Origin of the sequence: Allochromatium warmingii (assembly GCF_900107145.1) — a bacterium.
Taxonomy (GTDB): domain Bacteria; phylum Pseudomonadota; class Gammaproteobacteria; order Chromatiales; family Chromatiaceae; genus Thermochromatium; species Thermochromatium warmingii.
The window spans coordinates 1-48,637 of sequence record NZ_FNOW01000021.1; the positions used below are offsets into that span (position 1 = coordinate 1).

General features: G+C 54.4%; 46 protein-coding genes and 1 tRNA gene. 15 read left to right on the forward strand and 32 right to left on the reverse strand.

Going from position 1 to position 48,637, the window contains the following annotated elements:
* Positions 1-228: 228 nt before the first annotated feature.
* The 7 genes from BLW10_RS07770 to BLW10_RS07800 form a co-directional block, all read right to left on the reverse strand.
* Entirely contained in the window at positions 229-1,803 is a 1,575-nt protein-coding gene (locus BLW10_RS07770; RefSeq protein WP_091333665.1) for a GGDEF domain-containing protein, read from the reverse strand.
* Between the two features lie 7 nt (positions 1,804-1,810).
* Positions 1,811-3,064, reverse strand: a complete 1,254-nt coding sequence (locus BLW10_RS07775) for an ABC transporter substrate-binding protein (RefSeq protein WP_091333666.1) — start codon at positions 3,062-3,064, stop codon at positions 1,811-1,813.
* On the reverse strand, positions 3,061-3,948 hold the full coding sequence (locus BLW10_RS07780; protein WP_091333667.1) for a CorC family transporter: 888 nt from the start codon (positions 3,946-3,948) through the stop codon (positions 3,061-3,063). The genes BLW10_RS07775 and BLW10_RS07780 overlap by 4 nt, the downstream gene beginning before the upstream one ends.
* Before the next feature lie 9 nt (positions 3,949-3,957).
* A complete protein-coding gene (ybeY, locus tag BLW10_RS07785; protein WP_091333668.1) occupies positions 3,958-4,461 on the reverse strand; it encodes an rRNA maturation RNase YbeY in 504 nt (167 codons plus the stop codon).
* A gap of 20 nt (positions 4,462-4,481) precedes the next feature.
* Positions 4,482-5,483: a PhoH family protein gene (locus BLW10_RS07790; RefSeq protein WP_425425895.1), complete on the reverse strand. Its 1,002-nt coding sequence runs from the start codon at positions 5,481-5,483 to the stop codon at positions 4,482-4,484.
* Positions 5,464-6,789 (reverse strand): tRNA (N6-isopentenyl adenosine(37)-C2)-methylthiotransferase MiaB, encoded by a 1,326-nt coding sequence (miaB, locus tag BLW10_RS07795; protein WP_091333669.1) that lies wholly within the window; start codon positions 6,787-6,789, stop codon positions 5,464-5,466. Before miaB ends, BLW10_RS07790 begins: the two co-directional genes overlap by 20 nt.
* Positions 6,790-7,050: 261 nt before the next feature.
* Positions 7,051-7,536: a peptidylprolyl isomerase gene (locus tag BLW10_RS07800; RefSeq protein ID WP_091333670.1), complete on the reverse strand. Its 486-nt coding sequence runs from the start codon at positions 7,534-7,536 to the stop codon at positions 7,051-7,053.
* 143 nt (positions 7,537-7,679) lie between these two features.
* Between BLW10_RS07800 and gltX the strand changes: the two genes are divergently transcribed.
* Positions 7,680-9,092, forward strand: a complete 1,413-nt coding sequence (gene gltX, locus BLW10_RS07805) for a glutamate--tRNA ligase (RefSeq protein ID WP_091333671.1) — start codon at positions 7,680-7,682, stop codon at positions 9,090-9,092.
* 66 nt (positions 9,093-9,158) lie between these two features.
* Here the strand turns inward: gltX and BLW10_RS07810 are convergent, their stop codons facing one another.
* Together BLW10_RS07810 and BLW10_RS07815 are read right to left on the reverse strand one after the other, a co-directional pair.
* Entirely contained in the window at positions 9,159-10,313 is a 1,155-nt protein-coding gene (locus tag BLW10_RS07810) for an iron-containing alcohol dehydrogenase (RefSeq protein ID WP_091333673.1), read from the reverse strand.
* Between the two features lie 52 nt (positions 10,314-10,365).
* A complete protein-coding gene (locus BLW10_RS07815; RefSeq protein ID WP_091333732.1) occupies positions 10,366-11,886 on the reverse strand; it encodes a Ppx/GppA phosphatase family protein in 1,521 nt (506 codons plus the stop codon).
* 143 nt (positions 11,887-12,029) lie between these two features.
* Between BLW10_RS07815 and BLW10_RS07820 the strand changes: the two genes are divergently transcribed.
* The 4 genes from BLW10_RS07820 to BLW10_RS07835 all read left to right on the forward strand — a co-directional run bounded on the left by BLW10_RS07820 (position 12,030) and on the right by BLW10_RS07835 (position 14,651).
* Positions 12,030-12,971, forward strand: coding sequence for a 2-dehydropantoate 2-reductase (locus tag BLW10_RS07820; protein WP_091333733.1), 942 nt, complete (start codon positions 12,030-12,032; stop codon positions 12,969-12,971).
* Between the two features lie 277 nt (positions 12,972-13,248).
* Positions 13,249-13,548, forward strand: a complete 300-nt coding sequence (locus BLW10_RS07825; protein ID WP_091333735.1) for a hypothetical protein — start codon at positions 13,249-13,251, stop codon at positions 13,546-13,548.
* Between the two features lie 78 nt (positions 13,549-13,626).
* Positions 13,627-14,085 (forward strand): hypothetical protein, encoded by a 459-nt coding sequence (locus tag BLW10_RS07830; protein ID WP_091333674.1) that lies wholly within the window; start codon positions 13,627-13,629, stop codon positions 14,083-14,085.
* A 71-nt stretch (positions 14,086-14,156) separates the two neighbouring features.
* The gene (locus tag BLW10_RS07835; RefSeq protein ID WP_091333676.1) at positions 14,157-14,651 is read left to right on the forward strand and encodes a bacteriohemerythrin; all 495 of its coding nucleotides are present in this window, start codon (positions 14,157-14,159) and stop codon (positions 14,649-14,651) included.
* A gap of 29 nt (positions 14,652-14,680) precedes the next feature.
* On the opposite strand, the gene tadA is transcribed toward BLW10_RS07835, so the two are convergent.
* The 4 genes from tadA to BLW10_RS07855 all read right to left on the reverse strand — a co-directional run bounded on the left by tadA (position 14,681) and on the right by BLW10_RS07855 (position 17,729).
* Complete coding sequence (gene tadA / locus BLW10_RS07840; protein ID WP_091333736.1) at positions 14,681-15,166, reverse strand: tRNA adenosine(34) deaminase TadA; 486 nt, start codon at positions 15,164-15,166, stop codon at positions 14,681-14,683.
* A gap of 34 nt (positions 15,167-15,200) precedes the next feature.
* Positions 15,201-16,592: an APC family permease gene (locus BLW10_RS07845; protein ID WP_091333678.1), complete on the reverse strand. Its 1,392-nt coding sequence runs from the start codon at positions 16,590-16,592 to the stop codon at positions 15,201-15,203.
* A gap of 98 nt (positions 16,593-16,690) precedes the next feature.
* Entirely contained in the window at positions 16,691-17,083 is a 393-nt protein-coding gene (locus BLW10_RS07850; RefSeq protein ID WP_091333680.1) for a thiol-disulfide oxidoreductase DCC family protein, read from the reverse strand.
* Positions 17,084-17,264: 181 nt separating this feature from the next.
* Positions 17,265-17,729 carry an Hsp20 family protein gene (locus BLW10_RS07855; protein WP_091333682.1) on the reverse strand — a complete coding sequence of 155 codons (465 nt, stop codon included), beginning with the start codon at positions 17,727-17,729 and terminating at the stop codon, positions 17,265-17,267.
* 267 nt (positions 17,730-17,996) lie between these two features.
* Here BLW10_RS07855 and BLW10_RS07860 point away from each other — a divergent pair, with 267 nt between their 5' ends.
* The 3 genes from BLW10_RS07860 to BLW10_RS07870 all read left to right on the forward strand — a co-directional run bounded on the left by BLW10_RS07860 (position 17,997) and on the right by BLW10_RS07870 (position 20,873).
* The gene (locus tag BLW10_RS07860) at positions 17,997-18,230 is read left to right on the forward strand and encodes an ATP-binding protein (RefSeq protein ID WP_143117033.1); all 234 of its coding nucleotides are present in this window, start codon (positions 17,997-17,999) and stop codon (positions 18,228-18,230) included.
* 159 nt (positions 18,231-18,389) lie between these two features.
* The gene (gene nspC / locus BLW10_RS07865; RefSeq protein WP_177169018.1) at positions 18,390-19,511 is read left to right on the forward strand and encodes a carboxynorspermidine decarboxylase; all 1,122 of its coding nucleotides are present in this window, start codon (positions 18,390-18,392) and stop codon (positions 19,509-19,511) included.
* 21 nt (positions 19,512-19,532) lie between these two features.
* Positions 19,533-20,873 carry a saccharopine dehydrogenase family protein gene (locus BLW10_RS07870; RefSeq protein ID WP_091333686.1) on the forward strand — a complete coding sequence of 447 codons (1,341 nt, stop codon included), beginning with the start codon at positions 19,533-19,535 and terminating at the stop codon, positions 20,871-20,873.
* Here the strand turns inward: BLW10_RS07870 and BLW10_RS07875 are convergent, their stop codons facing one another.
* Entirely contained in the window at positions 20,874-21,110 is a 237-nt protein-coding gene (locus tag BLW10_RS07875) for a hypothetical protein (protein ID WP_091333688.1), read from the reverse strand.
* Between the two features lies 1 nt (position 21,111).
* Between BLW10_RS07875 and BLW10_RS07880 the strand changes: the two genes are divergently transcribed.
* Positions 21,112-23,364 carry an arginine/lysine/ornithine decarboxylase gene (locus BLW10_RS07880; RefSeq protein WP_091333690.1) on the forward strand — a complete coding sequence of 751 codons (2,253 nt, stop codon included), beginning with the start codon at positions 21,112-21,114 and terminating at the stop codon, positions 23,362-23,364.
* On the opposite strand, the gene xthA is transcribed toward BLW10_RS07880, so the two are convergent.
* A complete protein-coding gene (gene xthA / locus BLW10_RS07885; protein ID WP_425425897.1) occupies positions 23,351-24,133 on the reverse strand; it encodes an exodeoxyribonuclease III in 783 nt (260 codons plus the stop codon). The genes BLW10_RS07880 and xthA overlap by 14 nt on opposite strands.
* 139 nt (positions 24,134-24,272) lie before the next feature.
* Here xthA and BLW10_RS07890 point away from each other — a divergent pair, with 139 nt between their 5' ends.
* Positions 24,273-24,764 (forward strand): methyltransferase family protein, encoded by a 492-nt coding sequence (locus BLW10_RS07890; protein WP_091333694.1) that lies wholly within the window; start codon positions 24,273-24,275, stop codon positions 24,762-24,764.
* Positions 24,765-24,969: 205 nt separating this feature from the next.
* Here BLW10_RS07890 and BLW10_RS07895 read toward each other — a convergent pair whose 3' ends face one another.
* From BLW10_RS07895 to BLW10_RS07940, 10 genes are all read right to left on the reverse strand, one after another.
* Positions 24,970-25,251: an RnfH family protein gene (locus BLW10_RS07895; RefSeq protein WP_091333696.1), complete on the reverse strand. Its 282-nt coding sequence runs from the start codon at positions 25,249-25,251 to the stop codon at positions 24,970-24,972.
* 22 nt (positions 25,252-25,273) lie between these two features.
* A complete protein-coding gene (locus BLW10_RS07900; RefSeq protein WP_091333740.1) occupies positions 25,274-25,984 on the reverse strand; it encodes an electron transport complex subunit E in 711 nt (236 codons plus the stop codon).
* Complete coding sequence (gene rsxG, locus BLW10_RS07905; RefSeq protein ID WP_091333698.1) at positions 25,968-26,633, reverse strand: electron transport complex subunit RsxG; 666 nt, start codon at positions 26,631-26,633, stop codon at positions 25,968-25,970. The genes BLW10_RS07900 and rsxG overlap by 17 nt, the downstream gene beginning before the upstream one ends.
* Positions 26,630-27,721 carry an RnfABCDGE type electron transport complex subunit D gene (locus BLW10_RS07910; RefSeq protein ID WP_091333700.1) on the reverse strand — a complete coding sequence of 364 codons (1,092 nt, stop codon included), beginning with the start codon at positions 27,719-27,721 and terminating at the stop codon, positions 26,630-26,632. Before BLW10_RS07910 ends, rsxG begins: the two co-directional genes overlap by 4 nt.
* A gap of 4 nt (positions 27,722-27,725) precedes the next feature.
* Complete coding sequence (gene rsxC, locus BLW10_RS07915; protein WP_091333702.1) at positions 27,726-29,222, reverse strand: electron transport complex subunit RsxC; 1,497 nt, start codon at positions 29,220-29,222, stop codon at positions 27,726-27,728.
* Positions 29,219-29,758, reverse strand: a complete 540-nt coding sequence (locus BLW10_RS07920) for an RnfABCDGE type electron transport complex subunit B (protein WP_091333704.1) — start codon at positions 29,756-29,758, stop codon at positions 29,219-29,221. The genes rsxC and BLW10_RS07920 overlap by 4 nt, the downstream gene beginning before the upstream one ends.
* Positions 29,759-29,771: 13 nt before the next feature.
* Positions 29,772-30,347: an electron transport complex subunit RsxA gene (rsxA, locus tag BLW10_RS07925; RefSeq protein ID WP_091333706.1), complete on the reverse strand. Its 576-nt coding sequence runs from the start codon at positions 30,345-30,347 to the stop codon at positions 29,772-29,774.
* A 349-nt stretch (positions 30,348-30,696) separates the two neighbouring features.
* Positions 30,697-31,572 (reverse strand): Hsp33 family molecular chaperone HslO, encoded by an 876-nt coding sequence (gene hslO / locus BLW10_RS07930; RefSeq protein WP_091333708.1) that lies wholly within the window; start codon positions 31,570-31,572, stop codon positions 30,697-30,699.
* A gap of 106 nt (positions 31,573-31,678) precedes the next feature.
* Positions 31,679-31,755, reverse strand: a tRNA-Pro gene (locus tag BLW10_RS07935).
* A 14-nt stretch (positions 31,756-31,769) separates the two neighbouring features.
* Positions 31,770-32,738, reverse strand: coding sequence for a polyprenyl synthetase family protein (locus BLW10_RS07940; RefSeq protein WP_091333710.1), 969 nt, complete (start codon positions 32,736-32,738; stop codon positions 31,770-31,772).
* 281 nt (positions 32,739-33,019) lie between these two features.
* Between BLW10_RS07940 and rplU the strand changes: the two genes are divergently transcribed.
* From rplU to proB, 4 genes are all read left to right on the forward strand, one after another.
* Positions 33,020-33,334 carry a 50S ribosomal protein L21 gene (gene rplU, locus BLW10_RS07945; RefSeq protein ID WP_091333712.1) on the forward strand — a complete coding sequence of 105 codons (315 nt, stop codon included), beginning with the start codon at positions 33,020-33,022 and terminating at the stop codon, positions 33,332-33,334.
* 12 nt (positions 33,335-33,346) lie between these two features.
* Entirely contained in the window at positions 33,347-33,604 is a 258-nt protein-coding gene (rpmA, locus tag BLW10_RS07950; protein ID WP_091333714.1) for a 50S ribosomal protein L27, read from the forward strand.
* A 140-nt stretch (positions 33,605-33,744) separates the two neighbouring features.
* Complete coding sequence (gene cgtA / locus BLW10_RS07955; RefSeq protein ID WP_091333716.1) at positions 33,745-34,857, forward strand: Obg family GTPase CgtA; 1,113 nt, start codon at positions 33,745-33,747, stop codon at positions 34,855-34,857.
* 27 nt (positions 34,858-34,884) lie between these two features.
* Entirely contained in the window at positions 34,885-36,009 is a 1,125-nt protein-coding gene (proB, locus tag BLW10_RS07960; protein ID WP_091333718.1) for a glutamate 5-kinase, read from the forward strand.
* A 103-nt stretch (positions 36,010-36,112) separates the two neighbouring features.
* Here proB and BLW10_RS07965 read toward each other — a convergent pair whose 3' ends face one another.
* Positions 36,113-39,169: a discoidin domain-containing protein gene (locus BLW10_RS07965; protein ID WP_091333720.1), complete on the reverse strand. Its 3,057-nt coding sequence runs from the start codon at positions 39,167-39,169 to the stop codon at positions 36,113-36,115.
* A gap of 176 nt (positions 39,170-39,345) precedes the next feature.
* On the opposite strand from BLW10_RS07965, the gene BLW10_RS07970 reads away from it, so the two are divergent.
* Positions 39,346-41,109, forward strand: a complete 1,764-nt coding sequence (locus tag BLW10_RS07970; protein ID WP_091333721.1) for an ABC transporter ATP-binding protein/permease — start codon at positions 39,346-39,348, stop codon at positions 41,107-41,109.
* A 323-nt stretch (positions 41,110-41,432) separates the two neighbouring features.
* On the opposite strand, the gene BLW10_RS07975 is transcribed toward BLW10_RS07970, so the two are convergent.
* The 6 genes from BLW10_RS07975 to BLW10_RS08000 form a co-directional block, all read right to left on the reverse strand.
* Positions 41,433-42,974 (reverse strand): leucine-rich repeat domain-containing protein, encoded by a 1,542-nt coding sequence (locus BLW10_RS07975; protein WP_143117034.1) that lies wholly within the window; start codon positions 42,972-42,974, stop codon positions 41,433-41,435.
* A gap of 33 nt (positions 42,975-43,007) precedes the next feature.
* The gene (locus tag BLW10_RS07980; protein ID WP_091333724.1) at positions 43,008-44,639 is read right to left on the reverse strand and encodes an exonuclease domain-containing protein; all 1,632 of its coding nucleotides are present in this window, start codon (positions 44,637-44,639) and stop codon (positions 43,008-43,010) included.
* A gap of 19 nt (positions 44,640-44,658) precedes the next feature.
* Complete coding sequence (locus BLW10_RS07985; protein ID WP_091333726.1) at positions 44,659-46,041, reverse strand: leucine-rich repeat domain-containing protein; 1,383 nt, start codon at positions 46,039-46,041, stop codon at positions 44,659-44,661.
* Between the two features lie 66 nt (positions 46,042-46,107).
* Positions 46,108-46,500 (reverse strand): hypothetical protein, encoded by a 393-nt coding sequence (locus BLW10_RS07990; RefSeq protein ID WP_143117035.1) that lies wholly within the window; start codon positions 46,498-46,500, stop codon positions 46,108-46,110.
* A 134-nt stretch (positions 46,501-46,634) separates the two neighbouring features.
* Positions 46,635-47,864 carry a tetratricopeptide repeat protein gene (locus tag BLW10_RS07995; protein WP_143117036.1) on the reverse strand — a complete coding sequence of 410 codons (1,230 nt, stop codon included), beginning with the start codon at positions 47,862-47,864 and terminating at the stop codon, positions 46,635-46,637.
* Between the two features lie 227 nt (positions 47,865-48,091).
* Positions 48,092-48,514, reverse strand: coding sequence for an adenosylcobinamide-GDP ribazoletransferase (locus BLW10_RS08000; RefSeq protein WP_342707516.1), 423 nt, complete (start codon positions 48,512-48,514; stop codon positions 48,092-48,094).
* Positions 48,515-48,637 lie beyond the last annotated feature (123 nt).

Sequence of the window (48,637 nt, forward strand, 5' to 3'; positions counted from 1 at the left end):
AAAAAGGCAAACAAAAATTATAAATCTATAATTTTGATTCTGGATAATTTCAAAAGCCATACTTCCGAGTTATTTAGATCCACAGCGGAACAGCTAGTTTTGTTCGGTCTTTAGAAGATCTTAGAGACATTATTGCAAAATCATGGCGAAATCTTAGCTATAAATTAAGTTTTGCTCAATCTTGGATTGAGCAATTTATTCCCTGGATTCTTATAGAGACTTAAGCAATTAACTATAAGCTAAAACCCGATTACGTCCTTCTGATTTGGCGCGATATAGTGCTTGGTCAGCACGCTCAACCATTGTCTCTTGCGTGTCGCCAATTTGATAGCTACTCAGTCCGGCACTAATGGTCACAGAAGTTGGGCCACCCGGAAAAGTGTGGTTTGCAATCGTGCAACGTAGTCGTTCGGCTAATGCTAAAGCATCGGTTAATGAAGTTTCGGGCAGAATAACAAGAAATTCTTCGCCACCCCATCGGCCAACATGATCGGTTTGACGCATCTCCTGCTGTAATAATTGCGCCATTTCAATCAGTACCAGATCGCCTGATTGATGTCCGTAGGTGTCATTAATTCGCTTAAAAAAATCGACATCGCACAGTAAAATTGAAAATACTGCATCATAGCGTTGTGCAAGCTGGAGTTGCTCACGGAATTGTTCGTCGAGCTTGACGCGATTACTGATTTGCGTCAAACCGTCAGTTGATGAAAGCCGCTCAAGCTGCTGATTCTTTTCTTCTAGTTCGCGGGTACGTTCTTTGACTTTTTGCTCTAAGCATGTATTAGCATTTTTCAATTCTTGATGTGTAGTGCGGATCGTCTCTAGCATTAAATTAAATGTGCGGATCAAAATACCAAGTTCATCACGACGTTGCACGGAGGCATCACAGGCTTGAATAACATGCCAATCACCTTGAGCAATATATTCAGCATGGCGTGTCAATTGCGTGAGCGGCCTGATAATAGTCACAAGCGTAATGATTGAAATTGCCAGCAATGACAGCACAAAAAAGATGACGCCTTCAATTAAGCGTGTCTGAGTGATTTGGTGCGTGGCTGTCACTGCACTGCGGTCGCTATACTCGATAAATTGAGCGATAGATTCTTCCGCCCGGCGCGATTGAGCATCAATAGTTTCAGTATGATAGTGGAAAATAACTCGCCCAAGATAATCATCCTCAACGACCGGTTGTTCTAAACGACGTAATATCTGCCGCTGACTGGCAAAACGTTGGCGCAGTGGATGCAATATCCCATCACGATCCAGCGCATAGCCAGCAAATAACTGATCCTCCCAATCCAGCACTTCTACCGCCACTAATTCTTCACGCGATAGCAGCAGCTCGATTGAGGTTTTAATCATTAAATGGTTCGTTAAATCAATAGAATCAAGCGAAAAATGATGTGCATGTACCTTTAAGCATGAATAAATACGCGATGTTTCAGTATTGCGCAGACAGTCCGCAAATTGCCGGACAATCTGTGCTTCAGCTGATTCACCGACATCACGCACAACACTGACATGGTTTTGTAATGGCCCACGTACCGCTTTCGTAATAATCGCGAGTTGCGCCTGAAGATCAGCAATTAAATGCTGTTCGGCTTGTTCAATTTCGATGCGGAAGGTCTCACGTTGCGCGGCAATTTGCGCATCACGTTGCTGATAGAGTTGTTCGCGAGCGAGCTGAATAGTAATGACATTGCCGATAGAAAAAATTAACAGTAGAATGCTAAAAAAGCTGGCAATTAGCCGAAAATTTAGCGAGCGCGGCGACAAGAACGACAGCGTGTGCAGCGACATAAACGACTCACCAGTTTGCGCGGTGATGAATCAGACGTAAATCAGCCTCTAGCGTATTGAGAGCGGCATCAATTGCCACCTCGCCGGAAAGAATTGCGTGTACAGTGGTGTAGAATTTTTTCGATACTTTAGGATAGGCTATGCCGGTGACTGTAGCAGGACGGGCGACGCCATTGAGCAAAACATCCTTGAACGCAAACATAAATGACCGCTCCGGTATTGCGCTGAGTACCGCATACAAATCCATAATCGTTGGACTAAAAGAATAATCGGTAGCGTATTGATGTTGCGCCTGTTGATCGGTTAAGTAAACAATCAGTTGCACGGCTTCGGGAATGTGCTCGGAATAACGCGAGACGGCTAAACTCATATCGCCTAGTGTGCCGGAATGTTTGCCGTCAGCACCTCCTTTAGGTAGTGGTACCATACCAACCCGCCCTTTGACTGCTGAGTCGGGTGCTTCGACATCTTTCCAATATTCCATCCAGTTGCGCATAAAAATCGCATGACCTGCAACAAAATCCTGCGTCGTTTCAATTTCGCTATAAGTTAATACTGTGCGTGGCGAAATTGTACCGATCCAATCGCGTGCCATTGCTAACGCTCGCCGCGCCTGTGGATTATTGATCGTGATTTCGCCCGTAGCATCAATAATTGTTCCGCCTCGGTATGAATCAATCCATTCCAGCGCATTGCAGGTTAAACCCTCGTAACCACTACCCTGCCACAAAAAACCAACGAGTTGCGGATCGGCTTCGCGCTCTACAATCACCCGTGCAATATGCTCTAATTCGGCCCAGGTTTCAGGTGGAGCAAAGCCATATTTATCGAGTAGATCTTTGCGATAATACAGCAACCCAGCATCGGTAAATAATGGCAGACCGACGAGATGTCCAGATTCATCGGTTAGGTTATCAATAATTGGCTTGAAATGCTGTTCGATAGTCGATGATGATAAATAAGGCCGCAAATCGACCAGATGCTGACCTAATACGCCGGGCCAGATGGTATCAATCAGCAAAATATCGAAATCTTGACTCTGCGCACTTAAAAATTGCCGATAAAAACCAAGCAGATTATCCGCCATCCGCCCAACTTCATAGGAAATCAAACGATGTCCGTGCTCATGCGCCCAGATTTTGGCCCGTTCCTGAAACGCTTGGCATCCCCAGAGACTACAACTGAAGCGAATATCGGTTGCCGACAGCGGCGGGCCGAATAGCAACAGCAGCATGAAGATACTCAGTCTGACTGAGGTCATACGTTGCTATCACTCAGATGATTAAACGGCGCTTGATCTGGTGGTTCGAGTGATTCGATATTGAGCAAATGCACGCGCCGACTATCAGCACGCATCACGGTAAAGCGAAAACGCTCAATATCTATCGCTTCGCCACGCTTGGGTAAATGTCCAAATGCATTGACGACTAATCCGCCAATCGTCTCAAATTCAGTATCTGAAAAATTACTGCCGAAATAGGCATTAAATTCTTCGATGCTGGTGCGGGCTTTGGCGCTGAAATCATTATCGCCGCGCCGGAAAATTCCCGAACCTTCATCATAATCGTGCTCATCGTCGATTTCCCCGACAATTTGTTCAAGCACGTCTTCAATCGTGACTAATCCTGAAGCATTGCCGTATTCATCAACGACAATAGCCATATGATTGCGGCTGGCACGAAATTCTTTAAGCAATACATTCAGGCGTTTGCTTTCAGGTACAAAGAGCGCCGAGCGTAATAAATCGCGGATATTGAACGCCGAGCGACTCGTTTCAACGCAGAATGATAGTAAATCTTTGGCCAATAAAATTCCGACGACTTCGCCTTTATCATCACCCGTGACCGGAAAACGCGAATGTGCGGATTTAACTGCAAGCTGAAGAATTTTATCTAGCGGATCATCACGGCGCAGCACGACCATTTCGGCGCGTGGCACCATAATATCGCGCACCCGCAAATCAGCGACCTGAAGTACGCCCTCAATCATATTGAGCGCATCGGTATCCAGCAATTGGCGTTGTTGCGCATCTTTTAACAGCTCAATAAGCTGTTCTCTATCCTGTGGTTCACCACCGAGCAGTTGGCCTAAACGTTCAAGCCAGTTGCGTGATCGCGAACCCTCGCTAGATCGATCACTAGTCATAAGCTGTTTTTAATCCTCCAGATAAAGCGGGTCATCATAGGGCGGAGCAAATCCTAACCCGCTCAGAATTGTCGTTTCGAGTGTTTCCATGACTGCCGCGTCTGAATCAGTGATGTGATCGTAATTCAGTAAATGCAGCACGCCATGTACAACCATATGCGCCCAATGCGCTTCCAGTGTTTTACCTTGTTCAAGTGCCTCACGGCGCACAACTTCGGTACAAATAACTAGATCGCCGAGTAAATCATGAATAGGATCATCGGCATTGATGCCAGGCGGTAATTCAAATGGGAAAGACAAGACATTCGTTGGGTAATCGCGGCCACGATACTGCAAATTGAGCGCCTGACTTTCATCAGGATCAACTAGCCGAATGGTTAATTCAGCGCGATTGCGTGCAAATGGTGGTTCAATCTGTGCCAGTGCTGCCTGTATCCAACGCTCGAATTGCGGCGGCAAGGGATGATCGGCCTGATCAGTGGCGACCTGTAAATCAAGCTCCAATTCAATCATTGGTACAATCATCCTAGCAATTACTCTGGCTGATTTTCAAACGCATCATAAGCATTGACAATCCGTTGTACCAACGCATGACGCACAACATCGCGGGCATTAAAAAAAGTGAAGCTAATGCCAGGTACGTCTTTCAAAATATCAATGGCTTGACGTAAACCAGAGGGTTGACCGCGTGGTAAATCGACCTGTGTGACATCACCCGTAATCACCGCAGTCGAGCCAAAACCGATGCGGGTTAAAAACATTTTCATCTGTTCGGGTGTGGTATTTTGCGCTTCGTCGAGAATAATAAACGAGTGATTGAGCGTGCGTCCGCGCATAAATGCCAGCGGGGCTACTTCAATCACATTACGTTCAATCAGTTTATTGACTTTTTCAAAGCCAAACATCTCAAACAGCGCATCATAGAGCGGACGTAAATACGGGTCGATTTTTTGCGCTAAATCACCAGGCAAAAAACCCAATCGCTCACCGGCTTCGACCGCTGGACGCACTAATAGCAAGCGGCGCACGCGCTCCGATTCTAGCGCCTCAACTGCGCAGGCAACCGCTAAATAGGTTTTGCCGGTACCCGCTGGGCCGACACCAAAATTGATGTCATGTTTAAGAATGGCGTGCAAATAATCCTGTTGATTTGGGCCGCGAGCGCGAATTAGACCGCGCTTGGTTTGAATGACAACATCCGGCAGCCGTTCGCTAACCTGCTCCAATTGCATTGCAACGCCAGATTCTTGCAGCAATAAATGAATGCTCTCCGGTGTTAAAACCGCCTCGGCAGTCTCGGCATAGAGCGCGTGTAGCACTTGCTCGCCGAGTTGCACTGCATCGCGCTCGCCAATGAGCCGAAAGCTTGCGCCGCGATTATTGATTTCGATACCGAGTCGGCGTTCGAGTTGGCGGAGATGTTGATCAAACTGGCCGCATAAATTAGCCAGTCGCGTATTGTCTTCGGGCCGGAGCGCGAAGTCGATGGATTGGAGTTGAATGCTCAAGCGGTTATTAGTGGGCCAGTCGCCCACGCAATGAATTGGGGAGGGATTCGGTAATCGTTAAATCAACGAATTGACCGATGTATTCAGCTGGGCCATCGAAATTAACGACGCGATTATTTTCAGTTCGTCCGGCAAGTTGTGCCGGATCTTTGCGCGAAGCGCCTTCGACCAGCACGCGCTGTACAGCGCCGATCATGTCGTGACTGATGCGTTGGGCATTGGCATCAATGCGTTGTTGTAATTGTTCTAAACGCGCTTTTTTAATAGCAAGCGGTATCGCGTCGGGATAATTCGCAGCAGGTGTGTCAGGGCGACGGCTATAAATAAAGCTGAAGCTATGGTCAAAGCCAACCTGCTCGATAAGATCTAAGGTTGCGGCAAAATCTGCATCGGTTTCATTTGGAAAGCCGACAATAAAATCAGATGAAATGCAGATATCAGGGCGAGCAGCGCGTAATCGGTCAATTTTGGCGCAATAATCGAGCGCCGTATGACCGCGTTTCATGGCAGCTAAAATGCGATCTGAGCCGGATTGCACAGGTAAATGTACAAAGCTCGCTAATTCAGGTACTTCGGCAAAGGTTTCAATTAAATCATCGCTAAATTCAACCGGATGGCTGGTAGTAAAGCGAATACGCTCGATACCAGTGACCGCAGCTACATAGCGAATCAATAGCGATAGCCGCGCCGTTGTTCCATCGGCCATCAATCCACGATAGGCATTGACATTTTGGCCAAGAAGATTGATTTCGCGCACGCCTTGATCGGCAAGATCGGCGACTTCGGCAATGACATCATCAAAGGGGCGGCTGATTTCTTCACCGCGAGTGTAGGGCACGACACAATAAGTGCAATATTTGGAGCAGCCTTCCATCACCGAAACACAGGCGCTCGGCCCCTCAGCACGCGGCGCGGGCAGGCAGTCGAATTTTTCGATCTCGGGGAAGGAGACATCGACCTGTGGACGGCGACTCGCTGCCAGCTCTGTGAGCATCTGCGGCAGGCGATGCAGGGTTTGCGGGCCGAATACTAGGTCAACATAGGGTGCGCGGGTGCGAATCGCCTCGCCTTCCTGACTGGCCACACAGCCGCCGACACCGATCACCAAATCCGGCCGCGCTTGTTTCCAGGGCTTCCAGCGTCCGAGCTGTGAAAAGACCTTTTCTTGTGCTTTTTCACGGATCGAGCAGGTATTGAGCAGCAGCACATCCGCCGTTTCGGGCTGGTCGGTCAGTTCCAGACCGGACTCGACCCGCAATGCCTCAGCCAGACGCGCCGAGTCGTACTCGTTCATCTGACAACCGTAGGTTTGAATGAAAAGCTTACGCGACATGGAATCAGGGCGGAACAGTGGAATCACACGGCCAGTCATCGTCCTGAATCGCTTGCGGGTTGTCAAGGTGGGGTTCCAGCTTTTAGCTTTTAGCTTTTAGCTTACAGCCACTAGTCGCCAGCGATACAGGATGGCGATACCCATTGCTGGAACATACCATCCTGTATTGAGACCGCTCCGAATACGCAGCAAATACAGAACGCATCATAATCAATACGTGATTGTATTAACTGGGCAAGATAGCGGTTTATAGGCTCAGATTTACACCATCTCGGCTTTTTCGATGATGACATCTTCTTTTGGAACATCTTGATGTCCGGCGCGGCGACCCGTGCTCACACCTTTAATCGCCTCAACGGTTTCCATCCCTTCGACAACACGCCCGAATACGCAATATCCCCAGCCATCTTGCCCCGGATAATCGAGAAAATCATTATCCGAAACGTTAATAAAAAATTGCGCCGTTGCCGAATGCGGATCAGCCGTTCGCGCCATTGCAATCGTGCCGGTTTTATTTTTCAACCCATTTTTCGCTTCATTTTCAATCGGAGCGCGGGTTGGTTTTTGGCTGAAATCAGGATTCATGCCGCCGCCTTGAATCATAAAACCATCAATGACACGATGAAACAGCGTCCCATCATAATGACCAGCTTGAACATAACTTTCAAAATTAGCGCAGGTTTTTGGCGCTTGTTCCGTGTCGAGTTCAATCAAGATTGCGCCGTGATTAGTGGTCAGTTTAATCATGTAGTGAATACTCCGCTGCGGGTGATGATGGCTCGATATGAGCGCGTTTAAATCATTGATTATACTAAAATTCTACTTTACTTCAAATCCTCAAGCGCCGTAAAATTCCGCTTTTTACTTGACCTGAGCTATACGCACCTACCATGACCGTTCGCACGCGCTTTGCTCCCTCCCCGACCGGCTATCTCCATGTTGGCGGCGCACGTACCGCGCTGTTTTGCTATCTCTACGCCCGCAAGCACGGCGGTCAGTTCGTGCTACGCATTGAGGATACCGACTTAGAACGCTCGACCGCTGAGTCCGTCAACGCCATCTTGGAAGGCATGACGTGGCTGGGGTTGGACTATGACGAAGGGCCGTTTTACCAGACGCACCACTTTGCACGCTACAACCAAGTGATCGACGAATTGCTCGATAACGGGCTGGCTTATCGCTGCAATTGTTCTAAAGAACGACTCGAAAAACTGCGCGTTGATCAAATGGCGCGTAAGCAAAAACCGCGTTATGACGGTTGCTGCCGTCATAAACAGATTGATCCAAACGAACCGCATGTCATCCGCTTTAAAAATCCGACCGATGGCGTGGTAATCGTTGATGATTTAATTCGCGGGCGAATGCCGTTTGCCAACGATGAGCTGGATGATTTAATTATTCGTCGCACGGATGGCAGCCCAACTTATAATCTGAGTGTGGTGGTCGATGATGCGGATATGCGCATTACCCATGTGATTCGGGGCGACGATCATATCAATAATACCCCGCGTCAGATCAATATTTTGCGTGCGCTGGGATTTGAGCCGCCACAGTATGCGCATGTGCCGATGATTCTCGGTGATGATGGGTCACGTTTATCGAAACGACATGGCGCGGTCAGTGTTGTATCCTATCGTGATATGGGCTATTTGCCCGAAGCCTTGTTGAATTATTTAGTGCGTCTCGGTTGGTCACATGGCGATCAGGAAATTTTTTCTCTTGATGAATTGATCGAGTTATTTGACATCACGGATGTGAATAAAGCCGCATCGAGTTTTAATCTGAGCAAGCTTGATTGGCTTAATCAGCATTATTTGCAACAAGCCGATCCAGCGCGGGTAGCGCGGTTGCTGAGTCCGCATTTCGGACGGCTTGATATTGATCCGTCCACTGGGCCGGAGCTGGCTTCAGTGGTCAAAGCGCAGGCAGCACGCGCTAAGACGTTGGTCGAATTAGCAGAAATCAGTGCGTTTTGTTATCGTGATTTTGCTGAATTTGATGAAAGTTCGGCGAAAAAGCATTTGCGGTTGGTGGCACGCGAACCATTAGAACGCTTGCGAGCGGCCTTTGATTTAATGGCGTTTGCTGATTGGACGCCGGAGCAATTGAAACACGTTGTAGCCAGTGTCGCGGATGAATTGCAGTTGAATTTAGGTAAGGTCGCGCAACCGTTGCGGGTGGCGATTGTTGGGCGGGCCGCTTCGCCGGGGATTGAAGAAACGCTGATGCTTGTCGGTAAGGACGCCACCGTGCGCCGCATCGATCAGGCGTTAGCCTATATTGCAGCGCGTGGCGGTGAATAGTTGAACGGGTGATGATCTCAGCGCCGCGCTAGTGGCTCGGCGCTGATTATCATTAGATTAGGTCGGTCACAGCGCCTGTTCGTACACCTGACGCGCACACGCCAATCCGACATCTTGACGCTCGCCGAGCGCGGTCATCCCATGCCGTTCCAGATGCGCGACCAGCGGGGCGATGGCCTCGGGGCCAATGCCGTAACTTGACAGGCGCGTCGGCACCTGTAGCGACTCAAAAAATGCCCGCGTGTGGGCAATGGCCGCATCAATCCGCGCTTCGGCGTCACCGTCTGTCAGTCCCCAAACCCGTTCCGCGTATTGCAGCAGCTTGTCGCGCTTGGCGAGCCGCCGCACTTGCAGCATCGCCGGGAGCACGATGGCGAGCGTTTGCGCATGATCCAATCCGTGTAGCGCGGTGATCTCATGGCCGAGCATGTGCGTTGACCAGTCTTGCGGCACGCCCGCGCCGATTAAGCCATTGAGCGCCAGCGTCGCCGTCCACATCAGATTCGCCCGTACCGCGTAGTTTTCGGGTTCGGCCAGCGCCCGCGGCCCGTCCTCGATGAGCGTCAGCAATAAGCCTTCGGCAAAGCGATCTTGCACTTTCGCGTCCACTGGATAAGTCAGATATTGCTCGGCGATATGCACAAAGGCATCCACAATCCCGTTAGCCACCTGACGCGGCGGCAGGGTGTAGCTTTTGGTGGGATCGAGCGCCGAAAAACGCGGAAACACCAGCGGACTGACGAAAAACAGCTTGTCCTGCGTTGCGTGACGGGTGATGACCGCGCCGGCGTTCATCTCCGAAGCGGTTGCCGGTAGCGTCAGCACCGATCCCAACGGCAGCGCGGCTGTGACGGGCGCATGGCGGGCGAGAATATCCCAGGGTTCACCGACAAAGGGCACAGCAGCGGCGATGAATTTGGTGCCGTCGATGACCGAGCCGCCGCCGACTGCTAATAAAAAGTCGATGCGCTCATCACGGGCGAGGGTGACAGCCCGCATCAACGTCTCATAGGTTGGATTCGGCTCAATGCCGCCGAACTCAAACAGCGTTAAACCAGCCAGCGCCTGACGCACTTCAGCCAGCGTGCCGGTGTTGACCACGCTCCCGCCGCCGTAGGTGATGAGCACCCGCGCTCCAGCGGGAATCTCGGGGGCGATATTGGCGATACAGCCCTGACCAAAGAGGATGCGCGTTGGGTTATGAAAGGTAAAATTTTGCATGGATGAAAACCTGAATCCGAATCTAGTGTGAAATCTTAAGCCTGCGGTGGCCTCAACCAAATTGCAACACCAGTCCAGCGGCAGCCAAGCGTTCGGCTTCTTGCTCTAGCTCCAACTGGGTCAGCGGATGACTTGGGAGCCACGTATCTGGAAAGCTCAAAATAAGCTGCTCGCCGGCGACCTGTAGAGTCGGATTTGGTTTGCTATCAACCGAACGTCCACGATGTAACAGCACCGCCAGCCGGAGCATGACGCACAGCCGTTGCGCGGCATGTTGCACGGTTTGCGGTAGGGTAGCGAACTCCGATACCGGAAATTTGCGCCGATGCCCAAGCACCAGCGCCGCCAGCACCGCTTGTTCTTGGCGGGTAAATCCGGGCAAATCCGCATGACGCAGTAAATACGCGCCATGCTTTTGATACTGACTGTGCGCGACCATGACGCCGATTTCATGCAGCCGCGCCGCCCAACCGAGCATCAGCGGTGCATCCAGATCATCGAGCGACCAGGCTTCGCGCACCTGGCGATAGAGATGCAGCGCGGTTGCCGCAACCCGTCGCCCATGTTCTTGATCGATCTGGAATTGCCGACACAGCGTGACGACTGTACGTTCACGCACATCGCCCTGTTGATGACGGCCCATCATCTCGTAGAGCACGCCTTCACGAAGCGCGTAATCTGAGACCTGCATGTGGGCGATACCAAGCGAATCGAACACCGAACGCAGTACCGCCACCCCACCGGCGAACACCGGTCGGCGTTCGTCACTCAGCCCCTTCAGATTCAGCGCCGAGACTTTCCCCGCCGCGATCAACACCTCGCGCAACTGCGCCAGCGATGCAGCAGAAATGCCATCTTCGCACCAGCCCTCGGCCTGAATGACCGCCGCAATCGCACGGATGGTGCCCGAACTGCCGACCGCCCGTTCCCAGCGTGCCCGCCGAAACAGCTCGCGCACCGGTCGCACTTCGAGCGCACCGGACAATTCGGCCCGCTGCATCGCTTTTGCGGTGATGCGCCCATCGGCAAAATGCCGACACGTCATGCTCACACAACCCATGTGCAAGCTCTCGCGCAGACGCGGCACAAATGCCCGTCCAACGATCATTTCGGTACTGCCGCCGCCGATGTCCACCACCAACCGCCGTTCACTGCCAGCCGCCAGCCCATAGGCCACGCCGAGATAAATCAGCCGCGCTTCCTCGCGTCCGGTAATCACGTCGATGCTGTGCCCGAGCGCCAATTCAGCGCGGGGCAAAAAATCGGCACGCGGATCGAGCTGGCGCAAGGTATTCGTCCCCACAGCGCGGACATCTTCGGGCGCAAAGCCGCGTAGCCGCTGCCCGAAGCGTTCCAGACAGGCCAGCGCCCGATCAGCGACGTCGGGCGCGATCTGGTGCGCGTCGGTCAGACCTTCGCCCAAGCGCACCATTTCCTTGAGACGATCCGTGATCTGGACATGACCATCAGCGATGCGGGCAACGACCATGTGAAAACTATTGGAACCCAGATCGATGGCTGCGACGGTGCGAGTTTTTTGTGCGGCGGCAGCCTGTATAACGGCTTCAGGCATGAGCGAAATCCAGCGGGAAAACAAGACGCGCATCATAACAAAGGTTGGTTACAGCGATGATTCGATGCAGTTTTGGGTGCATGATTGGGCAGAATGCGCTGCTAAACTGGTTACCATCATCCGCTCACCTAGCCGTCATCATCATGTCCGCATCCGCATCGACGCCCCTCAGCTTCACCATTTTTGGCACCGGCGCACTCGGTGGTTTTTATGGTTCCCGCCTGCTGAAAAGCGGCGCGACCGTGCGTTTTATTGCGCATCGCGATGTTGACTGGATCCGTGAACACGGATTGCGCGTTGATTCACCGCTCGGCGATCAACTGCATCATCCGGTTGAGGTCTATGCCGCGTCCGATCCGATTCCACGCAGTGATGTCGTCTGCATTGCGCTCAAAACCACCCAGAACGCACACTTACCGGCGTTGCTCGCGCCACTCGTGGACACCGGGACGGTGATTCTGAATTGGCAAAATGGCCTGACATTAGAGCAGGAATTAGCTGAACACTTTCCGCAAGCGGTCGTGATTGCTGGATTGTGTTTTCTCTGCTCAAACAAGATCGGGCCGGGACATATCGCGCATCTGGATTATGGCCGGATCAGTCTGGCGGCACAGGATGCGCAGGGCGTTGCTTGGTTGCCGCGACTGCAAGCAGCGTTCGCCGCTGCGCAGATCGAGACCGATGTTCAGCCGTCGCTGTTGGCGGCACGCTGGCGCAAATTGGCGTGGAATATTCCCTTTAACGGTCTGTCGGTGTTGCTCAATCAAAATACCGATATGCTGATGGCCGATCCCGAAGCGCGGGCGCTGGCCGAGCAACTAATGCACGAAGTGGCGGCGGGCGCAGCGGCCTGTGGCGTGCCCTTTGAGGCCGATTTCATCCCCAAGCTGTTAGCAACGACTGAACGCATGGCCCCCTATGCGCCCAGTATGCGGCTGGATTTTTTGGCCAAGCGCGAACTGGAGATCGACTATCTCTATCGGCGTCCGTTACGCGAAGCGACGCGACAGGGGGTATCAATGCCAACTGTGGCGCTGCTGGCCAGTCAGTTGCGCAGTTTGGATCGGGCGAATCGCTGTGTTTAATTGACCTGCGTCATATCGGTGCGTTGCCGTGGCGCGTTGAGCCGGTCTAACGGATCATCCATACCATACCCGCGATAGCGCCGCCCGCCGACCGGCGCACCCTACCGCATCAGCGTCATCACCGTTTCGCCTTGCGTGTTTATCCCGTTAGTCTCCGTTTGGATTTTGCCCCCAAAGCGCCCATACTCAGCGTGCTATGACCAGCGCAGCGGCAACCCGTGATCGCTATACACGCCCAATTTTCAACGCCGAACCGACACGCAAACGAGCACGCGCCATGAAGCAAAAAGTGTATGAGGGCATACAGAACCAAGCACAGCCCATGACCCCAACCGCCAACATCATCCGCGATGCGTGGGTATTCGGGATCCTCCCCGAAACAGAAACCTGCGAAGGCTGGACGATTCAGGGCATCGACGCCCTTTATGACAAAGTAACCGCCGCTTGGGAACCCTACGGCCATCTGGTCTCCCGCCTGCCGCCCGACCTGCGCGAACGCCATGCCCGCATTTACACCGCTGCCGTCACCCACGCCCGCGCCAACGGCTGGAATCCTGAACTCGACGATACCGACTGATTCAATTCAGCGCGTCGTCTTTTTCCGATTTCCGACACCATTCGCTCCGCCCATCGGAGCGCCCGAGGTCGCGCAGCCATGTCCAGCTATGTCGTGCGGGAAACCTTTTTTCGTCCCACCACCGAACACGCCCGCGAACAGCGCACGTTGCCGGCCGCGCTGTACAACACGATTCGTCAGTTGCTGCACCATGCCGACGGCGCAAGTGTTTTTGTGCCGATTCGTTCGATGCAATATCTCGCCGTGATCGACGCTGAAGAGATCATTTTCGTCGATGCACTCGGCGGTTATGCCTATCACGACGGCGAGGGTGGCCGGTTAATTCGGCTGGCGTGGCGACCGTTTATCGGACGCGATTCGCTCTGCGACCCCGTTTCTTGCGAGATGGTCTACTATTTCTCAGGTCTGCAAGCCGTACAGGCGCGTTTGCTGTCTGAAATCGGCCCGGTTCTCAATCACGTCAAACACCAACAGGCAACGCAACAATCGCCTGCCAGCACCGTGCGAATCTTGCCTTTCAAACCGCGTTCGATTTAATACCACGCGGTCTTGCGAATCGAAATAACGACCCAAGCGAACCAGCTAGAGTTCGTATAACCGGAGGATTTATGACGAAATTACTCACTTGGCATGACGAATGGTCATTAGACATTGAAACGCTTGATCAGGATCACCGCGACCTGATTGAGCAGCTCGGCAGTATTTGCCTGCGTTTTTGCCCCGAAGCATCATCTGGACGTGCGGGCGATGCTAATGCATTGCTCGATGCACTGACGCAATTAGGCGAATCAATGCGCGAACATTTTCAGCGCGAAGAAGCATTTATGCGGTCATTTGATTATGCCAACATTGGCGAACATCAAAGCGAACACGCCGTGCTAATGGCTGAATTTACAACACTTGTGCGTGAATGGCGTGAAGACGGGCTAACAATTTTTGATGAAGCCAGTCAGGGGATTATTCGTGATTGGCTATTGGCGCATATTTTAGGTGCAGATCGGCATTTTGCTGAAACCTATTTCACGCTATTCAGTCGTGATGTGCCGAAACGTTTAGAAATGATGCGCTGGTATCAAGCGAGCTATCGCACGCAGCGGCGCTAATTATTGCTGCGCGGCGCGTGTTTGACTGTTTAAGTCATTGACGAACGCCCGCGCCGCGCCCGAAAAAATGCTCTGAGCACATCCCCGCATACCTCAGCGAGCAGACCGCCGCGCACCTCTGTGCGGTGGTTAAAGCGCCCATCCGATGGCAACAAATCAAAGACACTGCCACAGGCACCGGCTTTCGGATCTGGTGCGCCATAGATCACCTGCGCGACTCGTGCCTGCACGATAGCTCCGGCGCACATCACGCAGGGTTCGAGCGTGACATAGAGTATCGAGCCGGGCAGACGATAATTACCGACACGCTGCCCGGCGGCGCGTAGTGCTTGAATCTCGGCATGGGCGCTCGGATCGTGTTCGGCGATGGGTCGATTCCAGCCCTCGCCAAGCACCGTATCATCCCGCACCAACACGGCGCCGACTGGAACTTCGCCCGCCTCAGCCGCTCGCTGCGCCAGCGCTAGGGCGTAGTGCATCCAATGGGCATCTGGGGTTGTGAATACGGCGGTCATATACATTCAATAGAAAAACGGCAGAGCAATCGCGCTACTTCTCCACTGCATTCAAAGCACTATGCTGCCGCGAATACGCAAAATAAATCACAAAGCCCAACGCCAACCACAACCCAAATCGCAGCCAAGTTACAAGCGGCAAATTCAACATCAAATACAGACACGCCAGTGCCCCAAGCAACGGAATCAGTGGCGACCAAGGCGTTTTGAACGGGCGGGGTAAATCAGGATGTTTTGCACGTAAAATAATAACCCCAACACAGACTAGAAAAAAGGCCGCAAGCGTGCCGATATTGACTAATTCGGCGACCTCACCAATTGGTGTTAGACCGGCAACTGCTGCCATCAATAGCCCACTGGCGGCAATAATCCGAATTGGCGTACCGGTGCGCGAATTAACCCGCGCAAACACTGGCGGCAATAAGCCATCGCGTGACATGGCCAAAAATACCCGCGTCAAACCGTAATACAGCACCAGCATCACGGTCGTTAATCCAGCAATCGCACCTGCTGCTACCAGCCCCGCCGCCCAGGGATAACCCAGCCGCAGCATAACATCCGCTACAGGTGAACCAACATTCAGACTCGGATAAGCAACAACGGCTGTGAGTAATCCGGCAACTAAAATATAAATAACCGTACAGACTGCTAACGAAACTAAAATCCCAATCGGTAAATCACGTTGCGGATGACGCGCCTCTTCAGCCGCTGTCGAGACGGCATCAAATCCAACATAAGCAAAAAAGATCAGTGCCGCACCACCCATGACGCCACTCCAGCCAAACGGCATGAAAGGACTCCAATTTGCTGGTTGAACATGCGAGGCTGCGACGACAATAAAAATCGTAATCGCAATCAGCTTTACAACCACCATAATCGCATTAAAGCGTGCGCTTTCACGTACCCCAAGGCTTAATAATCCAGCCAATAGCAAAACAATCAGTGCCGCTGGTAAATTAATGATGCCGCCTTCGAGTGGCCCGTGCGTTAATGGCGTTGGTAATGATAGCCCGATTGCGGTTAGGGCATTATTGACATACCCTGACCAGCCAATCGCAACCGCTGAGGTTGCAACACCATATTCGAGAATTAAATCCCAGCCGATAATCCAAGCAACAATTTCGCCTAATCCGGCATAGCTGTAGCCATAGGCGCTCCCACATCCGCCCACTGATGCAGCTAATTCCGCATACGCCAATGCACTAAAAGCACAGGCTGTACCTGCAATTAAATACGATAGAATAATTGCTGGCCCGGCTTGGGTTGCGGCGGCGACTCCGGTTAATACGAAGATTCCAGCGCCGATAATTGCCCCAATTCCAAGTAATGTGAGGTCTAACGGGCCGAGCATCCGGCGTAGTTCACTGGTTGGGGCGGCATGGCCAGCGTTGATGACTTTGGTTCGCAATAGTGTGGAAAAATTCAAGGAACCGGCTCCGTTATGGTGTATTCAATCACGCTGACCAGTCTAAAATGCTTTCGGCAAAAAATCGATAACAGTTGCTGTTTAAGCACAGAAAGTGTCTAGCGACGCGGCCCCATCTGGCAAACACCCTCGCGGCAACGCTGACGCCAGCGCCGCCGCGCAAACCAGACATAGCCGTGTTCGAGCAGGCCAACAAGTCGTAATTGCTGCACCAATCGCGCCAAGCGCCACCAGCCCGGCAAGGCTAACCACAGTCTTACAAAGGCCGCTGCTCCTGTCAAAACGTGTTCGTCATCGAGCACATGAAACCGCTGCATCACTTGCTCAATAGTCAGATTAAACGGAAGCGTCGGTCTTGGATCGGCGGCAATATCGATCCATTGAATTGGCTGGCGTGGATGTAGGCGTTGATAATGCGCGATTTCAGGGCGGCAGAGTGGACAGCCACCATCATACAGGACACGCAATAGAGTAGGGGTTGCGGTATTCATAGTGAGGTGAGTGCAGCATTCGGCGAGTTGAATCCCGATAAATCGGGCAGGATCGCAACGAATACAAGACTGCTGCACACACAAAAAAGGCCGAGGAGCAAGGCCTCGGCCGATTTGACGCAAGAACGCATGATGCGCTGAATGCGCTCACTCGCTTAACGCATCATGCGCCAACCGCATATTAGGCTGCTGCTTTAACTGCCGCATGTTCAATTGCTGGTGCAGCAGCGGCAGCGCGAATTTCAATGCGCCGTGGTTTCATTGCTTCGGGCACTTCGCGCACCAAATCAATATGCAGCAAGCCATTTTCTAAATGCGCTTCTTCGACCTTCACATAATCGGCTAATTGGAAGCGACGCTCAAAAGCGCGATTCGCAATTCCGCGATAGAGGAAATTCCCCTCACTCTCAGCGACTTGACGCTGGCCGGTCACAGTGAGCAGATTTTCTTTCGCTTCAATGCTCAAGTCCGCTTCGGTAAAACCAGCTACGGCGAGCGTGATGCGATAACGATTGTCGTCGATTAATTCGACATTATAGGGCGGATAACCACCCGACTCAGTGCGATAGGCTGTTTCCAGCGCATTAGCCAGACGATCAAAGCCAATCATTGAACGGAATAGCGGTGAGAAGTCAAGCGTAGACATGACATATCCTCCAGATTGAGCAATATGAATTAACCTATGGCGTTCGTATGAACCACCAGTCGAGCAATCCCCAGATGGGCAATTGCTGACATGAAAAAATATAGGACATGCTTGGCACTCTGTCAAGGGGAGTGCTAACAACACGCGACGTAAGAGAAATAGCGCACCACGTCTGGCCGACAAGCGCCTATACTAAAAGTGTCCGACGTGGCGGCGGGTCGCTGGCCAGCCACGATTCCAAATTATTCACATAACGGAGAAGTCGAGATGAACGCTTCATTAGCTGATGTGCTGGTTCATATCGATCAAAATTTATCCGCCGAGCAACGCGCTCAAGTCGAGGCGTCACTGCGCCAAATCGAGGGCGTGGTGAGCGTCGCCAATCATGACGAGCGCCCACATTTGACGCTGATTGCTTATCGGCCCGATCTCACCACCAGCGCCGCGCTGTTGGCCTGTGTCAAGGCGGCTGGCGTTTCGGCGGAACTCGTCGGCCTCTAATTTATTGCAACACGTCACGGCCTGTCGCCGCGTTAGCTGCCAGCGACGCGGCTGATCGGTCATCAAAACGTCATAGCGCATCATTAGAGTAGCTGGTGCGCTACAATTCCCCGCCACGCCCGCCTACATCCCCATCCGGCTTCTATCCATTGTTAAATTATGAGTGCTGTTGCTGTGACCGAATTTGCTACACCCTATTATTTGATCGACGAATCGCGGCTCAAGCATAATCTGGAAATTATCCAGCGCGTGCGCGAGCAGTCGGGCGCTAAATCCGTATTGGCACTCAAATGCTTCTCGACTTGGTGCGTATTCGAGCTGATGCGTCAGTATTTAGATGGCACCACCAGCAGTTCGCTCTATGAAGCGCAGCTCGGTTATGAAGAATTTGGTGGCGAAACTCATGCTTATAGTGTTGGTTTTTCACGCGCTGATATATTAGCGGTACGGGAATTTGCCGACAAGCTGATTTTTAATTCAATTTCGCAATTTCAACACTTTCAAGCAGATGTGACCGGCTTAAATATCGGTCTGCGCGTTAATCCAGGAATCAGTTATTCTAATTTTGATCTTGCCGATCCGGCGCGACGCTATTCGCGGCTCGGTGTCAGCGACCGTGCGGCGCTCGCCGAAGTCGCACCCATGCTCAAAGGCTTAATGTTCCATTTCAATTGCGAAAATCCAGATGTCGAAAATATCCGCGCTGCATTAGCAACAATTAGGCGCGAGTATGGTGAATTATTACATCGCATGGACTGGATCAGTCTTGGCGGCGGGTTATCATTTACCCAGACGGGTTATCCGCTCAATACATTTTGTGATCTATTGCGTGAGTTTAGCCAAGCATTCGCCATTCAAATTTATTTAGAGCCGGGCGAAGCGGCTATCACGCAGAGCACAGAATTAGTCACTTCGGTGCTTGATGTTGTACACAACGAAATTGATATTGCCATTATTGACGCCTCGCTCGAAGCGCATATGCTCGACCATCTGATTTATCGGACGACACCGCGTTTGAATCATCCAGCCTCTGGCGAACATCGCATGATGATTGCCGGTCGCACCTGTTTAGCTGGCGATGTATTCGGCGATTTCCAGCTTGCCGCGCCGCTGCAAATCGGTGATGAAGTACGCATTGCGGATGCCGGTGGGTATACGATGGTTAAGGTCAATTGGTTTAATGGCGTCGCCATGCCAGCAATTGTTGTGCGGCGGCTTGATGGTCGATTGGAGTGCGTGCGCACCTTTGGCTATAATGATTTTAAACGCAGTCTGTCCTGAGTAAATCTTAAAGGAAAACCCATGAAGAAAAATGTGCTTATTATTGGCGCGGGTGGCGTCGCGCATGTCGCTGCGCATAAAGCAGCCATGAATAATGATGTGCTAGGCGATATTTGCATTGCCTCACGCACGCAATCGAAATGCGATGACATCATCGCCAGCATCCAGCGCAAAGGGCATCTCAAAGATTCATCAAAACAGCTCTATTCGCGCCAAATCAACGCGCTTGATATTCCAGCGACAGTCAAGCTGATTCAAGAAACCAACTCTGAGATTGTGATTAATCTCGGTCAGGCTTTTTTGAATATGTCGATTCTGGAAGCCTGCATTGAAGCTGGTGTTGCCTATATCGACACCGCAATTCACGAAGATCCAGATAAAGTCTGCGAAACGCCACCTTGGTATGCAAACTACGAATGGAAGCGTAAAGATCGGTGCGCTGAAAAAGGTATAACAGCAATTCTCGGCGCGGGTTTTGATCCGGGCGTTGTGAATGCCTATTGCGCACTCGCGGTCAAACGCTACTTTGACAAAATCGAGACGATTGATATTCTCGATGTTAATGCTGGCAGTCACGGTAAATATTTTGCGACTAACTTTGATCCCGAGATCAATTTCCGCGAATTTATTAAGGTCTGGACTTGGATTGACCGTCAGTGGAAAGAATACCCAACGCATTCCGTCAAGCGCGTTTGGGATTTTCCAGTTACTGGCCCCTGTCCGGTTTATCTCAATGGTCATGACGAATTGCACTCACTGTCGAAAAATATCGATGCAGATAGCATTCGTTTCTGGATGGGTTTTGGTGATCACTACATCAATGTCTTTACCGTTCTGCGCACACTGGGATTCCTCAATCACTTGCCGGTTAAATTAAGTGATGGTCAGGAAGTTGTGCCACTCAAAGTTGTTAAAGCATTGCTGCCTGATCCTATGACGCTTGCGCCGAATTATACTGGCAATACCTGCATCGGTAATTTCGTCAAGGGTATGAAAGACGGGAAACCGCGTGAAGTATTTATTTATCAGGTTTCCGATCATAAAGCCGCCTACGAAGAAGTTGAATCACAGGGTATCAGCTATACCGCTGGCGTGCCGCCGGTTGCTGCTGCAATGCTGATTGCTGATGGTACTTGGGACTCACGCACAATGGTCAATGTCGAGGAATTAGATCCCGAGCCGTTTATTGCGATTCTCGACCGCATTGGTTTACCAACTGAGGTGAAAGAAATTGAACCAGGCAGTGCCGCATCATTTAATGGCACAGTGCGTGATCTAGCTATTGAATTAGCTGAATCGACTGCAACCGTGACGGTTTCGGCAGCAAACCCAATGATCGCTGTTGCGCCCAAACCGCGTTAATCAGCATGCAGCGACCAACTTTCCGGCTCTCACGCTGAAGCGTGGGGCTGGATTTATTTTTTGAACCACAAAGGCGCAAAGCACCCAAAGTATTTTTAATTTTTTGTGTAAAAAACGCGCTTTCTGATTAACAGCGCCCGCTTCATTATTCAGAAAAAACAAAAAATCTTTGTGTGCTTTGCGCCTTTGCGGTTCAAATTTAAAAAAAGCTATTTTCTCAACATGAGGAGAGCGCACGATGCGTTTCCGTTTTCCAGTCGTCATTATTGACGAAGACTTCCGCTCCGAAAACGCGAGTGGTCTTGGCATTCGTGCGCTCGCCAAAGCAATTGAGAGTGAAGGATTAGAGGTGCTTGGTGTCACCAGTTATGGCGATTTAACCTCATTCGCCCAACAGCAAAGCCGTGCATCCTGCTTTATTCTCTCAATTGACGACGAAGAATTTGGCAGTGGCTCACCTGAAGAAGCCTTTGAAGCACTTGCAACCTTGCGAGCATTTGTAAAAGAAGTGCGGCTACGCAATGAAGATATTCCGATTTTTCTCTATGGCGAGACGCGCACCTCGCGCCATATTCCAAATGATGTCCTCAAAGAGCTACATGGCTTTATTCACATGTTTGAGGATACACCGGAATTTATTGCCCGCTATGTTGTACGCGAAGCGCGGGTATATCTTGATAGTCTTGCGCCGCCGTTTTTTCGCGCACTTACGCATTATGCGTCTGATAGCTCCTATTCTTGGCACTGTCCGGGACATTCGGGCGGCGTGGCGTTTCTCAAAAGTCCTGTCGGGCAAATGTTTCATCAATTCTTCGGCGAAAATATGTTACGCGCCGATGTCTGCAATGCGGTTGATGAATTGGGACAATTGCTCGATCATTCTGGCCCGGTAGCCGCTTCAGAGCGCAATGCGGCACGCATTTTTAATTGCGACCATCTGTTTTTTGTCACAAATGGCACTTCAACCTCAAATAAAATCGTCTGGCATTCAACGGTTGCGCCGGATGATATTGTTGTCGTAGATCGTAATTGTCACAAATCGATTCTGCACGCAATTATTATGACCGGTGCCATTCCGGTATTCTTGATGCCAACTCGGAATCATTATGGAATTATCGGCCCAATTCCACTAGATGAATTTAAGCCGGAAAATATCCAGCGCAAAATCGCCGCTAATCCCTTCGCAACTGGTAATCAAAGTAAACCGCGTGTCTTGACGATTACCCAAAGCACCTATGATGGGGTGCTATACAATGTTGATACAATTAAATCGTTACTTGACGGCGAAATTCATACGCTTCTGTTTGATGAAGCTTGGTTGCCGCACGCTTCATTTCACGATTTTTATACTGGAATGCACGCAATTGGCAAAGATCGCCCGCGTTGTCATGAATCAATGGTCTTTGCGACCCAATCAACGCATAAATTACTTGCTGGTTTATCGCAAGCCTCACAAATATTAGTGCAAGAATCAGATAAGCGCACGCTAGATCGAGATAGTTTTATTGAAGCCTATCTCATGCACTCTTCAACCAGTCCGCAATATGCCATTATTGCCTCGTGTGATGTCGCGGCTGCGATGATGGAGCCACCCGGCGGAACTGCATTAGTCCATGAATCGATTTTAGAAGCACTCGATTTTCGACGTGCAATGCGCAAGGTTGACGCCGAATTTGGCGAAGACTGGTGGTTTAAAGTATGGGGGCCGGATTATTTGGCTGAAGAGGGTATCGGCGAGCGCGATGATTGGATTTTACACGCTGACGATCATTGGCATGGCTTTGGCGATCTCGCGCCCGGCTTTAATATGCTTGACCCAATTAAGGCGACAGTGATTACGCCCGGGTTAAATGTAGATGGCGAATTTTCGGCATCTGGTATTCCAGCGGCGATTGTTACTAAATATCTCGCCGAGCATGGCATTGTGGTCGAAAAAACTGGTCTGTATTCATTCTTTATCATGTTTACCATCGGTATCACCAAAGGCCGTTGGAATACCATGGTCACGGAACTTCAGCAGTTCAAACACGATTATGACCGCAATCAACCGTTATGGCGCGTACTGCCTGAATTTATCCAAGCGCATCCGCGTTATGAAAAGATTGGTCTGCGTGATTTATGCGATGAAATTCACGGTATTTATAAAGCAAATGATGTAGCACGCTTAACAACGGATATGTATTTATCCGATATCGTGCCAGCAATGAAGCCAGCCGTTGCTTTTGCTAAAATGGCGCACCGTGAAATTGAACGGGTTAAAATTGATGATCTGGAGGGACGGGTAACAAGCGTGCTGCTGACACCTTACCCGCCTGGGATTCCACTGCTTATTCCTGGCGAACGGTTTAATGCAACTATTGTGCGCTATTTACAATTTGCCCGTGAATTTAATACGCGCTTTCCTGGCTTTGAGACCGATATTCATGGTCTCGTTAAAGATGATATAGCGGGTGAGGTGAGCTATTTTGTTGATTGCGTCAAGCCGTTATAAGTGCCGGAAGATCAAAATTGATCCATACCGGACAATGGTCAGAAGGTTTATCGAGCGCCCGAATTGCATAATCAATGCCGATATCGAGTAGCCGTTCGCGCAATGGCGCTGAAATCAACATATGATCGATGCGCAGCCCGTGTTTAGGTTCGCGCTCAAATCCACGCGAGCGATAATCGAACCAACTAAAGCGGTCAGCTGTTTCGGGATATTGAGCGCGGTAGGCATCGATTAGCCCCCAGTCGAGCAGTGCCTGAAACCATGCGCGTTCTTCGGGCAAAAACGCGCATTTACCACTGCGTAGCCAGCGTTTTGCATTGTCTGCGCCGATGCCAATATCTAAATCAAGCGGTGCAACGTTCAGATCACCGAGCAGCACGAGGTTTTGATTTGGATTAAATGCGGTGCGCAAATAATCGAGCAACTCAGTATAAAACCGCTGCTTGGCGGGGAATTTAAGCGGATGATCACGGCCTTCACCCTGCGGAAAATAGCCGTTAATAACCGTGATGTCATTACCATCGGCTAACCGATACTGTCCGAGAATTAACCGGCGTTGCGCATCGGCGGCATCATTTGGTAAGCCTTTAATGACCTGATGCGGTGCGCATTTACTCAGAAGCGCCACTCCATAATGACCTTTTTGACCGTGAATCTGTGCGTCATAGCCTAGCCCGTGCGCCCAATCAAGCGGAAATTGTTCATCGGCGACTTTGGATTCTTGCAGGGCAAGAATATCGGGATCATGCTCGACTTTAAGTGCTTCGATTTGATGCGGACGGGCGCGAACGCCGTTGATATTAAATGAAATGATTTTGAGCACGCGAACGCTCCAGAAAATTAGGTGTCTATAGGCGGATCATTTGATATCAATCGACCCAAACGGGTCAAGTATTGGAGTGTTTTGTATGTCATTGTTACAAGCGTTTAAAGGACATCGCGGCGAATATTTGGTTGCGCTGCAATTCGTGTTGTTCTTTGCTTTTATTATTGCGCCAAACTGGAATCCATTGGCAACGCCTGCTGTACTCGCGGCGTTAGAGCCAGTGCGTTGGGCGGCGCTTGGTGCGCTAGGGTTGGTTTCAATCGCATTCGGTGCATTCGGGATGTTGCACATCCGCGATTATCTCACGCCCTTACCCTATCCAGTCGATCATAGCCAATTAGTCAAACATGGCGTCTATGCGTGGGTGCGTCATCCGCTCTATAGTAGTCAGCTTTTAGCGGCGCTAGGTTGGACGCTGTATAGCTTGAGTCTGCCGCATTTGATGATTTTAATAATTGGCTTTATCTTTTTTGATTACAAAGCGCGTAAAGAAGAAGCTTGGTTGACTGAACGTCATCCTGAATATGCTGATTATGCGCGAAGCGTGCATAAATTTGTACCTTGGATTTATTAGCGCAGCGTTATCTTTGATAAGGGCGGCAGTTCTTAGAAGCGCAGTCAATTAAAGTTTCAGCTATCTTGCTAAACAATTTGAACAGTTTCTTTGAACTGGCTTTTTTTCTGCGCAATCACTATAGTTTTGACGTGACTGCTCATAGGCTATGGTTGGTTATTCTGCCCATCGGCATAGTAACCAAGTGCTTTATGGTCGCAACCTCTCAATCCTCCTCTTCCCCAGTCTGCCGATCACGCCGCTCGACAGTTTCAGGATCAACCGTAATCGGGCGGTAGATTTCCACGCGGTCGCCATCGGTGAGCGGCGTATCAAGGCGGCTGAGTTTGCCAAAAATCCCGACCTTGTTCACGTTGAGGTCGATTTCGGGGAAACGTTCGAGCAATCCCGACCGCTCAACTGCCTCGCGCAGTGTACTGCCTTCGGGCACGTCGAGTTTGAGCCAAGTCTGTTTGAATTTGTCTGCATAGGCGACACCGACGAGCATGGTTTGTGTCCTCTAAAAAAGATCAGGCCGGCGTGGTCGGGTCAGTCGTCGCGGTGCGCCGCTGTTGCGCCGCGTGGATCCGCGCATCAATCACGCGCTTGCCCGCGAGTAACAATCCAAGTGCTAAAAACCCGCCCGGCGGCAGAATTGACACCAAAAAGCCGCGATAATCGGGAATCAGGTGCAGTTCAAGAAATCCCATCGCTGGCCCCAGCAGCAGCGATGCGCCAGCAAACAGGGTGCCGCTGCCGATGATTTCGCGCATCCCGCCGAGCACCACCAGCATCAGCGTAAAGCCCAGCCCCATCATCAAACCGTCGAAGGCTGAGGCGAGCACGGTGTTTTTTGAGGCGAAGGATTCGGCGCGGCCCAAAATCGCACAGTTGACGACAATCAGCGCGATAAATAAGCCCAAAACTTTATGTAATTCATGGGCATAGGCGTTGAGTCCGAGATCAACCAACGTGACCAGGGTTGCAATCAGGACGATATAAACCGGAATCCGCACCTCGGGCGCGATCAGATGCCGAATCGCCGCCACCAGCATGTTCGACACGGTGAGCACGGCGGTCGTCGCCAAGCCCATGCCGAGACCATTGGTAGCGGTTCCGGTCACGGCCAGCGTCGGGCAGAGCGCGAGCAGTTGGCCGAGAATCACATTGTTTGACCATAGACCGTCACGGGCAATCCGGCCCCATTGAATCAGCGGCTGGCGATTAGTGGGCGTTGTCATCATGGCCTCCGGATGCTTCGGATTCGGTAGTCGGTGCGATCAATAGGGCGCGATTAGCAGCGAAAAAGTCTAATCCGCCTTTAAGCGCCTTGACCACAGCGCGTGGCGTGATGGTGGCCCCACTGAACTGATCGAAGTCGCCGCCGTCTTTCTTGACCGCCCAGCGTTCGGGCGGCGGATGGCCCAGTGACAAGCCGTTAAATGCCAGAATCCAATCGGCTTTTGCCACTTCGATCTTGTCACCTAAGCCCGGTGTTTCTTTATGCGCCAGCACACGAGCACCAAGAATGCGTCCGTCGGTGTCCAGCCCGAGCAGCACGTCGATGTCGCCAGCATAACCGCGTCCGGTGACCTGAAATGCCAGTGCCCTGACCTGTCCCGCGACCAGCGCCCGATACACAGGAATCGCCGTGCCGTCGGCATCTGGCAGCGTCAACATATTGGCCAGCAAGTCATTGTCGTGCAGGGTCGGCGGGATCACCTGCGCTAACGAAGCGTTCATATCTTCAGCATGACGTTGGGCGATGGGAGCGCGGGTCACCCGATCCGCCACCACCAGCAGGCTGGCCGCCAACGCGACCGTGCCGCCGAGCAAGAGGCTTTGATAAGCGACGCTCTGGCGTTGCTTCAGCACCGCAAGCAGATTCATCGGCGTGTCTCCGTGTCGCTGGCGTATTCGAGTGGCTGGCCGCGCCGGTCGCGTCCGTAGATGCGCGGCTTGACATAATGGTCGATCAATGGGGCGCAAGCGTTCATCAACAGCACCGCGAAGGCGACGCCCTCGGGATAGCCGGCCCAGGTGCGGATGACATAAATCAACACGCCACATCCGGCCCCAAAGATCAACTGACCGCGTGCCGACACTGGCGAAGTCACCGGATCGGTGGCAATGAAAAAGGCACCGAGTAGGGTCGCGCCGGACACCAGATGATAGAGCGGGCCAGCATAGTGCGCCGGATCGAGCAGGTGCATCAGCGTCGCCAGCACCGCGATACTGCCCAATAGGGACACGGGAATGTGCCAAGTAATCACGCGCCGATAGAGCAAAAACAGGCCACCACACAGCAGCAACAGCGCCGAGGTTTCGCCCAGACTGCCGGCGACCGTGCCAGCGGCGCTCGCCAGCGGCGTGTATAGCTCCGGCAGAATAGTCGTCAGGGTCTCGCCTTGCCCCAATGCCATGCGCACTTGACCGAGCACTGTGGCCCCACTGAACGCATCAAAGCCCTGACCGCCGAAGGTGATGGCGAGACTGTCAACCGGCCCGGGCGCAGCGGCTGAAAACAGCGGTGTCGGTGTCACAAAGCGCGTCATCTCGACCGGAAAGGCGATCAATAGGGCCACTCGCGCCACCATCGCCGGATTAAACAGATTCTGTCCAACCCCGCCGAAGATCTGCTTGGCAATCACAATCGCCAACAGCCCGCCGACCACGCCAATCCACCAGGGTGCCCAGGGCGGCAGTGTCATCGCTAACAACCAGCCAGTGAGCAGCGCGGTGCCGTCGCTCAAATCCGGCTTGATGGGTTTGCCCGCGATAAACAGACTGATAATCTCGGCCAGCAGCGCCCCAACGATGGTGGCCAAAAACAGCCAGATCGCTGGCCAGCCGAACTGCCAGAGTCCAAACAGGGTCGCCGGTAGCAGCGCCAGCATCACCAAGCCCATCGTGCGCGGGATGCTGACCTGATCGTGAGCAAAGGGGCCACACTGGGCGGCGGGGGTCTCGATGCGCATACTGTCAGGACTCCAGTTCAGCCGCTTGCTTGGCGGCGGCCGCTTCCGCCTCGGCTTGTTTACGGGCGGCCAGCTCGCGTTTGCGTTGCTCCATCTGCTCGCGTTTAGCGCGTTTGATCGCTTCCATGCGAGCATTGCGATGCTCGGCGAGGCGCTTGGTTTCCATCTGTTTTTGTTTAGCGCGACCGCGTGCCGCCAGCTCGCCTTTAGCGTGATTGAGAAATTGCACGAGCGGAATGTGTCCGGGACAGACATAGGCGCAGGAACCACAGCCGATGCAATCCATCAGCCCGCGCTTGACTGCGCCCTCTAAATCACCGGCGCGAATGTGCGCGACCATCTCCAATGGCACCAGACCGCAGGGGCAGGCTTGCACACAATTTGCACAGCGAATACAGGGCCGCATCGCGCTCAGGCCGGTTTCCGCTGCTGTGAGTGCTAACACGCCGTTACTGCCCTTAACCATCGGCACGCGAATGCTCGGTAGCGGTTGACCCATCATTGGACCGCCGCTAATCAGACGCGCCGGTTCTTCCGTCAGCCCGCCGCAATGCGCGATCACATCCTGCACGCGGGTGCCGAGTGGTACGCGCACATTGGCTGGACGCGCAATCGCCGCGCCACTAACCGTGACCACCCGCGCCACCAGCGGATAGCCGTAGCGCAAGGCTTCATGCACGGCAAACGCCGTCGCAGGATTGTGAACGACGATGCCAATATCAGCCGTCAGGCCACGGGCTGGGGTTTCGCGTCCGGTCAGGGTTTGCACTAAATGCTTCTCTGACCCCATTGGATAGCGCGTCGGCAAGCGAGCCAGGCGAATCTGCGGATCAACCGAAGCGGCGACCGCGATGGCGGCCTGTGCTTCGGGCTTGTTGTTCTCAATGCCAATCACGATCTGGGTCACGCCGAGCGCATGGGCCATCAGGCGCACGCCATCAATCACCGCGTCGGCCTGTTCGCGCATCAGCCGATCATCACAGGTCAAATAGGGTTCGCATTCGGCCCCATTGATCACCAGCGTGTGCAGCGCGTACCGCTTGCGCAGATCGAGCTTGACCGCTGAGGGAAAGGTCGCGCCGCCCAGTCCGACGATGCCGGCTGCGGCAACGCGGGCGGCGATCTGCTCCGGCATCAGTGCGAACGGATCGGCAACGCCTTCCAGATGCTCGGCCCAGCGATCCGCGCCATCGGGCTGGAGCGTGATCGTCGGCACCGACAGCCCCGAGGCATGATGCGCCGGATATTGCCCAACGCCCATAATGCGCCCCGAAGTCGGCGCGTGAACCGGCGCGGAAATCACGCCCTGACCATGCGCCAACAGCTCACCTTTGGCCACGCGCTGCCCGCGCCGCACCACTGGACTAGCAGGCGCACCGATATGCTGTTGCAGCGGAATATGCAGCAAATCTGGCAGCGGCAGCGTCTCAATCGGCTGCTCGGCGGCCAAGCGTTTGCGGTCATCGGGATGGACGCCGCCGCGAATCTTGAACAGTTTCATGATGACAGCGCATCCTGTTGCGGTTTGGGCCAGTACCAGTTCTGCAAACTCGGCGCTAACGGGCGCATCTCGATGCCCTCGGTCGGGCAGATGTCGGCGCACAGCGAGCAGCCAATGCAGGCGTCGGCAAAAACGGCATGAATCATGTTATTTGCGCCCATGATCGCGTCCGTTGGGCAGCGTTTGAAGCATTTAGTACAGCCGATGCACAAGCCTTCGTTGACATGCGCAATCAACGGCTGTTGATCGGCTACGCCCGATAGATCGACGCTGACGCCAAGTAAGCTGGCCAGTTCTTCAGCCAGCGCCCGACCACCAGGCGGACAGAGCGTGACCGGTGCCGCGCCCGAAGCAATCGCCTCCGCCGCTGGGCCGCAACCGGGATACCCGCACTGGCCACATTGCGAGCCGGGCAACAGCGCCGCGACCTGTTCGGTGAGTGGATTGCCTTCGACCTTGAGATAGCGGGCGGCGAGTCCCAGCAGACCGCCGAGCGCGAGACCGAGCAGGGTGAGACTGGTGATAGCGGTAAACATATTGTTTTGACTCCTAAGCCAGTCCGGCAAATCCCATAAACGCCAGCGACAGCAGTCCAGCGGTGACGAACGCAATCGGCGCACCGGCAAAGGCAGCGGGCACCTGCAGCAACGCTAACCGCTCGCGCATTCCAGCAAAAATCACCATCACCAACGTAAAGCCGAACGCCGACCCCAGACCGTAGAGTGCGCTTTCTAAAAAGCTATGCTCTTCCTGCACATTGAGCAGCGCGATCCCCAGCACAGCACAGTTCGTGGTAATCAGCGGCAAATACAGGCCCAACACCTGATAGAGCGTCGGCGAAGTCTTGCGGATCACCAGCTCAGTGAACTGCACCACCGCTGCGATGACGAGAATGAAGGTGAGGATGCGCAAAAATCCGAGGTCGAATGGTTGCAGCAGCGCGTGTTCGAGCAGCCAGCCGGCCACGGAGGCAAGCGTCAACACGAAGGTTGTCGCCAGCCCCATGCCCAGCGCCGAGTCGAGCTTGCCCGACACGCCCATAAATGGACACAGACCGAGAAACTTGACCAGCACCACATTGTTGACCAACGCGGTTGCCAGAATCAGCAGGAGATATTCGCCCATCGCACCACAGCCCTTGCCTTGTCACTTGATGCGCGGGTTAATGCAAAGGTAGTGCCAGCCGTGAAAATACAGCGATTTGTGTTGGAACGCGGAACAGCGGATAGATGCAAGCAGACTAGATCGCGTGCATGTTGCGAGCGCAAAGGGAAGATAAATCTTTGAAAATCAGGGTGTTATACGATCAAACACAACAAAGGTAAGCGGGTGCGCTACCGAGCGAACCGAAGAGCGCACGCACGCCGATCTGATGTTCTGTGTTCGATAAGTAGGGATGTAACCTGCGGCGCGATTGTGAGAAACCGCACAGACGCTGGAAGCTAGAGCGGCACCAGCAGTTCGAGACTAATGCTCATTGAGTCGTGCTAGGCGGAGCATGATGCATCGCTGTCGCAAACAACTGGCGCACATCGACTGGATCAAAACGATAGCGCCGATTACAGAACTCGCAGGTGACTTCAACCGCGCCCTGTTCGTCGAGCAAACTCGTGATCTCGGCTTCATCGAGCAACCGCACCATGCTCTCAATGCGCGAGCGCGAACAGCCACAGCGAAATGACAGCGGCTCGGACTCAAACAACCGTACCCGTTCCTCGTGAAACAGCCGATGCAGCAGCGATTCAGTCGGTTGGCCGAGTAATTCCGCCGTCGTCAGCGTATCGGCAAGTAGCGTCACGCGCTGCCAATCGTCCTCGGTTGCGCCCGCTTCCGGCAAGCGTTGTAGCAGCAAACCTGCCGCCCGCGACGCATCGGCAGCTAACCACAGCCGCGTTGCAATCTGTTCCGAATCCGCAAAATAGTGCTCAATGGCATCCGTCAAGTGCGCTCCGGCCAATGGCACCACGCCCTGATAGGGTTGACCTGTGCCCTGATCGATGGTCAAAACGAGTTGCCCAGTGCCAAACTGAGCAGTCAGTGCCGCAACCGCCGGCACCTCGCCCTCCCAACGCGCCAGCCCGCGCATGGTGCGGGCGTGAGTCGCCTGCGCCACCAGCGTGCGAATTGGGCCAGAACCGTGAATTTGGAGAATCAACGATCCCTCAAACTTGATCGTCGCCGCCAGCAGCGTCGCAGCGGCTAAGGCTTCGCCGAGTCGTGCCACGACTGGTTTGGGATACGGATGGGCATCGAGCACGGCCCGCCAACTGGCATCCAGATGCACCAGATTGCCGCGAATGCCGGCCTGTTCAAAGAGAAAGCGTGAGCGGAGATCGGAGTCGTTTAGCATATTTTGTGGATGTTCTGTCCTGATGTCCTACGGCGCAATAGCGCCGACGCAGACACGAAAAAACCGGCCTAAGCCGGTTGATTCGATACGAGCAAGCTCGAAAAAATGGTCGGGGTGACAGGATTTGAACCTGCGACTTCTGCCTCCCGAAGACAGCGCTCTACCAAGCTGAGCTACACCCCGTAAGCGATAAGCTGTCAGTACGTCCGTGCAACAGCAAAATCAGCCAGTCCAGCGAGCGCCTCGGTTGCTGCTGAAGCCGGAAGCACACTGAGTGCTTGCTTGGCTCGCGCCGCGTAGGACTGTGCGAGCTGAATAGTATAGGCAATCGCGTCGGTTGATGCAATAGCCGCTGTGACCGATTCGATGCGATCCCGTCCGCCATGCTCGATGGCATCGCGTAGCAGCGCCCGCTGCTCAGGGGTGCCGACCTGCATGGCGCGAATAATCGGCAGCGTTGGCTTGCCCTCGTCGAGATCGTCGCCGACATTTTTGCCCAGTTCGGCATTATCGAGGCTGTAATCGAGCGCATCATCGACCAATTGAAACGCAATGCCGAGACTTAAACCATAGTCACGGGTCGCAGCTTCAATCTCCGGCGGCGCTGCGGCGAGCACCGCGCCGAGCTGGATCCCCGCTTCAAACAGCGTTGCCGTTTTGCGCGTGATGACTTCCATATACCGCTGTTCATCGGTATCGGGATCGCGCTCGTTGAGTAACTGCAACACCTCACCCTCGGCGATGCGGTTGGTCGCATGCGCGAGGATCTCCATCACGCGCAGGATACCGACCTCAACCATCATCTCAAAGGCGCGGGAATAGAGAAAATCACCGACCAGCACACTGGCATCATTGCCCCAAACCGTGTTAGCCGTCTCACGATTGCGCCGCAGTTCCGAGCCATCGACCACATCATCATGCAGTAGGGTCGCGGTGTGAATAAATTCGACCACCGCTGCCAGATCGATATGCCGCGCACCGCTGTAACCACAGGCGCGGGCTGCCAGCAATACCGAAAGTGGACGCAGCCGCTTACCGCCGCTGTTGACGATGTAGTGCCCGATCTGGTTAATCAGCACCACGTCGGATTGAAGTCGGCGCAAGATCAAGGCGTCCACGGCCTTAGAATCCTCGGCGACGGGTTGGCGAATCCTGGAAAGGTCCATGCGCATTTGGGATCTATCGAAGAATGGCGGCGGATGCTAGGGGCGAAGCTCCCCGGCGTCAAGCTAAACGCCCTCATGCCCTAGCGGTCAATGCGCTTAGAGTACGAAATTTCGCGCTATTGGTCGATAACTGGCTGACACACGGGCGTTCAGGCGGCGAAACGGTGCGGAGCGGCGCAGCGAAGGGCATTGACCTGAAAAGATTTTTCTGATTGAATTCCGCTTCTTTTTCCGGCGCGGAGCGTCGGGCCTATCCGAACACTCCTGGGGATCTTCAGAACATGTACGCGGTCATTCAAACCGGTGGCAAGCAATACCGGGTTTCCGAAGGTGACACGGTCAAGATCGAGAAGCTGACTGCCGAGGCGGGCGACAGTGTCCATTTCGAGCAGGTCTTGATGGTAGCCGATGGCGAGAGCGTCAAGGTCGGTCAGCCGTATGTGGCTGGTGGTAAAGTGACCGCGACTGTTGAAGCGCACGGGCGCGCCAAAAAAGTCAAGATCATCAAATTCCGCCGTCGCAAGCATCATATGAAACGTCAGGGCCACCGTCAGTGGTTCACGGCGGTCAAGATTACCGGCATCAGCGCCGGCTGAGGGTCAGCACACATGGCACATAAAAAAGCAGGCGGTAGTTCACGTAACGGCCGCGATTCCGAATCCAAACGACTGGGCGTCAAAATCTTCGGCGGCCAGCAAATCCGCGCCGGTGGCATCATCGTGCGGCAGCGCGGTACGCGCTTTCACAATGGCGCTAACGTCGGCTGCGGCAAGGATCACACCCTGTTTGCATTGACCGATGGCGTGGTGAAGTTCATCACCAAAGGCCCGAAAAACCGCAAGTTCGTCACAGTTGAGAACGCCTGAGTTCGCGTCGGAGCGGCGCACAGCCTGCCGCGACGGAGTCTAAACATTCCGCGCTGGCCTGTTTTTCTCACGCTGTTCGCGCTGATCGCGAAGCCTCGTCCTTTGGGCGGGGCTTTTTCTTTTTTTGAGATCAAAAATTTATGAAATTCGTCGATGAGGCCGTCATTCGGGTCGAAGCTGGCGATGGCGGAAACGGCTGTGTGAGTTTTCGCCGCGAGAAGTACATCCCTAAGGGTGGCCCAGACGGCGGCGATGGCGGCGACGGTGGCAGTATTTACCTGATCGCTGATAACAACATCAACACCTTGGTCGATTTTCGCTATCTGCGCAAACATCGCGCCGAGCGCGGCGAAAACGGCAAAGGCAAGCACATGACTGGGCGCAGTGGTCAAGATCTGACGGTGCCGGTGCCGGTCGGGACGCGGGTGTTCGATCAAGTAACCGAAGAACTGATCGGCGAGCTGCTCGAACCCGGGCAGCGGCTGCTGGTCGCGCAGGGCGGTTTTCACGGCATCGGCAATGCGCGGTATAAATCGAGCACCAATCGTGCGCCGCGTCAGTCCAAACCGGGCACGCCGGGCGAGCGCCGCGATCTGTTTCTTGAATTAATTCTGCTCGCTGATGTCGGGTTGCTCGGCTTTCCAAATGCCGGCAAATCATCACTGATTCGCACTGTTTCCAGTGCGCAGCCAAAGGTCGCCGATTATCCGTTTACGACGCTCTATCCGAATCTCGGCGTGGTGCGTGTCGGTGAACGGCGCAGTTTTGTGATTGCTGATATTCCCGGCGTGATCGAAGGCGCAGCCGAGGGCGCAGGGCTGGGGATTCATTTTTTAAAGCATTTAGCGCGGACGCGCTTGTTATTACATCTGGTAGACAGTGCGCCGCTCGATGATAGCCAAGATCCCGCCGATCAGGTACGCAAAATCGAAGCGGAATTAGCGGCATTTGGCGCGGGGCTATTAGAGAAAGAACGCTGGTTGGTATTAAATAAAATCGATCAATGCACTGCTGAAACTAGTGCCGCTCGGCAAGCGGAAATCATTGCGCAACTTGATTGGCGCGGGCCAGTGTATCAAATTTCTGCGCTCACTGGTGCGGGAACGGAAACGCTGGTGAATGATTTAATGTATCGCCTCGAAGCACTCAAAACCGATCCCGACAGTCCAGTTGTCGCGCAATCCGCACCGAATAATTCCGAGTGGGATGAATTTGACGCCTCAGCAACCGGCGACTGGCATCCTTTAGATTAGCTTGCGATTGACACACGAATAACAACGATGATCTCACGCGATAACATTCCGAATACACGCCGCTGGGTGGTTAAAATTGGCAGTGCGTTACTGACCCGCGATGGTCAAGGGTTGGAGCGGGCGATGCTCGAACCCTGGGTGGCGCAGATGAGTGCGCGGCGGCAGGCCGGACATGAAATCGTGCTAGTGTCTTCTGGTGCGGTCGCTGAGGGCATGGCGCGAATGGGCTGGCGGCGGCGACCGCAAACGCTGCATGAATTACAAGCAGCGGCGGCGATTGGTCAAATGGGTTTAGTGCGGGCTTATGAAGCCTGTTTTCAAGCGCATGGCTTACATACCGCGCAGGTGTTATTAACCCATGATGATTTATCGAATCGCTCGCGCTATTTGAATGCCCGCAGCACGCTCCGCACGTTAATTAAATTGGGCGTGATTCCAGTCATCAATGAGAATGATACCGTTGCAACGGATGAATTGCGTTTTGGTGATAATGATACGCTCGCGGCCTTGGTGGCAAATTTAATCGAAGCTGATTTATTGATTCTGCTCACCGATCAAGATGGTCTTTTTGACCAAGATCCGCGCCACAATTCTGATGCACAATTGATTCCGCAAACACGAGTTAACGATCCGCTGCTTGATGCGGTGGCTGGCGGCAGTGTGACTGGATTAGGTACCGGCGGCATGGTGACTAAAGTGCGAGCAGCGCGGCTTGCGGCGCGTTCTGGAACGCCGACGATTATTGCGCCGGGGCGTGGTGAGCAGGTATTAAGCCGAATTGGTGCCGGTGATGCGGTTGGGACAGTATTAATTCCGGCGCAAGAAGCACAGGCGGCGCGTAAGCAATGGCTTGCCGGACAGCTTCAAGCGCGGGGGCGTTTGGTGCTTGATGCCGGTGCCGTGCGAGCGGTGCGCGAACAAGGCACGAGTTTATTAGCAGTCGGCGTGAAAGCAGTGCAGGGCCGATTTAATCGCGGTGAGGTGGTGATCTGTCTCGATGAATTAGGCCAAGAAATCGCTCGCGGTTTAGTCAATTATGATGCAGATGAGGCCGAGCGGATTTGCGGTCAGCCATCATCCAGTTTTCAGACAATTCTCGGTTATCTCGATGATGAGGAATTGATTCATCGTGATAATTTGGTGTTGATGTGAGGCCAGAACGCGAAAAGATGACGGCGCTATAAAGTGATAGTTTGTCTAATGATGAAGCTCTAGCGCCTCGCTTCATCATTAGATCGACGGTATTCAATTCAACTCACCCTACCAACACCACCTCAGCCGGCAGTGTTTTGACATGCGCCTCGGTTGCATTGAAATCACGACTTGGCTGGCCATTGATGGTCACGCTCACCAACGGCCCCGGCACGGGCGGCGCTAACCACAGTCCACCAAGCGGACAGCGCACCGCACCACTAATCCGCATCTGCACGGCCCCACCATCAAACCGCTCAAGCTCTAAATCTAAGCGCCCGTAGCGCGTCGGCAGGCCACGCACTTGCACAGCTCCAGCCGCGAGCCAGTCTAAAGCAATCCCCGCTGCAATCACCAGCGACCGATCCGCTTCGCGTTCATAAACAAATAAATCACGGAATACCAAGCAATATTCCGCGCCAATCCAAGCATGAGGTAAATCGCCCTGATGTCCGGGGGCGCGTGGATCACGCCAAGTGATTTCCGGCCATTGATTCCAAACCGCTGGTCGGCGTTCATTGAGATAGACCCGCAGTAATTCATGTGCTTCAGCGCGTCGCCCTAAGCGAATCAATGCACCAACAATACGAATTTCATACGCGGTGTAATTCGTCCAGGGCACGGGATTCACGCCATGCACAGCGCGGAATCGCTGCATAAATAAATCAAAACTGCGTTGCAGTGCGGCAATCGGTAAGCGGTGCGTTTCATTAATCAAGGTCAGGGCATTGGCCGTTGCCGTCGGATCGGGATCAGCCCATTCGACCGATCCGGGAAGAAAATCAATGCCGCGTTCGTCCATGACGCGCTCCATTGAGACATAGAGCGCGGCACTTAACGCATCGCGTAAACGCCCATATTGCGCCGCACGCTGTGAATCGCCGAGCACTTGCGCTAATTCGGCTGCATCTTTGAATCCGCGCACCGCCCAGAAATCATCCCAATAAGAATGCACCGGATGCGCTAAATAGCCTTCATGGCTCACGGATTCTGGCAATAATCCAAAACAAGCGCGGCGCTCCGGCGCTTGATAATGCGCGGTTAATCGTTCGGCGCGTAACTGTTCTAAATAATTCACGGCGCGACAGACCGCCGGCCATAGCGCCTCCAGTCGCGCCCGATCTCCGCCAAATCGCCAGGCTTCGGCGACCGCAAAGATGAATTGTCCGTGACTATCATGCTCGGCGAGCCAATCGATGCCGTGCCGATCCACGCAACAGGGCACATTGCCGTCTTCAGCCTGAAATTGGGCATACCAGTCGATGAACGCTGCCGCTTCGTGATCGAGACCAAAGCGCCACAACGCCGCCGCCATCACTGCGCCATCGCGGATCCACGAGCGGGTATAGCGACGCGGCCCAGGCTGGAGCGCCGCGCCATCGCGGTTGAGCAAAATGTGTGCAAGCGATCCCTGACAGCCGTGCAGATAAACCTGCGCACAGTCGGGCAACTGGAATTGCACGCGCCCGAGCCGTTCGGCCCAATCGGTCAGCGTCGCATTGAGCTGCGCTTCGACCGCGTGCGCCATGCCAATTAACTCACGCGGATGGGCCGCTTCGTGTTCACCGAGTGGCGCAGCAACCCAGATGGCGTGCTGGGCGTGCGGTTCCAGATTGAATTCAAAGCGCAGCGCGGCGGTGGCCAGTCCGTGAGTTGCGGCGACCTGATGTTGTTCACGGCGCGATTGAGCATCGAGACTCAGTGCTTCAAAACCACAGGGCGTCGATAAAGGTACCAGCGCCAGCCGCTCATCGACGCGCACATCGCCCTGTTCCCAAACCAGTCGCTCGATCTGCGCCACCCCGCCGATGCCTTGATAGCTTTGCCAGGGCGGGGAGACCTGAAACGGCCGGAGCGCCACCTGTAACCGTGCCGTGAGCGGTGCAGTATCGAAGTTTTCCAGTCGATAGCGGATAAACAGCCATGCTCGCCCGGGCGCACCCTGCGCAAAGGCGGTGATCTCAAAGCGCCAGGTGTCGCTTGTCCAAGTTGAACACGGAATCGGCAGTGGCGGCTGGAGCAGCGACGGTGCAACCGTACACTCAGCCCAGGTGACGCGCTGACCGTCGATGGTCAACAGCGGCTCGATCAGCGGCCCAGCGCGTTGCACCTCAATCGCGCCTTCTTCATTGAACAGCGCCGGAAGCGTGCCATCGGGAATGTCAAGCGGCGTCCAATAGGTCTGTTCACGATACAGCCAGCGTGGATAGTGACCGCGTGGGGCGAGTTCGGCTAAACGGTGGACGAAATCGTCGAGCGAGCGGGCGAAGGTTTCGGCCTTGAGATCAACGGCAATCAGCGCCGGTGGCACCGCGTCCGCCGATTCCGGTAGCGCCAGCCGCAACCAGCGTGAACAGCCATCGGGGAGATAGAGCGCCGTCTGCCGCGCTTGGGTGCCGGTGGCTGTCACCAGCGTGCGCCACTGCTCGCCGTCATCGCTGGCGAGGAGGGTACAGGCCGTCGGTTCGGTGTCCGCCCACTGGAGCAAGATGGCGCTGTAATCACGCGCTTGACCAAAATCGAGATCGAGCCACGCCGGAAGCTGCTCCGCGCACCACGCGGTATCCGGCCGCCCGTCGCACACGCAGCTTGCGTCCTGTCCGGCGCGAGCACTGGAGGCGTGCATCAGCGGCGGCTGTGACGGGGTGCGATCTTCAAGCTGCAAATCAGCAAGCCAGAGCTGCCCGCGTCCGCCCGGCCCGGCGGTAATCGCAATCTCCAGTGCGCCAATCTCACGCGGCGCACCGCCACCGGTCGGCCCCCAGCCAAATGCCAGCTCGCGACTGCTGATGCGCAACTCGCGCCAGTCCGATTGAAAAGCGAAGGCTTCATCACGAAAGCGCCAGACATTCTCGCCGCTCGGATCGATCAGTTTGAACTCAAAAGCATTAGCTGGCGCATCGGCGCGCACCCAGATCCGGAACGCGAAACTCTCCGGCAACTGCAACGCCAGCAAGCGCCGAGCGACCACAAAGCCGCCGCCCTCGCCAAAATCAAACTCCAACCGTAGCGCCGCGCCAGTTGGCCCGACAGTGGCGGCCAGCTCCAACCGCGCCTGTCCAGACACAACCGCCGACCAAGCGGCAAGCTCGCTGAAATCATCCAGTGTTAAGCAGTGCATGGGGCGTTCCTCGACGCTCAGGGCGCGGTCTGGTCGTTGTCCACGCCGCGCATGGACTGGGGTGGCGAATGCATCGTGGTGATAAGCCGCGCTAGGCTATACTGCGTGCGGTCTAAAGTCACCCGATGCACACCCTAATCCATTTCTGCCGCCACGTTCGACGCCGTTTGATCACCATGCACCGTTTGTTTTGGTCATTGCTCACAACGCTGCGCGTGCCGATCACGCCGGCCATCTGGTCACGTTTTGTGCGGATGTTACAGCAACTCAGTTGCTCGGAGGTCGGCGGCAAAACCAAAGCCCTATTTGTGCTCTTGATCCTGTTTTTATTTGCGATCAATGGCCTGAACGTACTCAATAGCTACGTCAACCGCGATTTTATGACCGCGATTGAAAATCAGGACATGGGCGAATTTGTCCGCTATGCCCTGTTATTTATTGGCGTGATGGGATTATCGACCGTCGTCGCGGTCATTTATCGCTATACCGAAGAAAGTTTAGGCTTACTCTGGCGCAAATGGCTCACCGAACGGGCGATTGACCGCTATCTCGAAGATCGCACCTATTTTCGTCTGCATACCACCGGCGAATTACCGAATCCCGATCAACGGATTTCAGAAGATATTCGCGCCCTGACCGCAACCACGCTCTCGTTTACGCTGATGTTTCTCAACGCCAGCTTTACCGTGATTGCCTTTTCTGGCGTGCTCTGGATGATTAGCCCGCTATTATTTGTCGTCGCCGTCGCCTATTCGATTCTCGGTTCATTGCTGACGATTTATCTCGGCAAACCGCTGGTAAAACTCAATTACGATCAACTCGACCGCGAAGCCAATTTTCGGGCGCGTCTCGTGCATGTGCGTGAAAATGCCGAATCTGTCGCACTGCTGCGCCGCGAAGAACGGCTCCGTGCCCGACTCCGCGACCGCTTGAATCAACTCACCGCGAATTTTCAGCGCATTATTGAAATCAACCGTAATCTCGGTTTTTTTACCACTAGCTACAATTATTTAATTCAGATTATTCCAGCACTCTTGGTCGCACCCTTATTTATTCAAGGTGAAGCGCAATTCGGCGTCATTACGCAATCCGCTATGGCCTTTGGGCATTTGCTGGGTGCATTTTCATTGATTGTCACGCAATTTCAGTCGATCTCGAATTACACCGCTGTGGTAGCGCGGCTCAATGCCCTGCGCGAAGCGATGAATCAAGAGCGCACCGAACCGGCACCGCGTGTTGAATTTTGCACCGATTGCGGCAGTGTTGCCTTTGAGCATTTAACCCTGCGCTCGCCGCGTGATGGGCGCGTATTGCTGCACGATCTGAGTTTATCGGTGCCATCAGGGGTCTGTTTATTAGTGCGCTCGACCAGTGAAGCGGCAGAAAAAGCCTTATTTCGCGCCACAGCGGCACTGTGGCCACAGGGTGAAGGGCGGATTTTACATCCGGGACATGATGCCATCTTTTTTCTGCCAGAACGCCCCTATATGCCGCCCGGCACCCTACGGGAATTACTCTTGCGGCCCTGTCAAGAGCGTTGGCTACCGGATTGGAAAATCATTGATTGTCTGGATGCGCTGCATTTAACTGCAACACTTAATAAAGCAGGTGGCTTGGATGCTGAACGGAATTGGAGTGATTTATTATCACTCGGCGAACAACAGCGCGTTAGCTTTGCGCGGGTGTTATTAGCTGCGCCGCGCTTTGTATTTCTCGATCATCCCAGCCGCAGTCTAAGCGAATGCCCAATTGGAGAATTGCTCAATTTATTGCGGCAGCAGGGTATTACCTATTTGACGTTAGGTGATCGCGACGACGACCCGCGTTTTTATGATCGTCAACTTGATATTGCTGCCGATGGAAGCTGGCGATTGCGTCCGCCGTTGTTTCAGGATCGCCGCCATCATGAAGCAAATCCGTCTACGCATGGGAATGACTGAAGCACCATGATTATTGAATTTAACAGGCCAGATCAGTCTTGAAAATTAAACCGAACCTGACCCGTTACCCATGACCCGTTACCCACGTAGGCTGCGCTAGGATTTTCAGGTGCTAGACGGCGATCCACCTAACCCTTTTTTGGACTTCACTTCAAGCCGTCCGGTTTAAGATCTCGGCAACCAAGCAGGCTAACCAAACACCGCTATCCAGACCCGCCGTTCAGGCTTCGCCGCAACGGCGCGGCCAGATCAACGACGTAGATCGGCGGCTTGATGCCGTTGGTTTCGGTGTCGAGGAGGAGCCAGGGGGGGTGGTGCATGGGTTACCACCATTCGATTTTGAGATTGGCCGGGGCATTGAGAAGGCGGACAGACTTACCGCACCAGAGCCTGGTCAGCCTCGGCAGCGGCGAGAGATCCAGTTCGGTGATTCGGTTGCGGCGGCAGTCGAGCGTAGTCAGCCCCGGCACCAGTGAGAGATCGAGCGCCGTGAGGTGATTGTTGTGACAGTCGAGTGTGGTCAGTCGCGGCACTGGCGACAGATCCAGCGTGGTGAGTTCATTGCGCTGGCAGTCGAGCCAAGTCAGCCTCGGCGCTGACGATAGATCCAGCGTGGTGAGTTCATTACTCTGGCAGTCGAGCATGGTCAGCCCCGACATTGATGACAGAACCAGCGTGGTGAGGTGATTGTTGCGGCAGTCGAGCGTGGTTAACCCAGACACTGGCGACAGATCCAGCGTTGTCAGATGATTATTGCGGCAGTCGAGCATGGTTAACCCAGACACTGGCGACAGATCCAGCGCGGTGAGGTGATTGTTGCGGCAGTCGAGCGTGGTTAACCCAGACACTGGCGACAGATCCAGCGTTGTCAGATGATTGTTGCGGCAGTCGAGCATGGTCAATCGCGGCACTGACGACAGAACCAGCGTGGTGAGGTGATTGTTGTGGCAGTCGAGTGTGGTCAGTCGCGGCACTGGCGAGAGATCCAGCATGGTGAGTCGATTGCTGTAGCATTTGAGTGTGGTCAACCCCGGCACCGGCGACAGATCCAGCATGGTGAGTTCATTGCTCTGACAGTGGAGCGTGGTCAGTCCTGTCACTGGCGAGAGATCCAGCGTGGTGAGTGGATTGAACCCGCACGAGAGCGTGGTCAGCCTAGTCACTGGTGTGAGATCCAGCTTGGTGACTTCATTGCCATAGCAGTGGAGCGTGGTCAACCCCTGCACTGGCGACAGATCCAGTTCGGTGAGTTGGTTTTCCCTGCATTCGAGGTAGGTCAGCCCCGGCACCGCCGAAAGGTCGATCCAAGATAATGCAATGGATCTGCAATAGAGGCGCTTCAGATAAGGCAGATTAGGACACAATATGCTGTCAGGCTTCGGCCATTTACCTATTAAGCCCAGCGTCTGGATTAGCAATCCCAACCGCCACGACTCAGGCACAACCGGCAGACGCTTGAAATCCCAAACCAGACTCCGAATAGCACCATCCTCAACGATAAAAACGATGGAGTCCCACCTTTCCCAGTCTTTAGGCTTTAGCCTCGATTCCTCCAACTGCTCCAAAACCCATTCCGGCTTTTCACCCAACACCTCGGCCCAATCCAGAATCTGCCGATAATCCGGCTCGCGGAAGACGTACTGTCCCAGGCGAAAGCGCGCCATGCTCAGCCCGTGCGCCTCGGCCCGCGCCAGCAGATCGCGCGTCATGCGCGCAATGATGGGATGGGTGCGCCGTTTAACCTCACCGAGTTCGGTTCCAGTGCGCGCCACTAAACCACGCCCGTCAGCCTCCGTGCGAGAATCCGCCGATTCCGTCGGCGGGCGGTCATCCGACTCTCTTTCAACCACGCTGTGACTCTCCATCAAGGCCATCCGTTCGCGCACCTGCGCGGGGCATTACCCCGGCGTAGCTTCGCCAAACGGATTCGGTGCACCAGTGAGCATTTCGATTTCCGCCGCCAGTTCGCACGCCTGCGCATCGAGCGCCGCAATCTCCGCCTGGATCGCTTCCGCTTGGCGCTCGGCGATGGTATCGAGCACCTCGGGATGCTCCTGGCTGTGCTGATAGAGCCGATAATCCTCGCTCTCGCGGAGCTGCTCCAAGTCCTCAAGCACGCTGAGGATGCGCATCTGTAAGCCCTCGTAGAGTTGGCGGAGGCGCTCGACATCATCGCTCTGATCACTGAAGTCGAGACCGCCGCCGATGCCCTGACGGGCGAGGAAGGCGTTGGGATCGGCCGCAATCTCACGCAGTTGCGCGATGTCGCCCCGATCGCGCGCCTGATTGATCGCCTGCATCAACAGCACATAGCGCGCCTGCTGCTCGGGATCGTGAGCGAAACGATCCGGGTGATAGAGCCTGACCAGTTGGCGATAGAGCTGTTTGAGTTCCCCTTGCTCGGCTTCGCTCAATTCGCGCTGCTCGGCGGCTTCAACGGCGGCTTCCCGATACGCGCGTTCGCTCTCGGCGCGGGCCTGGGCGTACTCCGACGCAACCGCCTCGGCGGCCTCTTCGCCCTCGACCATCAGGGCGTCGAGAAAGCGGCGCTGATGCTCAATCTGCAGGCGGAGCTGATCGAGGCGTTCATAAAGCGTGCGTAAGCGGGTGAAGAGGGTAGCCTGGACTGTCGCGACGGCGCTGTGCGCGGCGGCTAAGTCGGTTTCCAGATCGGCCAACCGCAGGCGTGCCGCCTCGATCAGACGGCGCAGGGTGGCGCATTCCGGGTCACGGTACAGCACCAACCCCGCGTCGGTCTCCGCGACCACAGGCGGGGGGCACGCCGGTTCGGGCGCGTCGTCGAGCCGGTCGAGATACCAGCGGCCCATTTCGGCGCTGCGCGGGGTGCTGGAGGCGGCGAGCCATTCGAGCCAGCCGAGCAGGTCGGCGTCGTGGCGGGCTTCGCGGAAGTCGCGGCCTTTGTATTTCCAGAAGGCGAGTCGGGAGGGAAACCAGGGGGCGTCAGCGTAGGCGCTCAGGGTCTCCCAGGTGGTGAGTCCGCGCGCCTCGGCCAGCGGGCGCAAGATCTGTTGCAGCAGGTCGACGACGGTTTCGACATCGCCCAGGGCGGTATGGGCGCCGCGCGCGGGCAGGCGATAGAACTGGCGTAGGGTTTGGAGTTTGCAGTTGCCCGCTGGGACGGGGTCAAGCAGGCGTTGGGCGAGACGCAGGGCGCAGAATCCTGCCTGTCCGATGGGCGCACGGCCCAGCCGTTGCCACTCGGGGCGCAACACCTGATCCAGGTCGTAGCTCAGGTTGTAGGCGACCAGCGGGCGCGCTTCGGCGTAGTCGGCGAAGGCGTCATAGACGGCGGATGGCGGTTCGCCGTCGCGTTCGAGGATTTCGCGAGTGTAGCCGTTGACGCGCGCGGCCTCGGGAGGGATGGCGACGCCGTGATTGAGCAGACGGACGAATGGCGCGCCCTCTGGCTCCCAGCCGCGCATCCGCTGCGCCGCGAGTTCGACGACGTAGATCGGCGGTTTGAGGCCGGTGGTTTCGGTGTCAAGGAGGAGCCAGGGGGTTTGGTGCATCGGGTTAGTCACTCAAACTCTAGAATGCGATACCGTCGTAGTCGCAAGAGACAGGGAGGTTAATACAGCGGACGGAATACTCGCATTTAAGAATGATCAGCCCCTGCACCGGGGTCAGATCCAGCTCGGTGAGTGCGTTGTCCTTGCAGCTAAGCGAGGTCAGCCCCGGCACCGGTGTTAGATCCAGGGCGGTGAGCCTATTGCTCTCGAAGCCGTCGTTTCTTCTGCCGCAGAAGAGTACAGTCAACCCCGGCACCGGGGTCAGATCCAGTTCGGTGAGTTGGTTTTCCGAGCAGTCGAGGTGAGTCAGCCCCGGCACCGGGGTCAGGTCCAGTTTGGTGAGTTGGTTCTTATTGAAGAAGAGCTCGGTTAGCCCCGGCACCGGGGTCAGATCCAGGGCGGTGAGTGAGTTCCACGAGCAGTCGAGCGTGGTCAGCCCCGGCACTGGGGTCAGATCCAATTTGGTGAGTTGGTTGTACGAGCAGTCGAGCGTGGTCAGCCCCGGCACGGGCGTCAGATCCAGTGCGGTGAGTGGGTTGCCATTGCAGTCGAGCGTGGTCAGCCCCGGCACCGGGGTCAGATCCAGTTCGGTGAGTTGGTTTTCCGAGCAGTCGAGGTGAGTCAGCCCCGGCACCGGGGTCAGGTCCAGTGCAGTGAGTGGGTTGCCTCCGCAGTTGAGTGAGGTCAGCCCTGGCACCGGTGTTAGATCCAGGGCGGTGAGCCCATTGCTCTCGAAGCAGCCGATTCCGCAGAAGAGTACAGTTAGCCCCGGCATCGGCATCAGATCCAGGTCGGTGAGTTCGTTGCCCAAGCAGTAGAGGTGAGTCAGCCCCGGCACCGAAGTCAGATCCAGCTCGGTGAGCTGATTGTAGCAACAGTTCAGTTGAGAGAGCTGAGGTAAGGGCGGGAAGTTCAAGGCCGTGAGTGTCTTCTCGGGCCAGCCTATCAAACCCATTTCACGGATCAACAATCCCTCACGCCACGGCTTGAGCGCCATCGGCAAGCACTCGAAATCCAACACCAGGCTGCGAATCGCGCCATCTTCAACGGCAAAGGCGATCGGTTCCCAATGTTCCCATGTTTTAGGCTCTATCTTGGATGCTTCCAACTGCTCCAACACCCAGTCCGGCTTTTGCTGCAACGTCTCCGCCCAATCCAGAATCTGCCGATAATCCGGCTCGCGGAAGACGTACTGTCCCAGGCGAAAGCGCGCCATGCTCAGCCCGTGCGCCTCGGCCCGCGCCAGCACATCGCGCGTCATACGCGCAATGATGGGATGGGTGCGCCGTTTAACCTCACCCAGTTCAGTTCCAGTGCGCGTCACTAAACCACGCGCATCAGCCTCGCTGTGAGCATCTGCAGACTCAGATGGCGTGCCTTCGCTTGAAAACGTCTCGATCATGCCGCGAATCCTTATCTATTACCTGACCAAATCCAATACAGGCGACCGATGTGCAGATACGCTCAATCACCCAAAAACGACTGGAATGATCATGCTGTCGGGGTAGAGCGCGCGCACATCGCTGGTGTCCTCCATGCGGTTCCAGGCAATCACCCGAACGGCAAAAAACAGTGCAACTTGGCTATACGCATTACTTTCAAGTTCCTCGTTTAATTGAACCATTGCGCCAAATAGCGACATGCGGTATTGATCGACATGGTTCCGCATAAACGTAAAAGTATCCTCTGACGCAGAGTCTTGAAATAGCAACTTATGCGCTTGCTGAAAAACCTGCGTATCCAAATCGATCAGTGCATGACCTAAGTGTGTCGTCATATTCTGTTGAAATGGCAAAAACACCGCTGCATCATGCTTCGCACGCAAAAAGGATTCAAATGCCGGATCCAACTGCCCAGACAATGCGTTCGGTCTCCCTCTCAAATCGTTCTGCCACTGATTAAAAAATGACAAGAAAATTCGAGCCTGAAACCTTTTTTCCAGAGGCGAGCGCGCAGTTTGGGTTACTCGTTGGTTAGGTGTTTTCCGGGATCGACTTACCGGCCCTTCCCGAAGATTAACGATAGAAGTGAACCGGATTTCTTCTGCTGCTCAAGCATTCTGAGCTTTTCTTTGGCGTCAGTATCGCCATTTTCTGCTGCTAATCGATACCAGCGGATCGCTTCAGCAGTGTCTTCCCGTACTCCCTTGCCATGTTCATAACATTGAGCCAAGTGGAACTGAGCAAATACAACGCCACTAGCGGCAGCCAGCTTATACAAACGCACCGCTTCGGGGTGATTGGCGGCTACGCCGATACCTCGCTCGTAAAGATAGCCGAGGTTATACTGTGCAAACGGGTCTCCTTGATCGGCAGCGAGCCGCAACCAACGAGCGCCCTCGGACGGATTCTGCGGAACGCCATCACCCTCCATGTACAAGCTGCCGAGAAAGCCCTGGGCATCCCGATTTCCAGCTTCTGCAGCAGATCGAATTAATGGAATCCCCTTCGCTGGATTGCGCGGACACCCGATGCCCTCGGCAAAATGACGTCCGAGAACATACTTCGCTTCGATGTTCCCTTGTTCCGCTGCCGCTTGAAGCTTCTTTAGTTCAGTAGGAACGCCCGCACTTTGGTTTCCCCACAATTTCGGAAGCATTGCGAAACTAGCGGGATATACTTTCTTACCCCCGGATGAGGCCGCTTCGACACGATTTCCGTCGATATCTTTGTGCTCGAGTTCTATGCCTAGGATTACAGGGAAAAAGCGTAAGGCATCGCTAAAGGAAGAGAGGCGCAGGCCGCCAACTTCGCCGCCTGCGACTTCGATGAAAGCTGACCGCTTGTCAAGCCCTTGCAAACCGGCAGCCGCCCAACTCAACGTCGCCGACTGATACTGGAAATAATACCAATAAGAATATTCAAGCTCGATCACGCTAGCGTCGTCGCCAGCCTGCGCAAGATTCAGTCTGTCAGCCCAGTTAGAAGGCTTCGCGTTTCCAACCGCTTGGTCGGCATTCATCATTTGAAGAAGGCGAGGCCTGAGCACCTCGGCTTGGTATTTTCTCTTAAGACCGATGATATGGTTCAGCGCCTGATTGTGGTCCGAAAACCGCTGAGCCCCGGAAAAGCAGGTCTCGATTTGGGGCCACATGCCATCCATGGCATACAAGTCATAGAAAAGGTTTATAAGGACTTTCTCGGGATATTCCTGTTGCGAGTATTGGTTGCGCCACGATTGCAGCTTTTCGATTGCGCCCTGACGCGGGCCGGACATATCGAGCATCGGTTTTTCTCCTTGTTTATGCCTAACGTGAAGGCTACCGCGACCCAAGGCCCGCTGGCACGGCGCTGCGGCTCGATAAGATGCGCGCGCGGGCCTTGGGGTCGCGGGTGAGCCTTTTGTTAGCGGTCGATGTTCGCTGGAAATAGGGGTCTTGGAAATAGGGGAAATAGGGGGAAATAGGGGGAAATAGGGGTCTGGAAATAGGGGTCTGACCCCTATTCCCCCCCCTATTCCCCCCTATTTCCCCTATTTCCCACTTTGAGCGCCGCCCATTTTCCGAGCAACGTCAGCACGATCACCGTGACCGCCGCCGGGCCGCTGCGCGGGTCTTTCATAATATCTAGCGTGCGTTCGCGACTGCCGAGGCCGCCGATCCAAGCATCGGCGCTGTCGGCCAGCCCGTCGAGATGCAGCGCCCCACTCGACCAGACCCACACCAGCAAGACCAGTGCCGCCGCGACCTCGGGCGGAGCAGCAGCGCGTACCAGCACGAAGGCGACGAGTGTCGCCACTGCGCCCATCAGCAGGCCGATGACCGGGTACCAGGGAACGGAGCGTCCAGTTTCTGATGGTTGCGTTGGGCCGGGGTCAGGAACAGGCAAGCGGCTGAGAAAGCGACCGGCGATATAGAGGGGGCGTAAGGCTGACATGCGCTGCTGATTTAATTCTGCTAAATGGTATATACTAACCTGATACCGATTTTTCGTTTTTGACAATTAACCGATAATAGAAAAATTCTCTGTCAGCAAAGAACGCAGCTCGCTTTTGTATTG

What these genes read in the sequence shown, in the direction of transcription:
- rsxC (WP_091333702.1), bottom strand. Translation starts at nt 29,222, where the DNA reads ATGAAACTGTTCAAGATTCGCGGCGGCGTCCATCCCGATGACCGCAAA.
- BLW10_RS07920 (WP_091333704.1), bottom strand. Translation starts at nt 29,758, where the DNA reads ATGTTTACCGCTATCACCAGTCTCACCCTGCTCGGTCTCGCGCTCGGC.
- rsxG (WP_091333698.1), bottom strand. Translation starts at nt 26,633, where the DNA reads ATGAATCTGCTTGCGGTGCTGAAGCAACGCCAGAGCGTCGCTTATCAA.
- BLW10_RS07860 (WP_143117033.1), top strand. Translation starts at nt 17,997, where the DNA reads ATGAACGCTTCATTAGCTGATGTGCTGGTTCATATCGATCAAAATTTA.
- BLW10_RS07975 (WP_143117034.1), bottom strand. Translation starts at nt 42,974, where the DNA reads ATGGAGAGTCACAGCGTGGTTGAAAGAGAGTCGGATGACCGCCCGCCG.
- BLW10_RS07970 (WP_091333721.1), top strand. Translation starts at nt 39,346, where the DNA reads ATGCACCGTTTGTTTTGGTCATTGCTCACAACGCTGCGCGTGCCGATC.
- BLW10_RS07815 (WP_091333732.1), bottom strand. Translation starts at nt 11,886, where the DNA reads ATGCCTGAAGCCGTTATACAGGCTGCCGCCGCACAAAAAACTCGCACC.
- BLW10_RS07995 (WP_143117036.1), bottom strand. Translation starts at nt 47,864, where the DNA reads ATGCTCGATATGTCCGGCCCGCGTCAGGGCGCAATCGAAAAGCTGCAA.
- BLW10_RS08000 (WP_342707516.1), bottom strand. Translation starts at nt 48,514, where the DNA reads ATGTCAGCCTTACGCCCCCTCTATATCGCCGGTCGCTTTCTCAGCCGC.
- BLW10_RS07870 (WP_091333686.1), top strand. Translation starts at nt 19,533, where the DNA reads ATGAAGAAAAATGTGCTTATTATTGGCGCGGGTGGCGTCGCGCATGTC.
- proB (WP_091333718.1), top strand. Translation starts at nt 34,885, where the DNA reads ATGATCTCACGCGATAACATTCCGAATACACGCCGCTGGGTGGTTAAA.
- BLW10_RS07800 (WP_091333670.1), bottom strand. Translation starts at nt 7,536, where the DNA reads ATGATTAAACTGACCACTAATCACGGCGCAATCTTGATTGAACTCGAC.
- BLW10_RS07940 (WP_091333710.1), bottom strand. Translation starts at nt 32,738, where the DNA reads ATGGACCTTTCCAGGATTCGCCAACCCGTCGCCGAGGATTCTAAGGCC.
- BLW10_RS07890 (WP_091333694.1), top strand. Translation starts at nt 24,273, where the DNA reads ATGTCATTGTTACAAGCGTTTAAAGGACATCGCGGCGAATATTTGGTT.
- BLW10_RS07850 (WP_091333680.1), bottom strand. Translation starts at nt 17,083, where the DNA reads ATGAATACCGCAACCCCTACTCTATTGCGTGTCCTGTATGATGGTGGC.
- BLW10_RS07985 (WP_091333726.1), bottom strand. Translation starts at nt 46,041, where the DNA reads ATGATCGAGACGTTTTCAAGCGAAGGCACGCCATCTGAGTCTGCAGAT.
- BLW10_RS07895 (WP_091333696.1), bottom strand. Translation starts at nt 25,251, where the DNA reads ATGCTCGTCGGTGTCGCCTATGCAGACAAATTCAAACAGACTTGGCTC.
- BLW10_RS07820 (WP_091333733.1), top strand. Translation starts at nt 12,030, where the DNA reads ATGTCCGCATCCGCATCGACGCCCCTCAGCTTCACCATTTTTGGCACC.
- BLW10_RS07770 (WP_091333665.1), bottom strand. Translation starts at nt 1,803, where the DNA reads ATGTCGCTGCACACGCTGTCGTTCTTGTCGCCGCGCTCGCTAAATTTT.
- BLW10_RS07825 (WP_091333735.1), top strand. Translation starts at nt 13,249, where the DNA reads ATGAAGCAAAAAGTGTATGAGGGCATACAGAACCAAGCACAGCCCATG.
- rpmA (WP_091333714.1), top strand. Translation starts at nt 33,347, where the DNA reads ATGGCACATAAAAAAGCAGGCGGTAGTTCACGTAACGGCCGCGATTCC.
- BLW10_RS07810 (WP_091333673.1), bottom strand. Translation starts at nt 10,313, where the DNA reads ATGCAAAATTTTACCTTTCATAACCCAACGCGCATCCTCTTTGGTCAG.
- hslO (WP_091333708.1), bottom strand. Translation starts at nt 31,572, where the DNA reads ATGCTAAACGACTCCGATCTCCGCTCACGCTTTCTCTTTGAACAGGCC.
- BLW10_RS07910 (WP_091333700.1), bottom strand. Translation starts at nt 27,721, where the DNA reads ATGCGCATCGAGACCCCCGCCGCCCAGTGTGGCCCCTTTGCTCACGAT.
- BLW10_RS07855 (WP_091333682.1), bottom strand. Translation starts at nt 17,729, where the DNA reads ATGTCTACGCTTGACTTCTCACCGCTATTCCGTTCAATGATTGGCTTT.
- cgtA (WP_091333716.1), top strand. Translation starts at nt 33,745, where the DNA reads ATGAAATTCGTCGATGAGGCCGTCATTCGGGTCGAAGCTGGCGATGGC.
- BLW10_RS07880 (WP_091333690.1), top strand. Translation starts at nt 21,112, where the DNA reads ATGCGTTTCCGTTTTCCAGTCGTCATTATTGACGAAGACTTCCGCTCC.
- miaB (WP_091333669.1), bottom strand. Translation starts at nt 6,789, where the DNA reads ATGTCGCGTAAGCTTTTCATTCAAACCTACGGTTGTCAGATGAACGAG.
- gltX (WP_091333671.1), top strand. Translation starts at nt 7,680, where the DNA reads ATGACCGTTCGCACGCGCTTTGCTCCCTCCCCGACCGGCTATCTCCAT.
- tadA (WP_091333736.1), bottom strand. Translation starts at nt 15,166, where the DNA reads ATGACCGCCGTATTCACAACCCCAGATGCCCATTGGATGCACTACGCC.
- rplU (WP_091333712.1), top strand. Translation starts at nt 33,020, where the DNA reads ATGTACGCGGTCATTCAAACCGGTGGCAAGCAATACCGGGTTTCCGAA.
- BLW10_RS07900 (WP_091333740.1), bottom strand. Translation starts at nt 25,984, where the DNA reads ATGACAACGCCCACTAATCGCCAGCCGCTGATTCAATGGGGCCGGATT.
- nspC (WP_177169018.1), top strand. Translation starts at nt 18,390, where the DNA reads ATGAGTGCTGTTGCTGTGACCGAATTTGCTACACCCTATTATTTGATC.
- BLW10_RS07835 (WP_091333676.1), top strand. Translation starts at nt 14,157, where the DNA reads ATGACGAAATTACTCACTTGGCATGACGAATGGTCATTAGACATTGAA.
- BLW10_RS07965 (WP_091333720.1), bottom strand. Translation starts at nt 39,169, where the DNA reads ATGCACTGCTTAACACTGGATGATTTCAGCGAGCTTGCCGCTTGGTCG.
- ybeY (WP_091333668.1), bottom strand. Translation starts at nt 4,461, where the DNA reads ATGATTGAATTGGAGCTTGATTTACAGGTCGCCACTGATCAGGCCGAT.
- BLW10_RS07780 (WP_091333667.1), bottom strand. Translation starts at nt 3,948, where the DNA reads ATGACTAGTGATCGATCTAGCGAGGGTTCGCGATCACGCAACTGGCTT.
- BLW10_RS07980 (WP_091333724.1), bottom strand. Translation starts at nt 44,639, where the DNA reads ATGCACCAAACCCCCTGGCTCCTCCTTGACACCGAAACCACCGGCCTC.
- BLW10_RS07830 (WP_091333674.1), top strand. Translation starts at nt 13,627, where the DNA reads ATGTCCAGCTATGTCGTGCGGGAAACCTTTTTTCGTCCCACCACCGAA.
- BLW10_RS07775 (WP_091333666.1), bottom strand. Translation starts at nt 3,064, where the DNA reads ATGACCTCAGTCAGACTGAGTATCTTCATGCTGCTGTTGCTATTCGGC.
- rsxA (WP_091333706.1), bottom strand. Translation starts at nt 30,347, where the DNA reads ATGGGCGAATATCTCCTGCTGATTCTGGCAACCGCGTTGGTCAACAAT.